44 protein-coding genes (2 of these 44 cut by a window edge) are annotated in these 57,671 nt (G+C 55.4%); 36 read left to right on the top strand and 8 right to left on the bottom strand.

Going from position 1 to position 57,671, the window contains the following annotated elements:
* From BLW59_RS03125 to BLW59_RS03190, 14 genes are all read left to right on the top strand, one after another.
* A protein-coding gene (locus tag BLW59_RS03125) for an HlyD family efflux transporter periplasmic adaptor subunit (protein ID WP_074696105.1) crosses the window boundary here: on the top strand, window positions 1–318 show its final stretch. It extends 681 nt beyond the left edge of the window; the window shows 318 of its 999 coding nt (coding positions 682–999); its start codon lies off the left edge, out of view; its stop codon occupies window positions 316–318.
* Between the two features lie 4 nt (window positions 319–322).
* The gene (locus tag BLW59_RS03130) at window positions 323–2,557 is read left to right on the top strand and encodes an NHLP family bacteriocin export ABC transporter peptidase/permease/ATPase subunit (RefSeq protein ID WP_074696107.1); all 2,235 of its coding nucleotides are present in this window, start codon (window positions 323–325) and stop codon (window positions 2,555–2,557) included.
* Between the two features lie 14 nt (window positions 2,558–2,571).
* Window positions 2,572–5,337 (top strand): NHLP bacteriocin export ABC transporter permease/ATPase subunit, encoded by a 2,766-nt coding sequence (locus BLW59_RS03135; RefSeq protein ID WP_074696109.1) that lies wholly within the window; start codon window positions 2,572–2,574, stop codon window positions 5,335–5,337.
* Between the two features lie 43 nt (window positions 5,338–5,380).
* Window positions 5,381–6,955, top strand: coding sequence for a TolC family protein (locus BLW59_RS03140; RefSeq protein WP_074696111.1), 1,575 nt, complete (start codon window positions 5,381–5,383; stop codon window positions 6,953–6,955).
* Window positions 6,955–7,530, top strand: coding sequence for an RNA polymerase sigma factor (locus BLW59_RS03145; RefSeq protein WP_074696113.1), 576 nt, complete (start codon window positions 6,955–6,957; stop codon window positions 7,528–7,530). Before BLW59_RS03140 ends, BLW59_RS03145 begins: the two co-directional genes overlap by 1 nt.
* Window positions 7,531–7,539: 9 nt before the next feature.
* Complete coding sequence (locus BLW59_RS03150; RefSeq protein WP_051650113.1) at window positions 7,540–7,872, top strand: STAS domain-containing protein; 333 nt, start codon at window positions 7,540–7,542, stop codon at window positions 7,870–7,872.
* Window positions 7,873–7,890: 18 nt separating this feature from the next.
* Window positions 7,891–9,981, top strand: a complete 2,091-nt coding sequence (locus BLW59_RS03155) for a cache domain-containing protein (protein ID WP_139283519.1) — start codon at window positions 7,891–7,893, stop codon at window positions 9,979–9,981.
* Between the two features lie 81 nt (window positions 9,982–10,062).
* Complete coding sequence (locus BLW59_RS03160) at window positions 10,063–10,371, top strand: hypothetical protein (RefSeq protein WP_074696117.1); 309 nt, start codon at window positions 10,063–10,065, stop codon at window positions 10,369–10,371.
* Between the two features lie 177 nt (window positions 10,372–10,548).
* Window positions 10,549–10,779, top strand: a complete 231-nt coding sequence (locus BLW59_RS03165) for a hypothetical protein (protein WP_074696119.1) — start codon at window positions 10,549–10,551, stop codon at window positions 10,777–10,779.
* The gene (locus tag BLW59_RS03170; RefSeq protein WP_074696121.1) at window positions 10,776–12,917 is read left to right on the top strand and encodes a SpoIIE family protein phosphatase; all 2,142 of its coding nucleotides are present in this window, start codon (window positions 10,776–10,778) and stop codon (window positions 12,915–12,917) included. The genes BLW59_RS03165 and BLW59_RS03170 overlap by 4 nt, the downstream gene beginning before the upstream one ends.
* Before the next feature lie 106 nt (window positions 12,918–13,023).
* Complete coding sequence (locus BLW59_RS03175; RefSeq protein WP_074696123.1) at window positions 13,024–14,595, top strand: ATP-binding protein; 1,572 nt, start codon at window positions 13,024–13,026, stop codon at window positions 14,593–14,595.
* 668 nt (window positions 14,596–15,263) lie between these two features.
* Window positions 15,264–22,199 carry a hypothetical protein gene (locus BLW59_RS03180; RefSeq protein WP_217634599.1) on the top strand — a complete coding sequence of 2,312 codons (6,936 nt, stop codon included), beginning with the start codon at window positions 15,264–15,266 and terminating at the stop codon, window positions 22,197–22,199.
* 175 nt (window positions 22,200–22,374) lie between these two features.
* Window positions 22,375–22,605, top strand: coding sequence for a hypothetical protein (locus tag BLW59_RS03185; protein WP_074696127.1), 231 nt, complete (start codon window positions 22,375–22,377; stop codon window positions 22,603–22,605).
* On the top strand, window positions 22,602–23,588 hold the full coding sequence (locus BLW59_RS03190) for a PP2C family protein-serine/threonine phosphatase (protein WP_074696129.1): 987 nt from the start codon (window positions 22,602–22,604) through the stop codon (window positions 23,586–23,588). Before BLW59_RS03185 ends, BLW59_RS03190 begins: the two co-directional genes overlap by 4 nt.
* Before the next feature lie 96 nt (window positions 23,589–23,684).
* Here the strand turns inward: BLW59_RS03190 and BLW59_RS03195 are convergent, their stop codons facing one another.
* On the bottom strand, window positions 23,685–24,800 hold the full coding sequence (locus tag BLW59_RS03195) for a M20/M25/M40 family metallo-hydrolase (RefSeq protein ID WP_074696131.1): 1,116 nt from the start codon (window positions 24,798–24,800) through the stop codon (window positions 23,685–23,687).
* A 286-nt stretch (window positions 24,801–25,086) separates the two neighbouring features.
* Between BLW59_RS03195 and BLW59_RS03200 the strand changes: the two genes are divergently transcribed.
* The 13 genes from BLW59_RS03200 (at window position 25,087) to BLW59_RS03260 (ending at window position 38,019) form a co-directional block, all read left to right on the top strand.
* Entirely contained in the window at window positions 25,087–26,076 is a 990-nt protein-coding gene (locus BLW59_RS03200) for an NYN domain-containing protein (RefSeq protein ID WP_074696133.1), read from the top strand.
* A gap of 120 nt (window positions 26,077–26,196) precedes the next feature.
* Window positions 26,197–26,628 carry a large conductance mechanosensitive channel protein MscL gene (gene mscL, locus BLW59_RS03205; RefSeq protein WP_029541871.1) on the top strand — a complete coding sequence of 144 codons (432 nt, stop codon included), beginning with the start codon at window positions 26,197–26,199 and terminating at the stop codon, window positions 26,626–26,628.
* Window positions 26,629–26,679: 51 nt separating this feature from the next.
* A complete protein-coding gene (locus tag BLW59_RS03210; RefSeq protein ID WP_074696135.1) occupies window positions 26,680–27,495 on the top strand; it encodes a hypothetical protein in 816 nt (271 codons plus the stop codon).
* Between the two features lie 90 nt (window positions 27,496–27,585).
* On the top strand, window positions 27,586–28,104 hold the full coding sequence (locus BLW59_RS03215) for a hypothetical protein (RefSeq protein WP_074696137.1): 519 nt from the start codon (window positions 27,586–27,588) through the stop codon (window positions 28,102–28,104).
* Complete coding sequence (locus tag BLW59_RS03220; RefSeq protein WP_074696139.1) at window positions 28,105–28,575, top strand: hypothetical protein; 471 nt, start codon at window positions 28,105–28,107, stop codon at window positions 28,573–28,575.
* A gap of 159 nt (window positions 28,576–28,734) precedes the next feature.
* Window positions 28,735–30,045 (top strand): histidine-type phosphatase, encoded by a 1,311-nt coding sequence (locus BLW59_RS03225; protein WP_074696141.1) that lies wholly within the window; start codon window positions 28,735–28,737, stop codon window positions 30,043–30,045.
* Between the two features lie 158 nt (window positions 30,046–30,203).
* Window positions 30,204–31,283 carry a PDDEXK nuclease domain-containing protein gene (locus tag BLW59_RS03230; RefSeq protein ID WP_074696143.1) on the top strand — a complete coding sequence of 360 codons (1,080 nt, stop codon included), beginning with the start codon at window positions 30,204–30,206 and terminating at the stop codon, window positions 31,281–31,283.
* Window positions 31,284–31,327: 44 nt separating this feature from the next.
* Window positions 31,328–31,837 carry a DNA-deoxyinosine glycosylase gene (locus tag BLW59_RS03235; protein WP_139283521.1) on the top strand — a complete coding sequence of 170 codons (510 nt, stop codon included), beginning with the start codon at window positions 31,328–31,330 and terminating at the stop codon, window positions 31,835–31,837.
* Between the two features lie 101 nt (window positions 31,838–31,938).
* Window positions 31,939–32,289 carry a heat-shock protein Hsp90 gene (locus BLW59_RS03240; protein WP_074696147.1) on the top strand — a complete coding sequence of 117 codons (351 nt, stop codon included), beginning with the start codon at window positions 31,939–31,941 and terminating at the stop codon, window positions 32,287–32,289.
* A 187-nt stretch (window positions 32,290–32,476) separates the two neighbouring features.
* Window positions 32,477–33,673: a Fic family protein gene (locus BLW59_RS03245; RefSeq protein WP_074696149.1), complete on the top strand. Its 1,197-nt coding sequence runs from the start codon at window positions 32,477–32,479 to the stop codon at window positions 33,671–33,673.
* 216 nt (window positions 33,674–33,889) lie between these two features.
* Complete coding sequence (locus BLW59_RS03250) at window positions 33,890–36,460, top strand: SEL1-like repeat protein (RefSeq protein WP_074696151.1); 2,571 nt, start codon at window positions 33,890–33,892, stop codon at window positions 36,458–36,460.
* Window positions 36,457–36,783 (top strand): DUF1266 domain-containing protein, encoded by a 327-nt coding sequence (locus tag BLW59_RS03255; RefSeq protein ID WP_074696153.1) that lies wholly within the window; start codon window positions 36,457–36,459, stop codon window positions 36,781–36,783. The genes BLW59_RS03250 and BLW59_RS03255 overlap by 4 nt, the downstream gene beginning before the upstream one ends.
* 141 nt (window positions 36,784–36,924) lie before the next feature.
* Window positions 36,925–38,019 (top strand): haloacid dehalogenase-like hydrolase, encoded by a 1,095-nt coding sequence (locus tag BLW59_RS03260; protein ID WP_074696155.1) that lies wholly within the window; start codon window positions 36,925–36,927, stop codon window positions 38,017–38,019.
* A gap of 56 nt (window positions 38,020–38,075) precedes the next feature.
* Here BLW59_RS03260 and BLW59_RS18085 read toward each other — a convergent pair whose 3' ends face one another.
* Window positions 38,076–39,656 (bottom strand): ATP-binding protein, encoded by a 1,581-nt coding sequence (locus BLW59_RS18085; protein ID WP_318258273.1) that lies wholly within the window; start codon window positions 39,654–39,656, stop codon window positions 38,076–38,078.
* Entirely contained in the window at window positions 39,650–40,333 is a 684-nt protein-coding gene (locus tag BLW59_RS03270) for a response regulator transcription factor (protein ID WP_074696157.1), read from the bottom strand. The genes BLW59_RS18085 and BLW59_RS03270 overlap by 7 nt, the downstream gene beginning before the upstream one ends.
* Before the next feature lie 322 nt (window positions 40,334–40,655).
* Between BLW59_RS03270 and BLW59_RS03275 the strand changes: the two genes are divergently transcribed.
* Window positions 40,656–40,886, top strand: a complete 231-nt coding sequence (locus tag BLW59_RS03275; protein ID WP_074696159.1) for a hypothetical protein — start codon at window positions 40,656–40,658, stop codon at window positions 40,884–40,886.
* Window positions 40,887–40,963: 77 nt separating this feature from the next.
* Here the strand turns inward: BLW59_RS03275 and BLW59_RS03280 are convergent, their stop codons facing one another.
* On the bottom strand, window positions 40,964–43,720 hold the full coding sequence (locus BLW59_RS03280) for a hybrid sensor histidine kinase/response regulator (protein WP_074696161.1): 2,757 nt from the start codon (window positions 43,718–43,720) through the stop codon (window positions 40,964–40,966).
* Between the two features lie 200 nt (window positions 43,721–43,920).
* Complete coding sequence (locus BLW59_RS03285) at window positions 43,921–44,685, bottom strand: HAD-IIB family hydrolase (protein ID WP_074696163.1); 765 nt, start codon at window positions 44,683–44,685, stop codon at window positions 43,921–43,923.
* Window positions 44,686–45,154: 469 nt separating this feature from the next.
* Between BLW59_RS03285 and BLW59_RS17655 the strand changes: the two genes are divergently transcribed.
* From BLW59_RS17655 to BLW59_RS03295, 3 genes are all read left to right on the top strand, one after another.
* Entirely contained in the window at window positions 45,155–45,310 is a 156-nt protein-coding gene (locus tag BLW59_RS17655; RefSeq protein ID WP_175463344.1) for a hypothetical protein, read from the top strand.
* 167 nt (window positions 45,311–45,477) lie between these two features.
* Window positions 45,478–46,446 (top strand): cache domain-containing protein, encoded by a 969-nt coding sequence (locus BLW59_RS03290; protein WP_175463345.1) that lies wholly within the window; start codon window positions 45,478–45,480, stop codon window positions 46,444–46,446.
* Between the two features lie 179 nt (window positions 46,447–46,625).
* Complete coding sequence (locus tag BLW59_RS03295) at window positions 46,626–48,305, top strand: AAA family ATPase (RefSeq protein ID WP_175463346.1); 1,680 nt, start codon at window positions 46,626–46,628, stop codon at window positions 48,303–48,305.
* Window positions 48,306–48,355: 50 nt separating this feature from the next.
* Here BLW59_RS03295 and BLW59_RS03300 read toward each other — a convergent pair whose 3' ends face one another.
* Complete coding sequence (locus BLW59_RS03300; RefSeq protein WP_029541827.1) at window positions 48,356–49,876, bottom strand: alanine/glycine:cation symporter family protein; 1,521 nt, start codon at window positions 49,874–49,876, stop codon at window positions 48,356–48,358.
* Between the two features lie 151 nt (window positions 49,877–50,027).
* On the opposite strand from BLW59_RS03300, the gene BLW59_RS03305 reads away from it, so the two are divergent.
* Window positions 50,028–51,068, top strand: coding sequence for an AEC family transporter (locus tag BLW59_RS03305; protein ID WP_318258275.1), 1,041 nt, complete (start codon window positions 50,028–50,030; stop codon window positions 51,066–51,068).
* Here the strand turns inward: BLW59_RS03305 and BLW59_RS03310 are convergent.
* Window positions 51,065–51,553, bottom strand: coding sequence for a flavin reductase (locus tag BLW59_RS03310; RefSeq protein WP_037376870.1), 489 nt, complete (start codon window positions 51,551–51,553; stop codon window positions 51,065–51,067). The genes BLW59_RS03305 and BLW59_RS03310 overlap by 4 nt on opposite strands.
* A 100-nt stretch (window positions 51,554–51,653) precedes the next feature.
* On the bottom strand, window positions 51,654–53,885 hold the full coding sequence (locus tag BLW59_RS03315) for a GGDEF domain-containing protein (protein WP_074696168.1): 2,232 nt from the start codon (window positions 53,883–53,885) through the stop codon (window positions 51,654–51,656).
* Window positions 53,886–54,270: 385 nt separating this feature from the next.
* Here BLW59_RS03315 and BLW59_RS03320 point away from each other — a divergent pair, with 385 nt between their 5' ends.
* The 4 genes from BLW59_RS03320 to BLW59_RS03335 form a co-directional block, all read left to right on the top strand.
* Window positions 54,271–54,948, top strand: coding sequence for a uracil-DNA glycosylase (locus BLW59_RS03320; protein WP_029541817.1), 678 nt, complete (start codon window positions 54,271–54,273; stop codon window positions 54,946–54,948).
* 124 nt (window positions 54,949–55,072) lie between these two features.
* Window positions 55,073–56,614 (top strand): L-lactate permease, encoded by a 1,542-nt coding sequence (locus tag BLW59_RS03325; RefSeq protein ID WP_081348358.1) that lies wholly within the window; start codon window positions 55,073–55,075, stop codon window positions 56,612–56,614.
* A 60-nt stretch (window positions 56,615–56,674) separates the two neighbouring features.
* Entirely contained in the window at window positions 56,675–56,974 is a 300-nt protein-coding gene (locus BLW59_RS03330) for a hypothetical protein (RefSeq protein WP_037376869.1), read from the top strand.
* 36 nt (window positions 56,975–57,010) lie between these two features.
* Window positions 57,011–57,671, top strand: partial view of a vWA domain-containing protein gene (locus BLW59_RS03335; RefSeq protein WP_081348359.1) — the 5' portion only. The gene runs 107 nt beyond the window's last position; only the first 661 of its 768 coding nucleotides appear in the window; the start codon lies at window positions 57,011–57,013; the stop codon falls past the right edge of the window.

A 57,671-nucleotide genomic window follows, 5' to 3' on the forward strand; every position in this document is an offset into this window, starting at 1 on the left:
TCCCAGACGGGCAGCCTCCTGGGCACTGTACGTTCCGTGTCCCAGTATCCCGTCACCCCCCAGTCCATGCAGAAGTCTTTGGGCAATGAGCAGCTGGCCCAGTGGATACTTCAGGCCCAGCAGAGCGCTGTTATGGAAGTGAGCTTTGATCTGGTGAAGGACCCGGATTCTGAGTCCGGTTATCTATGGACCTCCTCAGTGGGGGAGCACAAGCCCATTACGGCTGGCAGTTTCTGCACCGGCTCCATCATCATCGAGCGTCGTCCGCCCATCGAGAAGGTTTTCTACAAGCTGAGCCAATGGCTGAGAAACAGGTGAGCCTATGAGTTTGACAGAAAAAGTGAAAGGAATCTTCGCCGGGGATATCAGGCGGGTGAAGGTGCCCACTGTGCTCCAGATGGAAGCCACGGAGTGCGGCGCGGCGGCTCTCGCCATGATACTGGCCCACTACGGCCTCTGGATTCCCCTGGAAAAGCTCAGGGCCGAGTGCGGCGTGAATCGCGATGGCTCGAAAGCCAGCTGTGTCATACGGGCAGCGCGGAACAGGAACTGCGAGGCAGATGGCTACCGCTGGACGGTGGACAACCTGCTGAAGCTCGTGCCGCAAAACATCTTTCCTCTTGTCATACATTGGGAATTCAATCATTTCGTGGTGCTGGAGGGCATAAAGAACGGACGTGCCTATCTGAATGACCCTGCCATGGGGCGGCGCACGGTGCCACTGGAAGAATTCCGCACTTCCTATACAGGTGTGTCTCTCTACATCAGGCCTGGCAAGAACTTCAAGAAAGAGGGGCACCGCTACAATGTCTTCAAGGATATGACAAAAAAGCTGCTGGAGGATCGCTGGGCAGCCCTTTTCATCCTGCTGCTGGAGTTCTGCGCCATCATTCCCGGCCTGGCCGCCCCGGTCATGAACCAGATCTTCCTGGATGACATCCTGACTCGCAAGCACGTGGACTGGATGATGAATTTCTGCCTGGCTATGACCTTTTCTTTCATCATATCTGGTATCATTACCTGGCTTAGGGCCGTGGTGCTGACCCAATGGCAGAGAAAGCTCACCCTGGCAGATTCGTCCAGTTATTTCTGGCATCTGCTGAAGCTGCCCATGCAATTTTTCCACCAGCGCTATGCGGCAGAGGTGGCAGGGCGCGTGGGGTTCAACGAGTCCATTGCCGGGGTGCTATCCGGTCCTGCTGCTACGGCAGTGCTGGACTTATTTGTGGCTATTTTCTATCTGCTGCTGCTCTTGCAGTACAACGTGACCCTGACCATCATCGGCCTCATGTTCACTTCCGTGGAAATCGTGCTGTTCTTCGCTATGCGGCGCCACCTGACGGACCTCAATATGCGCATCCAGCAGGATGCGGGCAAGGCCTATGGCGTGGCCATGAACGGCCTGCGCATGATAGAGACCATCAAGGCCAACGGGGATGAGTCAGACTTCTTCTCCAAGTGGGCGGGCTATCAGACGAAGGTCCTCACGGCCTCCCAGGAGACAGCCCTGTGGTCCATGTCCGTGAAGATGCTGCCTACGTTGCTTTCGGGCATCAACGGTGCGCTCATCATGACCATCGGCGGCTTTTCAATCATGGAAGGTGCCATGACTGCAGGTATGTTCATGGCTTTCCAGCATCTCATGGGCAGCTTCGAGGCTCCTGTCAATGCTTTGGTGGGGCTGGGCTCCACCCTGCAGACCACGGAAATGCAGATGCAGAGGCTCAATGATGTGCGCCGTTACGAGGTGGACAGCCTGAACTTCCCCTCCGAGGCAGAGGAAGCGAAAAAATCTTTTCCGGGGGAAAGGCTCTCGGGGGAATTGACCCTTGAGGATGTTAGCTTCGGCTACAGTCCCCTGGAAAAGCCCTTGCTGGAGCACTTCAACCTCCACGCCTCTCCGGGCAGCTGGGTGGCGGTGGTGGGAGCTTCCGGCAGCGGCAAGTCAACTCTGGCCAAGATTGTCACGGGCCTCTATGAAGAATGGGACGGCACCCTTTCCTTTGACGGGGTGCCCCGGCGGCAGGTGCCCCGGCAGGTGATACAGAGCTCCCTGGCGGCTGTGGATCAGGATATCTTCCTCATCACCGGCACCGTAGCGGAGAACATTGCCCTCTTTGACACCACCGTCCGTCGCAGCGACATCATCGCTGCTGCCAAGGATGCCTGCATACACGAGGACATCATGAAATTGGACGGAGGCTATGAAGCCCAGGTGGCAGAAGGCGGGCTGAACTTCTCCGGGGGCCAGCGGCAGCGGCTGGAGATTGCCCGCGCTCTGGCGGTGAATCCCTCTATCCTGGTGCTGGACGAAGCTACCAGCGCCCTGGACCCCATCACTGAGAAACAGGTGCTGGAAAATATCCGTCACCGCGGCTGCACCTGCCTGATCGTGGCTCACCGTCTCTCCACTATCCGGGACTGCGACGAGATCATTGTCCTCTCTCGTGGCAAGGTGGTGGAGCGTGGCACCCATCGGGATCTGATAACCCACAACGGTCCCTACCTGCAGCTCATCACCGAGCGGGAGCAGGCAGAAATGGATAACATGGATTGAAGGAGGTAAAGCCCATGGAAAATACCCATACCTTGTTGGCAGGGCAGCGCTTCCTTCTGCAGGAGGAGGAAAAAATCGCCTGTGTGCTCTCGGGAGTCGTGGAAGTATATGCCGTGACCCGCACAGGGGAGGAGCTTTCCTTCCGCCAGTGCTATCTGCTGGCCATGGGAGAAGGAGAGGCCGTCTTCCCCGCTATGGACGAGTTCAATGAACTGTATCTTCAGCTCTATGCCAAGGAGGACACGGAGTTTTCCCTCTGCCCGCTGGAAGAAATGCGGGTGGAGGAACTGCGCCCTATGATGGAGCACTGGTTCCGCCGCCTGGTGGAAATCTCCTGGCTGCGGCAGAAGGCCGACAAGGGGGATGATATGCTGCAGGCCTGGCGGCAGGAAGGGCTTTTGGCAGATTTCGCCAGTCCCGCCGCCCTGCTGGCTGAGTTCCGGGAGAACCAGCAGATACTCTCCATGTTTCTGGGCATGCAGTTCGGCGCCGAAGACAAGCGCCTTTCCCGCCGCATCCGCGTCAGGAAAATGGCCAAGAAGATGATGGTGGAAAACGGCATCAGGGGCCTCTTGGGGGAGGAACAGCTCTTTGCCGGGGAAAGTGAAGGCGTGGCCGGCAGTCCCGAGGTCATGGATGCCGCCTTCGTGGTGGCACGGGTGGCCAAGGCTCTCTCCATGCCCACGGACAATCTGGGCATTTCCGAGGAAAAGGCCAGAGAACTGGAAACTGTGGGACTGCTCAGGGCTATGACCCAGAAGGGCAATATGCAGATGCGCCTGGTGACTCTGCCGGAGGGCTGGTACAAGAAGGACACCGGGGTCATGATTGGCTTCTACTCCGGGGCTGAAGGCAGGAAGGAACTGGCAGCTCTCATCCCCGAGACTCCGGAAAATTATCGCATCGTGCTGAGGCGGAAGCCGGAGGGCATCCCTCTCACAGACGAGGAAGCCAGGAAGCTGACTCCCGATGCCTTCCAATGCTACGCAGGCTTTCCTGCCAGGGCGCTGAAGCTTCTCGATTTGGTGAAGTTCATGTTTCGCCAGTGCTGGATGGCAGACTACCGCACCATCATCATCTGCAGTCTCTTTGCCGGACTTATTCCTTTGGCTACGCCTATCATCACGGAAACCATCTTCCAGGATATCATACCTATCCTTGACCGGCAGGGGCTGGCCACAGTGACCCAGGCCCTGATGGTTACCAGCTTTACCACGGCGGCCCTGGGTATCGTGCGTTCCATTGCGGTGATGCGCATTTCTTCCCGCATCGAGATCAGCGCCGAAGCCGCCATGTGGGGACGGCTCATGCAGCTGCCCACCAAGTTCTTCCGGCGGTTCACCGTAGGGGAGCTTGCCAGCCGCATGGGGGGCATCGGCATTGCCAAGAGCCTGGCCTCCGGGGATTTTGTCACCTCCATCCTCTCCTTCTTCTGCTCTTTCTGGAGCATCTTCCTCATGTGCTACTACAGCCTGAAGCTGACGGCGGCAGCCATTGCCGTCTGGGTGGTGTACGGCATTTTCGTGGCCTTTGTCCTCAGGCGGGTGCTGTTCTTCCAGCGGAAGATCATTGAGGCGGGGAACAAGTCTGCCGGCATGGTGCAGCAGGTTTTCGCAGGGCTGCAGAAGTTCCGGGTGCAGGGGGCGGAGGAACAGGCCTACAATCTCTGGTCCCGCGCCTTTGGCGATCATTGGAACTGGAGCCTGAAGCTACGCTGGCAGAACAACTACACTTCTATCATCGCCAGCATCCAGCCTTTCATCCTCACCATGATTCTCTACTGGATAGCCGTCTATGGTATGAACGAGGTGGGGCCGGACGGCAAGACCGTGCAGCATGGCATCGGCTATGCTCAGTTCATCGCCTTCAGCGCCGCCTACTCCAGCTTCAACGGCGTGGTGGGGGGCATTCTGGGGCTGGTGAGCCAGTATTTCGCCATCCAGCCCCAGATGGAGAATTTGAAGCCAATTTTGGAGACCGTGCCTGAGACCACCGAGGAAAAGCGTGATGCAGGCAAACTCTCCGGCTCCTTTGAGGTTAGTGGCCTCACCTTTGCCTACACGCACATAGTGCCGGATTTGCAGGGAGGCACCATGGAGGTGGAGGGCAAGGAGGTGCTCCACGATGTGAGCTTTTCCGTGGCTGCCGGGGAGAATGTGGCCATCGTGGGCCGCTCCGGCAGCGGCAAGAGCACACTGGTGCGCCTGCTCTTAGGCTTCGAGGTTCCCAAGCGGGGCAGCATCACCTTTGATGGGCAGGATTTGTCGGAGCTTTCCCTGCCTTCGGTGCGTTCCCAGATGGGGGTGGTCCTGCAAAACGGCCAGCTCATGACGGGAGATATTTTCACTAATATCGTAGGTACGAAGATGCTCACCCAGGATGATGCCTGGGACGCTGCGGAAGCGGCAGGCATAGCCGAGGACATCGCCGAGATGCCCATGGGCATGCAGACTGTCATCAGCGAGGGCAGCTCCAATATCTCAGGCGGCCAGCGGCAGCGGCTGCTCATCGCCAGAGCCCTGGTGGGGAAGCCCTCCCTGCTGATTTTTGACGAAGCCACCAGCGCCCTGGACAACCGCTCCCAGGCCATCGTCACCAGGAGCCTGGAAAAGCTCAAGGCCACCCGCATCATCGTGGCCCACCGGCTTTCCACCATCAGAGGCTGCGACCGCATCATCGTCATGGACGACGGCCGCATCGTCGAAAGTGGGACTTATCAGGAACTGGTAGACCAGGGGGGCCTCTTTGCCGAGCTGGTGAAACGCCAGCAGGTGGCATGAAAAAGGTCAGTTACGAACTCTATACACAGAAGGTGACCAAGGTATGAAAAAAGCAATAGTTTTAGCAATAGCCGCACTTTCCTGCTGCCCCTGGGGCGTGGCTGCGGCAGATGATAATGAGGAGCTGGAGGCAGCCTTGGGGCAGGAGGCGCTGGCTGCCGCCGAGCCCGCAGGCCTGCCGGAAGAACTGCCTGTGGAAGGCCCCGTGCGTTTGAGCCTGGCTGAGAGCATCGGCCTGGCTCTGGATACAGATGAGACCATCGAGGCTGCCGAAGCCAGCAGGAAGGCGGCCCGCTGGGACCTCTCCGCCGCCCGCCGCGCCAAGGGCCCCTCTATCACCTGGAATTCACAGGCCTACCGCATCGGGGGCAGGAATTACAGGTCGGCCAGGATGTCCCATGCCAAATATGGCAATCCCCATCGGGAAAAAGTCCCTGTGGGCTACGTTATGGGGCAGATACCTGTGCTCACTACCCAGACCGTAGGTTCTTATGGCTACAGCAACACCTTTGCCAACAGCTGGGGCTTGTCCATTCCCCTTTATACCGGGGGTCAGCTGGAGAATCAGATTGCACTCAATCGCTACCGGCTGAACCAGGCAGACCTGACGGTGGAGAACCAGCGCCAGCAGACCCGCTACAAGGCGGCTGAGGCCTATGCCAATCTGGTGCACAGGGAAAATCTGGCCCGTATTGCCCGGGAGGCTGTGAACATGGCGGATATGCAGCTGAGGTTCATTTCCGACCAGTTCAGCGAGGGAGCCGTAGCCAAGGCGGATGTGCTGCTGATGGAAGTCCGCCGCTACAACTACCGGCAGAATCTGGTGAACGCCGAAGGTGCCGCGGAGGTGGCCCGCGCTACCCTGGCCAGGGTGGTGGGACTGCCCCGGGGGACAGTGGTGGAACCCACGGATGCTTTCACCTATGAGCCATATCCCCGTGATTTGGCAGAATGCGAGGATTACGCCCTGGCGAACAGGCCCGACGGACTGGCGGCAGAATACGCCGTGAAGGCCGCCGAGGCCAAAAAGGAGGCGGCCAAGGCAGGCTATCGTCCCCAGATCAAAGGGGTGGCGGGCCAGAACATCGCTTCCAATGAGCCCTTCCGCAGCGAGCGCAGCAACAGCTGGGAAGCCGGCATCAGCCTGTCCTGGAGTCTCTTTGACAACGGCGTGACCCGGGCCAATGTGGGCAGCGCCAAGGCTGCTATAGAACAGTACGAAGCCGAGGCCCGCCGGGTGAAGAAAAACATCGCCCTGGAAACCAGCTCCGCTTATACGGAGATGAAGGCGGCCGAGGCGAATATCCGCGAGGCGGCTGCTTCGGTAGCCAAGGCGGAGGAAAGCTATATGATCGCCCAGGTGCGTTATGAGGAAGGCGTGGATATCCTCCTTTCCGTGGCAGATGCCCAGGAACGGCTCACCCAGGCAAGATCGAACTACTGCACGGCCCTCTATCAGTACAACCTGTACCGCGCAGCTCTGGAAAAAGCCATGGGGATGCCCGTGGGCTTTGATGCAGCTGTTTACGATGAGGCCGCCCAGATGGGGGCTTCCGCTGACAAGGCGCTTGAGCAGGCAGAAAAATTTTTGCAGGAGGAGGAAGAGGAGGAAAAATAATGGCAAAAATCGCGTCATTCCCCATCAAAAAGGACACGGACTACTGGGGTCGTGTGGCCCAGGCCGCTGTCACGGATGAGGGGGCGTTCACAGAGCTGTATGAGCATTTCTTCCCCCGGGTTTACAAGTTCCTGCTGAAGAGAACTCTGGACAGCACCCTGGCAGACGAGCTGGTCAGCGATACTTTCCTGCGCTGCTTCCAGCATCTGAAGGATTATGACCCGGAGCGGGGGGCCTTCTCTACCTGGCTTTTCCGCATTGCCCAGAACGCCATGAACAAGCGCTATGGCTCCCGGGAATTCACTACGGAGACTGCCTGGGATGAGGCTTTCGACCCTGCGGGGCCGGACAGCGAGACCCCAGAGCAGCAGGCCCTCTCTGCCGAGCGCAGCGAGGCCCTGCGGAGCGCCATCAAGCAGCTGCCGGAACGCCAGCAGAAGATATTGGAAATGACCTACTGGCTGGAAATGAAGTCCAATGAGATAGGGGAAGCCCTGGGCATGGCCCCCAGCTCCGTGCGGGTGGCCTTGAAACAGGCACGGGACAGCCTGCGGAAGATATTGGGAGAAGAGTAGGAGGTAATCATGGCAGAAAATATCATATGCGAGGTCAGTGAGTATAAGGGCTGGACGCTCTTTTCCCTGGGAGGGTGCCTGGACAAGACGAATGCCGGGGAAGCCGGGGACAGGCTGAATGAGCTCGTGCAGCAGAGCAGCAAGCTGGCGGTGGAAATGTCAGGTCTGGAATACATATCCAGTGCGGGCATCAGGATACTCCTGCGCGCAGGCAGGCAATGCAAGGCCGAAGGCAAGGCCTATGCCATATGCGGAGCTGCCGGCTTCGTGAAGGAAGTCATAGAGGATGCCAATCTGGATGTGCTGGTGGCGATGTACCCCAGCGAAGAGAGTTTGCCATAATTGAAAGGGGGCAGGGCCGTGGAACTCAAGATAAGGGGCAAGGCCCTGCTTTTTATCGGTACGGCGGGACTGTGTACCTCCCTGCTTTTGGGAGGCCTTTTTCTTTGGGGCATGACTGCTTCGGAGAAATTGCTGGACAGCAAGACGGAAGAGCTGTCCGGGGCGGTTACCCTGGAAGCGGAGCGTTTCGCCGGGGAAGAAATGCAGAAGCGTCTGGAAGCGGTGGTGCGCCAAAAGGCCGCCTACATAGACCTTTTCATGATAGAGATGCAGGGGGATGTGCGGCTGCTGGCCCATCAGGTCACCAAGCTGATGAAGGAGGGGCAGGCTGTCTCCCCGGGGCTGGTGCATGACCCCAGGCAGGAGGTGGTGCGCTCCGGGCAGCTGTATTTCCTGGCCGGAGCCGCCGGCGGCAGCCCCACCCCGTCAGCTTTGCGGGCCGCCCAGGCAGGGGAATTCATAGAGCGCATTGCAGAGAGCCATCAGGTGAAGCCCCTGCTTTTTTACATTGGTTCCAAAGAGGGTTGGAGCCTGCGCATGGATTTCCTGGCAGCTGCGGAGGACCTCATCAACCTGCCCCCGGAGGTCGTGACGCCTGCCTATGATGCCAGGGACAGGAACTGGTACAAGGCAGGGCAGGAGGCCCTGGGGCAGGATAAGCCCGTCTATCTGCCCCTCTATGTTTCTCTGGGAGGGGAGGTCCTCATTAACTGCGCCATGCCCTATGAGGATGAAGAGGGCTTTGCCGGGGTGGTGGGCCTCTCCCTGCCGCCGGCGGCCCTTTATCAGGAAATCGAGGGGGAAGTGCTGTCCGGTGACAAGATAGCCTTTGCCCTGAATTCCCAGGGGCAGGTGGTCTTTTCCTCCATCCGGGAAGGGGTGCTGGCATCCAACCGTCCGGATTTTGACCTGAGAAGTGCTGAGGACGAGGGAATCGCCGCTGCCGCAGAGGCCATGCTGACCCATCAGAGCGGCTCCCGCCGTGTGCAGGTGCAAGGGGAGGACTATTATCTGGTCTATGCCCCCATAGGTGAGACAGGCTGGAGCCTGGGTGAGCTGGTGCGCAGCGAGGAAGTTCTCTCCGATGCCCAATCCCTGGGCCGGCAGGTGCAGGAAGATCTGCAGGAACTGCAGGGGGCGGCTGGCCCGCTGTTCCCCCGCATGAGACTCTTGCTGCTTTGCTCCTTCGGCCTGCTGCTATTGGTGCTGGCCTATGTGAGCTGGCGCTGGGCCCGCCGCTTCACGGAGCCGCTTTTGGCTCTGTCTGAAGGAGTGGGCCGGGTGGCAGGGGGACATTTCGAGGAGAAGCTGACCCTTTCCACCGGGGACGAGACAGAGGAGCTGGCGGATAGCTTCAACCTCATGACCGATGACCTGCAGGCCTATATGGACAGTCTCGCCGCCGCCCAGGCGGAAAAGGCCAAGGTGGAGGCAGGACTTGATGTGGCTGCCTCCATCCAGCAGGGCCTGCTGCCCCGGGAGATTCCCCAGAGCGAGAAGTTCTCCCTCCATGCCTGCATGGAACCTGCCAGAGAGGTAGGGGGAGATTTCTACGATTTCTACTGGCTGGATGAAAGCCATCTGGCCCTGACAGTGGCCGGGGCAGCCGATGCCGCCGGGGAAAAGGGCCGGGGCATTCCTGCAGCCCTTTTCATGGCCATGGCCCGTCTGGTGCTAAGGAACTGCCTCCTGGCAGAAGGAGCAGTCGACCTGGCCGCCGCCTGCCGCAAGGCCAGGCAGCGCATAGGGGAGGAGAGCCGGGAAGGTCTTTCTCTCACGGCCTTCGTAGGTGTGCTGGACACAAAAACAGGGGAGCTGGCCTACGTGAACGCCGCCCCCGCCCTGCTCCTGCACGAGGGCAGTCCCATGAGCCTGCCGGGAAGCGCCGAAGACATCCGCCAGCAAAGCATACGTTTGTCCAGGGGGGGCCTCCTCTGCCTCTACACAGCCCACAGCGCCGCAGAGGGCCAAGGACTGCCTGAGCACCTGCAGGAAAAACTCCCCGCCGCTGCCACACCTGCCGAACTCACTGCGATTATGACCGACCTGCTGAAAGCAGCGGGGCAGGAGGGAGATGTCACGGTGCTGGCCCTGCGGTGGGAGGGGTGAAAAATCATAACACTTGTCCATATCCGGGGATATAAAGAACAGAAAGAAAGCAGTGCAGACTCATGGCAGGAGGGATTTGAGATGAAGAACGATGCAATGGGCATCCCCATGAATGATATGGACCTGGAAATGGTAGCAGGAGGCGGGACCTACTATATGCTCCGCTACAAGAAGCGTCCCGATGGCAGATATGATGCTAACTGCATTACCTTTGAAGGGGATCTGGATAAGTGGAATGCCTTCGTAAAAGGGACTCCGGCGAGCAAGCTGCAAGCGAGGATCCGCCCAAAGATCAGCCGTGGTATTGACCCGAAATACATCCAGCAGTACGTGGAAAGACATCGCCAGAGGGGCTATGTCATTCAGGAAATAACAAACGGCGAGCTGTAAGCTGGGTTGCATTCATTAAAAAAGCAGTTTCCAGGTGGATACTGCTTCCGGACGGACAAAATCCCCAGCTGGGGATTTTTATTTCCAGAAAATCTTAAAATACCTATAACACTTTTCCTGTTGAGGGGATATAAAGAACAAAGAAAGATATATCGTTAGGGAAAGGAAGTAATGATCATGACTAGCACCAAACTCGAACAAGACCTGGAGAAATTTGATTTCTCAAGCTGCCACTCCGTCAAGGAAAGGCTGTACCAGCAGCTGCTCAATATGCACCGCATGGAAAACTCCGCCAGCCATAATCTTTGGGCAGGTAAGAAGATGGGGGACGAGGAGATGGATTGGGCTGCGGCCGCAGGCAATCCTGCCTTGCAGAATAACAAGGTTGACCCCAGAGGCAAGAAATGAAACCGGGCATAAGGAAGAGACTGTTCCTGCTCATGCTGTCCGGGAGTGCCCTCAGCTTCCTGTTTTTGGGGCTGCCTGTCCTGTACGGCATCTATGAGCTGCAAACTATCGTGGGCCAAAAGGAGGAGGCCATCTCGCGGGAAATTTCCTACTACACCACGGACTTTGCCAAGGAACAGGCCCAGGAGCAGATGGAGAGCGAAGCTGAAATCCATGCTGGCATCATGGCTTATGAGGCAGAGGAGGTGCAGTCCGATGTACTGTATCTCGCCGAGGAGCTGAAGGCAATTCTCAATTCTCCTGAGCAGTATCCTTCCATAAATTTACCAAATGCTACTTACGAAGCTGTTCCTGCGGGAACAGCTTATGTCCATTTCAGCCCGGAGCTGGCAAAGGCGGGCCTTACACCGGAACTGGAGCGGGAAATCCGCGCAGTCTCCAATCTGGCCACCACCATGGTCAGCCTGAGCCGTTATTATAAATGCGTGTTTGTAGGCTCGAGCCACGGCTATATGATCCGTGTGGATAAAAGCGAAACGCCGGGAGCTCTTTCACACCTGAGCATGGAACGCTGGCAGAAGACTTATGATGTCAGGGACAGGGCCTGGTATCAGTGGGGGTTGAAGCAGCAGACTATTGCCTTCAGCAGTGTCTATGAGGGGACGGATGGCATTCCCATTATTTCCTGTGTCATGCCTTATTATGATGAAGATGGCCTGGCAGGGGTGCTGGGGGTGGACTGCGAGCCGGGGAACGTCCTGCCCATTGATCAGGAAGGGGGACTCTCTTGCTTTGTGCTTGGCAAGGAAGGAGAAGTCTTGCTCTCCCATCTGCCCCAGGAGCTTGCCAGTGAAATTCCGGAGGGGAAGAACCTCAGGGAAAGCCCCATCACCAGCCTGGCCTTCGCCGCCCGCCGCATGGTGCAGGGCAACGTGGGCTATCGAAAGGTGAGGCTGCTGGGGGAGGAGTACTACCTTTCCTATGCCCCGTCCCCCAAGATTTCTTGGAGCGTGGGCACTCTTATTCAGAAGAAAAAAGTGACCAAGGCTGCAGGGGAAGCCCAGTCCCGTATGCTGGGCCAGTTGGATGAGCTGCGCAGCTCCTTCCAGCGGCTTTTCGTCACCCTGCTGCTGGCGGTGCTGGGGGTGCTGCTCTTGGCCGTGGCGCTGGTGTCCTATGGCAGTGCCCGGGCCTCGGATTTCTTCTGCCGTCCTTTAAGAAAGCTGATGGCAGCGGCAGGGGAAATCTCCCGGGGTAATTTTTCCTGCAAGGTGGAGGTGCAGACGGGAGATGAGTTGGAGCAGCTGGCCTCTTCCTTCAATGGCATGACAGACGAGCTGGAGCGCTACGAAAAGGAGATTGCCAGTACGGCCCGCGAGACTTCCCGGCTGGAGGCGGAACTGGCGACGGCAGCCCATATCCAGACCAGCCTGCTGCCGGCCCCGCTGCCTCCCCGGAAAGAGTTCCAGCTGGCGGCAGCCATGTATCCTGCCAAGGAAGTGGGGGGAGATTTCTACGATTTCTTCTATGTGGATGAAGAGCGCCTGGCGGTAATCATCGCAGATGTGTCGGACAAGGGCGTGTCGGCCGCCCTGTTCATGGCTGCAGCCAAAACCGTGCTGAAGAATTCGATTTTGTCAGGGGCAGAGGGCAGTTCTCTGGCAGAAGCCGTGGCCGCGGCCAATGACCAGCTGTCGGCAGATAATGATGAGGGGCTGTTTGTGACGGTCTTTGCAGGTATCCTGCATCTGGCCACAGGAGAATTCGAGTATGTCAATGGGGGGCACAATCCGCCCCTGCTGCTAAAGGGAGACAGTATGTCTTACCTGCCCCTGACCAAGAAAAGCCCGGTGCTGGGCATGATGGAGGGCCTGCCCTTCGAGGCAAAAAGCATCTGCCTTGGCAAGGGTGACCGCCTGTTCCTTTATACGGACGGTGTGACAGAAGCCATGGATGAAAATGGGCAGATGTTCACCAAGGAACGCCTGGAAAAGAAGCTGAACCTGCTCTCTGCCAAGGCCAAGCCGGGGGAGGTCATAGAAAATGTGCTGATGGAAGTAAAGCGCCATGCCGGAGAGGCAGAGCAGTCCGATGATATCACCATGCTGGCGCTGAAGTATATAGGCGCAGATGCATAAATATGAAGCTGGTGAATTGACATTGGTCCTTTCCTTGACACCGGTCCCCCATTTGCTACAATTGAAGCAAAGAGAATGTTCCACCATGACAGGAGGAGTGAGGGACATGGCAGAAGCAATCAGGAAGCTGCCCATTGGGGTGCAGAGTTTTGAGGTTATGCGCCAGGAGCAGTTCCTGTATGTGGACAAGACCCGTTATATCTATGAACTGGCCCATACCGGGCGGCAATATTTCCTCAGTCGTCCCCGGCGCTTTGGCAAGAGCTTGTTTCTTTCTACCTTGAAAGCATATTGGCAGGGCAGGAAGGAGCTCTTTGAAGGGCTGGAGATTGCGGAGTTGGAGAAGGACAGCGAGGGGGCTTTTGAGCCGTATCCTGTGTTTTACTTTGACTTCAACGGGCAGGATTATCAGGCGGCGGCTTTGGAAGATGTGCTGGACGGGATGCTGTCGGACTGGGAGAAAATATATGGCTGTGAGAAAGGGGGGCTCTTGAGCGACAGGTTTAAGAGACTTTTGGAAGCCGCCAGGGAAAAGACCGGCAAGAAATGCGTAGTGCTTGTAGACGAATATGACAAGCCGCTACTTGAGGTGTTGGAGAACGACGAACTGGAGGAGCACAACAAGGCAGTCTTCAAGGGCTTCTTCGGCACTTTGAAAACCTATGATGAACACCTGCGTTTCGTCTTCATCACCGGCGTCACCAAGTTCAGCAAGGTCAGCATCTTCAGCGATCTGAACCAGTTGCAGGATATTTCCATGTTTGAGGAATACAGCGGCATCTGCGGCATGACCGGAGAGGAGATTTGCGCTAACTTCCAGCCGGAGTTGCAGGCCATGGCAGCAAAGCGCAAGATGAGTGAAGAAAAATGCCTGCAGAAATTGGCCAGGAAATACGATGGCTACCACTTCTTCCCCGGCTGCCAAGGGGTATACAATCCCTTCAGTGTCCTGAATGCCCTGAGCAAAAAGGGGTTCTCTGATTTTTGGTTCTCCACTGGCACGCCCACCTTTTTGGTGCGGCGGCTGAAGAATATGCACTTCGATGTGCGGCAGTTTGCGGAAAATACCATCTATGCGGATGCGGTGAATCTCAGTGACTATCGGGCGGATAATCCTGATATAGTGCCCCTTTTGTATCAGACAGGCTATCTTACCATTGTAGGGGCTGACAGCGAAGAAGGGCCGTATATTTTGGGCTTTCCCAATGAAGAAGTCAGGCTGGGCTTCCTGAAAAGCCTTTTTCCCGAATACGCTCCTACGGCAGTCACGGGCAGCGGCAAGGATATCTTCGCCCTGCGCAGTCACATTCTGGCGGGGGATACAGAGGAGCTGAAGGAAACCTTCGCGGCTCTCTTTGCCAGCATTCCCTACACTACCAAAGACGCTCCTTTCGAGCATTATTTCCAGACGGTTGTCTATCTTGTCTTCACCCTGCTGGGCCAGTACGTCCACGCTGAAGTCCACAGCAGCCGGGGACGGGCAGACTGTGTGCTGGAGACGGATAAGTTTGTCTATATCTTCGAATTCAAGGTGGATAAGAGCGCCAGGGAGGCCCTGGAGCAGATTGAGGAAAAGGGGTATGCCGCGCCCTACGGAGCGGACGAGCGGCAGCTTTTCAAAATCGGTGTGAACTTCGACTCGGAGAGCAGAAGCCTCTCGGAGTGGCTGGTGGGATGAGGGTTGCATTGAGTTTGGACGAGGGCTGGAAACAGCCCTATTTTTTTGCCTGCGGCAGGAAAAAAGCCTATTTTGTCGAATTTTGGCAAACATGGAAGAATTTCGTCTTTTAGCTCCGCTAAAACGGGATTTTCTGCTTTAGGAAAAGCTGGTATCTGTCGATAAAATATTTAGGAACTGAATAGGTGAGGAAACTGTCCTCCCCCCGGAGACGCAACAAGATGGCGAAAGTCACTTGTCTCCGGGGGGGGGACAGTCGCATTTATGGGGGAGGGCTTGTGATGGATTTTGTCTTTGATTTGCAGAGGTTTGGTTTTGATTTATCAAACAACGTTGAGGTGGAAGGAGGTTACAATACTACGACGTTTTATTGTTGTATGTATGGTACTACTCCTAAGTATACGCAGAACAATGCGTTTGCACGTGCAAAAGTTACGGTTTCAGAAGTGACAGTGGATCAGCGTACTAATCCATATCATCCAGGGGCTAGTGATAATTACGCTATATACAAGCCAGAAAATATAACATCTATCAAGATGGTAGGTAATATTGATGGATCTGACATGAAACTTCCTGATGGAAAATATCTGGCATGTACAGTGCAATCAGGAGGCTCAGAAGGTATTGATTTATCCTTGGATAATAAGGTAGTTAAGAGCATTAAAGGTTTGGATTCCGGTGAAAGTGTGACATATGATGGCTACACTTACACTACAGACGGGACAAAGATTAAACGGACAAAAGATGGTGTAACGAAATCACTGGCAGGTGACAGCACTACTAACCTTCTCACCACCGAAGGTTGGGTTGAAGTACCTGATGCCAGTCCTATTGTAACGAAAAATTACAATGCCAACACCTTGTTCCTGGCCGATGGCAGTGTGACAGATAACGAAGGTGAGTCCGCTGCCAAGCTGGAGGTGAAAGGTAGCAGTAAGTCTCTGACGGTGAAGAATGCTGTGACAGGCGGGGTGGATACCACTGGGGATACGGTAGCTGTGACAGATGAAGGTACGGATACCGTCTATACCTTGGCTGAGGGCGTGACCATGACCGCCAATACTGCCGCCTTTACCACTACCAGCGGTACTGTTTCCGATATGACGGGCACGTTAACGCTCAAAAGCGGCTCCGTCACCACCTCAGTGGCTAATGCAAATTTTGACATCAGCGCAACAGAAAACGCCGATGCTAAGGTTACTTTCGCAACAGGCACAACAGCAAACGGCGCAGTCATCAAGACTGTAGCTGGCAGCATCACCCTCACGGAAGGCAGTGTTGAGAACCCGGATGGGACTGCGACCTTTGTCACTAAGGATGGTTCCATTGGCGGAATTGACAAGAGCGCCACTATCCATGTAGATGAAGGCACGTACACCGTAAATGGCACAGTGTATAATCTTTACACAGGAGATGCGAGCTTCATCGTAGATCATGACCGCATTTATATCACAAGTGGCACCTGTTCGCTCAACGCGAAGCTTGGTCCTGTCTTTGTTGCCAATGCGGATGTGTCTGCTACTTCCAATATTTATGTGTCTCAACAGGACAACGATACAATCGTTATCGTCGCAGATGGCAAATACACCATCTCGGGGCTTAAGAATGGTACTGAGGTTCAGATTGACAACATCACATTCACCTACGATGCAAGCAGCGATAGTTTGACATATAACACAAAGTCATACAAATCGGTGGTTGATGGAAAGTTCACCTTCAAGATTGTTGCCGACCAGGATATGCCGGTCTCCAACGTGACTTTGGACAGCAACACCTTTGACGGCCACGACAACGACCTTACCCTCTACTACAGCGCAGAAGGTGAAATCCTCACGGAGAATACCGAAAACTCCGCCGTCACCGTTACGCGGAAGGCTGCCTCGACCAAGGACGACTACACAGTCACCGTGAACTCCCGGACTGCCTTGCCGATTGTCATCGACGGCGTGGCGGCAACGGTCAGCGATAGCAACTCTACGGGTACTGAATACAATGTGAACGGTGTGACCTTCACCTCGACGGACAGCTTCACCGTTGATGCAGGCGGCATCTTCACAGAGACTGGCGGCGGCCTCACGGTCAAGAGCGGCGCCGTCAACACCTCGGATGCAGACGCCAGGATTGACCTCAGCACAGCCGAGAAGGCAATTGCCACTTTTGTAACAGGCACAGCAGCAGACGGCGCAGTCATTACGATTGCAGGCGGCAGCATCACTCTCACGGAAAGCGGCAAAAACACGCCGACTGTTGTGTATCAGGATGGCTCCGTCAGCGGGCTTGACGGCAACGCCACAGTCACGGGAGTACCAGCGGGCAATAGCGTGATTACCAGCGGCGCAGGCACTTTCTCCGTCAATGGCATCAGTGTGACCATCAGCGGGAGTGGGGGCGGCATTACCCCCGATGCAGTGGAGGCAACTAATTTGACACTGTATAAGGTTGCAGGTGTCACCAGCTTCAGTGGCGGCACCATTTCCTTCACCGCCGCAGCTGATACCACCTATAACATTGTCAACCAGACCATCGCTGGTGGCAATGGGAGTACGGTGGGCTTCGTATCAACGGGGCCAGAGCAGGCTTATCTTTACTCCACAAGTGACGCTATCACCCTGGAGAAAGGCAACAACATTGAAGTGTCTGATGCGGCTGGAACCAAGACTTCCAGGATTGCGGCAGGGACGAATTCTGCCATAAATCTTGGGGTGGCTTCTGGTACATACACCATCAGCGGCCTGAACGATGGTGAGATGGTCACCATAGATGGCAAAACATATACCTATACATATAGCGATGCAGATGGCGCCCGCCTTATGAATGGCATTTTCGGCTGGCAGATTAACTCTGATTACGTCAAGGAGGGCGTGGCAACCGTCAGCTTCAACATTGCAGACGATACCGCTACCGCTTCGGATACAATCATAAGCGGCTACGGCGAAGAAATCGCCCCGAGTATTGCCACCCAGCTGGCTGAACTGATGGAAGCGCTGACGGCTGGCAGCTCCTATTACTTTGATGCCAATGGTAAAAAGCAGGCTTCGGAAACTGGGAAGGCGTATACCCTTGCCAGGGATGGCTCCAAATATACACTGACCTCCACCTCTGACGCTGCCACTGCGCTGACCATTGACCTGACGAATGTCGATGGCTCTAATCTGACCATCGACCTCAGCACAGACGGCGCAACAGCACAGAATGTGAAGCTGGGGGCAGACACCACTTTGGCAGGGCTGACCCTGGGGGCAGGGGACTCTGTCCTGGACGACAAAGACAACGCTCTTGCCACGGCAGGCAATGCCAGCGGTACCGTCACCGTGGCAAAGGGTAAGGTGACTGCTTTGACTGGCGGCACCTTTGTGGGCGTGGGAGAGCATACTATTGCTGCAACCGCTGATGTCACCATTGACGGCGTGACCTTCGCGGCAGGTGCGACAGGTACCTTTACCAACGGCACTACGGACACCTTTGCTGTGACCGCAGGAACGGCGTCCATTGGTACGGGCTTCAACGGTACTAAGGTAACGGCAAATGGGGTGGATTATACAGTAGAGTCCGGCACTGTGGCAGCCTTCTCCGGGACTGCCAATACTGTCGATGGCTTCACCGCCGGCAAGATTACCTTTGCGGCTGCAGACAATACCCCTTATACCATTGGCGGGCAGACCATAAGTGACGGCAACGGCGCAACACTCACCTTTGTACCTACGGGGCTCTACTCCACTGGCACAGGCAAGATTTCTCTGGGGGCAGGGAAATCCATCACCATTTCCGATGAGAACGGCACCAATACCAGGCAGATTGCGGCAGGTACAGGCTCAGCCTTAGATGTAGCCGCAGCAAACGGCGAATACACAATCAGCGGCCTTGATGCATTAGGAGAGAGCGTTGATATTGTTGATAGCAGTAATTCCAAGGTGACCTATGAAGTCGTTGACGTGAAGAGTACCAACGTGGTGCTCAGAAAGACTGTCAATGGAGCAGATACTTACTGGCAGACCACAACTACTGCTGAGGTTACAGATGGTAGCTGCGGTACGAGGTTGTATGGTGGCGACATTGTGACCTCAAACTACGACAAAACCACCTATTTCCTCGCCAATGGCCTGCCTTATGCAGATAAAGATAAGGCAGCAGCCACACTTACCGTTTATGACAAAGACAACAAAGAATTGAAGGTGAAGCCTGCATTAACAGTAAATGTTGAAGCTAAGGATAATGTAAAAATAATAGATGAAGGCACGACTGCGGTCTATACCCTGGCAGCTGACAGCCATGTCAAGACCAAGGACGCAATGACCTTCACCACCGCCAGCGGCGTGGTTTCCGATGCTGATGGCACACTGGTCCTGCAGGGCTCCTCTGACAGCCTGACGGCTAAAGGTACGGTGAATGTGGACGCCAGGGCTCTGCTGGCTGGCAGCAGCCAGCAGAGTAACACGCCCGTACTTCGCAGTGGGTCTATTGGAACCGGCTACCTGATTGATGAAAGAGGCACTGCCGGCAGTGTCACCTATCAGAAAGGTACAGCTGTCAACGGCGCTGTCCTCACTTTGGGGCAGGACAAGAGTCTGACCCTTACCGAGGCCACTAACGGCACAGACACAGTGTATACTGCCGGGGCTCTCGCGGGCTTGGACAGCGGCGCAGAAATCACCACCAGCGGCCTGTCAGACAGCGAGCTTGCCTCCATCACCACCGCCGCAGGAGGTACCTTCACGGTTAACGGCATTACCTTCGAGGCAACTGATGCTCTGAAGCTTGCTTCCGTAGCGGATACGCTTGATGGCACCCTTACGGTGGATACGGACACGACCATTATTGCGAGGTCGGCTGACAAGAATTACAATTACAAGGTCGCAGGTACCCTGTATAATTCTGTTTCCGCAGGTGTGAAACTTACAAGCACCACGGCTACGCTTGCTTCTAATAGTATCGGCCAGACCGTAACCGTAGACGGCCATGACACAGTCACCAATAACGGGACTGTCGGGTTTGATGTATCTTCTGCAGGCCAGTCTGCAGGCCAGATTCGTCTGGCAAAAGGCATGCAGTTCACCATGGGAAAGACCGACTACGTAGTGGACTCCGAAATAACTTCTGGCTATGTGGGCACAGAAGACAACCCCGTTGCGAGAGAAGGCTGCCTAGTAACCGTCACTGTACGCGGTGAAACCACAACAACCACCAACTATCTGCTGTTGGCTGATAAACTGGAAGCTGGCACATATATCATCACCGATGATGCCATCACTCAGGGCGAACAGGGCGAAGTTTGGGATACGGCAAAAAAAGATATCCTGCTTTCTGGCTTGCCCATCACCGTCAACAGCGAATCTGCAACTGCTTCTTATAACAAGCTGGGCTTCCCTGCCACTTCTGCGGCAGACACCGCCGCCAAGGTGACCAGGAACGATGATGGCACCTACACAGTGGCCGTCACAGACGAAGTCGTGTTGGGGGTGAAGATAGACGGCGTGACCGCCAGCCTCAGCGACAACGGTACTGGCACCAGCTATACTTCTGCCACTGGCACCTTCCAGCTGCATGGCAGCGGCGTGCTGAGCGACGAAGGGGTCCTCACCTTTGACAAGGCCGGAAGCTCCGTCACCATCAATGGCTATACCTACACCTTTGACAAGGTCAATGACAAAGTCTCCCTCGACGCCACCGGCAAGCTCACCGGCCTGACGGACGGGGAGAAAGTCACGGTGACCAAAGACGGCGCAACCATCACCTACGAAGTCTCCGGGGGAGAACTCCTGCTGACCAAGAACGAAAACGGGAAAATCACCACCACCACCAACCTGCTGGCTGCAGGTGAAAAAGACGGCTTCATCATCCTGGAATGGAAAATGGAAGCAGTCAACAGGGCCACGGATACTGCCCAGGCCCAGAATAATACAGGGCTGGAAGTCAACACGGAAGGCGTGGACGATGTTACCAACGGCATGCTGCTGGACAAGGACGGCCAGGCCACCTTGTCAGAGGACAAAGCCATTGCCACCGTCACCATCCAGCAGGATGACAGCCTGAAATACACCGCCAAGGAAAACAAGGGGCAGGCTGTCAAGATTACCAACCAGAGCACGAAAGACTGGGACATCACCGCCAGCAACAAAAAAGACACCGTCGAATATGACGGCAGCGGCGAGGCGGTAATCCATGCAGGTGCTGGCAATGACAACGTGAGCATCACCGGCAGCGGTGAGGTGCGGGTCTTTGGCGATAGCGGCAGGAACACCATCATCCACACCGGCAGCGGCGATGCCACCCTGCAGGGCGGCACTGGCAATGACACCATCAAGTCCAGCCATGCGGACGATGTGATTCTCGGCGGCGATGGCAAAGATACCTTCGTGCTCACCAATGTGGAAACCAAAGTCTCCGACTTCACCTATGGCGAGGACAAGGCTGTAGTGACCAGCACCAAAGGAACTTTGGACCCCTACAAGGTCAAAGTGGGCAACGATGGCACCATCAGCTACGCAGGCACAGGCAGCACCAGTGGCTCGTTGGATGTCTCTGAGCAAGGATATGGCGACTTCTATGCCGCCACCCTGGCCGACAGCGATGGACACAACCCGCTGAATGTGGGCTGGCTCGGAAGTCAGGGCGGCATGATAGATGCCAGCTCCTTGAGCGACCGCCTTCTCCTGCTGGGCAACGAAGAAGGGAATATATACACACTGGGCGGGGAAAAATTCACCGATACCCTGATAGGCGGCCAGTCCAGAGACACCATCATCGCAGGCACCGGTGACTCCTCCCTCTGGGGCGGTGCCGGTAATGATCTCATTGAAAGCAACAGCGAAGCCAGCCATACCATCTTCTTCCTGGAAGGCGATGGCAATGACACGGTGACGGGCTTCACCGCCTATGGTGAAGACAGCGCTGACACCCTGGACTTCCTTGGTCAGAGCATTACCAAGGTGAAACACACCAGCCAGGGCATACAGCTCTACCACGGCTCAGACAAGATGACCCTGACCGGCAACTTCAACGCCAACACCATGATCAAGTGGGAAAGCGGTGACGCCCAGGGCGTAGCCAAAATCGGCAGGCAGGGTGAAGACAACAAGCTTAGCTACAATGAAGACGTGAACGTCTACCTTGGCAGCACCGGCAAAGACACCATCAGCATTGGTGCCGATGATGACAATGTAGAAGTCTGGCTGGATGGCAGCCGCGGAGTGCACTACGACAGCGTAGAGATCATCGACGCCAGCCGCAGTACCGGCACCGTCATCCTGGCAGGCGACGCAGGAAAGAACACCATCATCGGCGGCTCAGGCAGCTCCTCCCTCTGGGGCGGCACCGGCAGCGCCGACGACAACCTCAAGGGCGGTAGCGGCGAAAATGTCTTCTACTACGGCCTGGAAGAGGGCGATGATGTCATCATGAACTCCAAGAGTGATGACACAGTCATGCTCTACAACCTGGCCCTCTCCGACCTGAAAGCCGCGGACATTGAAACGAACAAGATCACCATCACCCAGCAGAACGGCCAGCACCTGACCGTGAACGGCCAGGCCTCCACCTTCACCTTGTCCGATGGCAGCACCTGGTTGGCTGACCACGCTGCCAAGTCCTGGAGCCAGCTCAAGTAGCACCAGAGGCGCAGGCAGATAACTGAACAGAGATACGGAGCTGTTGCACGAAAACAAACTCGTGCAACAGCTCCATTTTTTTCCAGAAAATCTAAAAAAACCTATAACACTTTTCCTGTTGGCGGGATATAAAGAACAAGAAAGAAGATATCGCAAGGGAAAGGAAGTAATGATCATGACTAGCACCAAACTCGAACAAGACCTGGAGAGATTTGATTTCTCAAGCTGCCACTCCGTCAAGGAAAGGCTGTACCAGCAGCTCCTCAATATGCACCGCATGGAAAACTCCGCCAGCCGGAATCTCTGGGCAGGGAAGAAAATGGGGGACGAAGAGATGGAATGGGCTACAGCCGCAGGCAATCCTGCCTTGCAGAATAACAAGGTTGACCCCAGAGGCAAGGAATGAAACCGGGCATAAGGAAGAGACTGTTCCTGCTCATGCTGTCCGGGAGTGCCCTCAGCTTCCTGTTTTTGGGGCTGCCTGTCCTGTACGGCATCTATGAGCTGCAAACTATCGTGGGCCAAAAGGAGGAGGCCATCTCGCGGGAAATTTCCTACTACACCACGGACTTTGCCAAGGAACAGGCCCAGGAGCAGATGGAGAGCGAAGCTGAAATCCATGCTGGCATCATGGCTTATGAGGCAGAGGAGGTGCAGTCAGATGTACTGTATCTCGCCGAGGAGCTGAAGGCAATTCTCAATTCTCCTGGGCAGTATCCTTCCATGTATCCTGCCAAGGAAGTGGGGGGCGATTTCTTCTATGTGGATGAAGAGCGCCTGGCGGTAATCATCGCAGATGTGTCGGACAAGGGCGTGTCGGCCGCCCTGTTCATGGCTGCAGCCAAAACCGTGCTGAAGAATTCGATTTTGTCAGGGGCAGAGGGCAGTTCTCTGGCAGAAGCCGTGGCCGCGGCCAATGACCAGCTGTCGGCAGATAATGATGAGGGGCTGTTTGTGACGGTCTTTGCAGGCATCCTGCATCTGGCCACAGGAGAATTCGAGTATGTCAATGGGGGGCACAATCCGCCTATACTCCTGCAGGGCGAAGAAGCACCCGCCTATCTTCCCCAGACCAGGAAAAGTCCTGTCCTGGGCATGATGGAAGGTATTCCCTTTGAGGAAAAAAGGCTTTGCCTGGCCCCGGGCAGCCGGCTTTTCCTCTACACGGACGGCGTGACGGAAGCCATGGATGAAAGCAGGCAGATGTTCACCAAGGAGCGTCTGGAAAAGAAGCTGTCCCTGCTGTCTGCCAGGGCTGCCATGGACGAGATCTTAGAAGCCATACTGCTGGAGGTAAAAAGCCATGCAGGGGCGGCTGAGCAGTCGGATGACATCACCATGCTGGCGCTGAAGTATGCCGGCAAGGCCGGTCTTTCCCCTGCCCGGTGACATAAGTAAAAATAAGCTGTCCCCGCCTGCAGAGGCGGGGGACAGCTTATTTCGTGCGATTGAGGAATTCTGGTCAGCCGCCTGCTGGCTGGTCTTTTATCTGGCGGCTTCCTGCACGATGGCCAGAGCCCATCTGGCGGCATCGTAAAGGTCTTTTTCCTCAAGGTATTCTTCCTTGGTATGGGCTTTTTCCATGCCTACGGAGAGGACGGCAGTGGGGATGCCGTAGGTGTTGAAATGGTTGGCATCTGAGCCGCCGCCGGATTCCTCCAGGGTCACGGGGAGTCCCAGCTTTTCTGCCGCCCCGGCAGCAGTGCGGATGGCGGGGCAGTCATTCTCCAGCAGATAGGGGCCGTAGTCGGGGCTGACTTCGGCGGTAATCGTGCAACCTGTGGCCTGGGCGCCATTGGTGAAGTGCTCACAGATTTTTTTGGTTAGCCTCTCTAGCTTCTCCTTGTCACGGCTGCGGCTTTCGTAGAAGATGTCGCAGCTGTCGGCCACTATATTGGTGGCGGAGCCGCCCACGATCCGGCCCAGGTTGCAGGTGGTTTCCTCATCAATGCGGCCCTGGGGGGCGGTGGCAATGAGGCGGCCTGCAGCGCAGATGGCATTGATGCCGTCCTCTGGATTGACTCCCGCGTGGCTGGCTTTGCCTTCCACGTGGATCCTGATCTGGTTCTTGCCCGGGGCCATGAAAGTGATGCCGCCGGGATGGTTATGAGTGTCAAAGGTGAAGCCGAAGTCGGCGTGGAGGAGGCTCTGGTCAAGGTTCTGGGAGCCATGCACCCCGTTTTCCTCGGCCACTGTGAAGACCACCTGCAGGGGGCCGTGGGGGATATGACGTTCTTTCAGCTGGCGCAGGGTCTCAAGGATAGCCACCACTCCCGCTTTGTCATCGCCCCCCAGGATGGTGGTGCCGTCAGAGCGGATGATGCCGTCCTGCACGATGGGCTTCACCCCTGTGCAGGGTTCCACGCAGTCCATGTGGGCAGTGAGCATGAGGGTGGGTGCTTCTGCTGTGCCGGGGAAATCTGCCACCAGATTACCCGTATTGCCGCCGATTTTCTCTCCGGCATTATCCTCCCGGACGGTGCCGCCCAGGTCCTGCAGCCTTTGAGTCAGCAGGTCGGCTACTTCCCGCTCGTCCTTGGTGGAGCAGCGGATCTGCACCAGTTCGAGGAATTCTTCCAGCACTCTCTTTTCATTTATCATGGCAGGCACCTCTGAAATAATATTTATGCAGACATAAGTATACAGTATCGCTGATTGGCTGACAATCAGAAATGTGCTCAATAGGTGGACACCGGGCGTTTTTTTTGACAATCTGGTGGACATCAGTCAGGCATGGCAGGAAGATAGTCTTTGGCGGCGAATAGATAAGGTATGACTTTTATGGGAATGGTGTTAAAATATGAACAGGTCAGTCCGGCAAAGGGCTGACGGCAGCAAAAAACTACGAAAGACGGAGCATAGTATGTCATTATCTGGAGATTTAGTCGTGTTCATTGATGCGGAGAACGCCTCGCCCAAGTGGGGGGTGCCGCTGTATGTCTGGCTTTGCCAGAATTTCAAGGTACGGGAGTGTTACTGCGTGGGAAACCGCAAGGCGGTGCCTCATGACTATCTGCTGCTGGAGGGACCCAGGTTCCATCTGGTGAACAGTGACCTGGGGAAGGATTCGGCAGATACCTGGCTGGTGATGCTGGGGAGCCGGGAGCTTTGCCTCAGGCGCTCGGTGAAGAAAATCGCCATCCTGTCCAACGACAGGGATTTTGCGCCCCTGGCATATCTGGCAGCAGAGCGGAAGAAGAAGCTCATCATCTACGCCGCCAACCACGTGGGCACCGAGAGCCTCAGGCAGGCCATCAAGCGCACAGAGGCAGGAGAGGCGGCTTCTGTGGAGGTCATCGAGCTGGACAAGCTGGTGGGGCGGCAGCTGGAGCAGCCCCATGAGAACCTGCGCACCAAACTGCTGACCGGGGCCAGGAACATTATCAAGTTCCCCCAGCGGCTCTGGAAGAAGAAGGAGGAGCCGCCCCTTCCCAGCCCCCAGGTCATGGAAACCCATGAGCTGGTGCCTGCCCCCAAGAAAAAGCCCAAGGTTGCGAAGAAAAAGGTCGGAGGCAAGAAGGCTTCAGAACTGAAAAGGGAACTGAAGATTTCCTTCAGCCAGCCCGGAGGGGAAAGCGAGAAGTGCTTCAAGTCCATTTCCGTCAGCGCCCACAATTATCTGGCCCGCCGCCAGGACAAGCTCAGGCTGGTCCTGGGCATGGGCAGGAACGGCGAGTTCATGGAAATCCCCTTTGTGGATGGCATGCAGGAAAGCACCTTTGTGGAGCTGCTGATCACTTTCGGCATCATCAAGGGGGGGAATGTGGGACAGGACTTCTACAGCTCCCTGGGGCTGGTGTGCAGGAAAAAGGCTGTCTACTATGACCGGGAGGGCCTGGAAGTAGAGGCAGATGAAGCGGGAAATGTGAGCGCCTGAGGATGGGCCTCCTTCCTGCTCCGGCTTTGGCCCTGGGTGTGCAGGGTGGAAAAAGCCGGGAGCATTTGTTACAATGTAAAGAGTTCATTTGTTTTTCATAATTTATAAGGAGGTTTTATTATGGTAGAAGAATTCAAGAAATTCATCATGCGGGGCAATGTGCTGGACATGGCAGTAGGTATCATCATCGGTGCCGCCTTCGGCAAGATTGTCACTTCCTTCGTCAATGACCTGCTCATGCCGCCTTTGGGACTTATTCTGGGAAATGTTGATTTTTCCAATCTCTTCATCAATCTTTCCTCCACTCCTGCCGCCACGCTGGCTGAGGCCAAGGAAGCAGGGCTGCCTGTCATCGCCTACGGTGCTTTCCTGAACTCTGTGGTGGACTTCCTCATCGTGGCCTTCGCCATATTCATGCTGATCCGTCAGGTGAACAAGCTCATGCCCAAGAAGGAAGAGGCTGCTCCCGAGCCCCATCTCTGCCCTTACTGCAAGACGGAGATTCCCGAGGAGGCCACCCGCTGCCCCCACTGCACTTCCGAACTGAACTGAGGCAAGTGCCGGGGAGAATGCTGGACTCTGCATGAGGAGGGAGGGGAGTATATGAGCAATACCAAGATATTGGTGACGGCGCTCCTGACCTACATCGTGGTCTGCGTTGCAGGCGGGGCTGCCTATTATTACTACACTTATATGATGCCCCCTCCCATAGAGGCCGAGGCTGGGGAAGTGCCCCCGCCGCCTCCGCCGGGACCGCCCCCGGGACCACCGCCGGAAGAAAAACCGGAGGGGGCCGACAAGGCAGAGCTGGCCAGGGCCAAAGCTGAGGCCGCAGCCAAAGCGGCTGAGGAGGCAAAGGCCAAGGCTCTGGCCAAGCAGGAGGCCAGGAAGAACGCCGCCGTCAGGGAAAGGAATATGGCCAGGCTCACGGCTGCCATGGAGAAGAACAAGAATGGCACTGTGACCATCTACAGCTACTACAAGCCGGACCAGCCTCCTTCAGGGCTGTACCTGAACCCCAGTCTGGCGGTGGGCCGCAGCTGCCGCCTGCAGTATGAGATCTATTACTACTACAACATCAAGGATGGCAACGGTGAGGCCTGGATTTTCGGTGACAGCTTCGTCATCAAGGCCGGAGGCAAGCACTACGAGTTCCACCTGAACCCCCAGAAGCGTCAGAAAGCGCTGGCTCCTGACGTGGAATGGCTGTCGGAGCGCTACACCGGCGTGGCTGACGAATCATGGATGGAAGCCTTCCGGGCTGTGGCCGCCGCCGGCTACGGCACCATGACCTACTATCAGCAGGGAGGCAAGAGCGTCACCGCCGAGTTCAGCGGCCCCGCCTACCAGCATATCAAGGACATGGTGGAACTGTATGACCTGACATTTGAAGATAATAAGGCTGAGGCAGAGGATTGATTCCCCTGCCTTATTTTTTTGCATCTAAGAAAATTCTAATCATGGCGTGCTATCCTTTCCTGGTAACAGTTTTGGAAAGGAGATAAACACATGGGATATGACACAGATGTAATGATTGTCGCCGTGGTGGGCAAGCTGCTGGTTTTTGCGATGGCTTTCCTGCTGCTTTGGTTTGGAAACAGGCGGGGGTGGAAGTGGTATGCTCTTGATAAGGCGCTGGATAAGAAAACCTATCTGCGCCGCTGGGGAATCCTGATGGGGGTGTCGGCTGCCATCTGTCTGGGGGGCGTTGTCTTCGGCGCCATACTGGAAATGAAGATGCTGCTGGGGCTGGAGGCAGGGAAATACCTGCTGCTGGGAGTGCTGCCCATGCTGCCTGTTTCCGTGGTGCTCTATGCCCTGATGCTGGCGGTCATCATCAAGCGGGCCAAGGCCCTGAGATACGAGCAGGGAACCATGATTGCCGCCTTTGCCCTCATGCCGCCGCTGACCATGATTGCGCCTGTGACCTATTGGCTGCCCTGCCTGGTCCTTTATTTCATGTCGGAAAAGTATGCGCCTGAGGGCGGGGAGGAAGAAGCTGCTGCACTGATGGGAGGCGAGGCATAAATGGACGAGAAGATTTTCCTGCTGTACGAAAATGCCAGCGGACTGCTGTTTTCCCTGATGCTCCTGTGGATAGGCAACAGGCAGAAACTCAGCTGGTACCGGCTGGGAGAGGCCCTGGGGAAAAAGGAATTTTTCAGCTGGTGGTGGAAGGAACTGCTCTTGATGCTGGCCATGTTCTTCGGCGTGGCCACTCTGGCAGGCACCATGGAAGTCCTGAAGGAAATGGGAAGTTTCACGCCCATGATGTACTCTATTTTCTGGCTCCTGACGCCCCTCTACGTCATCTACTTCTCCCTGATGATAGCTATCCTGGTGCGCCGGGCCAGGGCCCTGAAGGGCGGCAAGGTCATAGGCGCCATAGCCATTATCCTGCTGATGCTGCCCAATGTGTTGCTGCAGATCTTGCTCTGGGTGCTCTACCTCACCCTCTATATCTGGCCGGAAAAGGAAAATGAGCCGGTGCTGGCGTGAATATCGAGAACTTCTCTGCAAAAGCGGAGAAGTTTTTTATTGGATATAACTTCATTTTTATGGACATTTTTACGGTATTTTGGATTGTTTCTTCCTGATATCGGTCCTATAATTAGCACCGTAGAGAAAACACGAGAGAACTTCTTAGGAGGCTTAGTCATGAATTTCAAGAAAGTGGCAGCGGCTGTCTGCCTTTCCCTGGTGACTCTTTCTGGTGCGGTGCAGGCGGAGCGGCCTGCGGATTTTCAGGATAAGTACAATCTGGAAGAAATGGTGGTGCTGAGCCGCCACAATATCCGCTCTCCCCTGTCCGGCAATGGCTCTGCCCTGGGCAACCTCACGCCCCATGAGTGGTTCAAGTGGACCTCCGGCCCCAGCGAACTTTCCCTGAGAGGCGGCCAGCTGGAGACCATGATGGGCCAGTATTTCCGCCAGTGGCTGGTGCGTGACGGCCTGATGACGGAGAACTACCTGCCTAAAGAGGGGGAGATGCGCTTCTATGCCAACTCCATGCAGCGCACCATTGCCACTGCCCAGTACTTCTCCAGCGGCATGTTGCCGGTGGCCAATGTGACCATCGAGCACAAGTTCGCTCCCAGCAAGATGGATCCGGTGTTCAACCCACAGCTGACCTTCGTCAGCGATGCTTTCCGCCATCAGGCCATGGAGGAAATCAGCGCCATGGGCGGGCAGAAGGGCCTGCAGGGCATCAACGACAAGATGGAAAAGGAATACCGGGTGCTGGAGAAGACCCTTGACCTGAAGGATTCCCCCATGGCCAAGAAGGACGGCTTCACCAAGTTCAGGAATGACGACCTGCAGATCCTGCTGGAGGTGAACAAGGAACCTGCTATGAAGGGCTCCCTGAAGCTGGCCAATTCCGCCAGTGACGCCTTCATTCTCCAGTATTACGAGGAGCAGGACAAGACCAAAGCAGGCTTCGGCCACAAGCTCACACAGCAGGAATGGGAGCAGATAGCCAGGGTCAAGGACGTCTACGGCGATGTGCTCTTCACCGCCCCCAGCGTAGCCGTCAATGTAGCCCATCCCCTCCTTGAGGAAATGAACAAGGAGCTGAAGACCGAGGGCCGGAAGTTCACCTTCCTCTGCGGCCATGACTCAAATATCGCCAGTGTGCTGGCTGCCTTGGAGGTGGAGGAATACGAGCTGCGGGGCAGCATCGAGAAGAAGACTCCCATCGGCTCCAAGCTGGTCATCGAGAAATTCGCCGGCAAGGACGGCAAAGAATACGCCGCCTTCAGCCTGGTGTACCAGACCACCGACCAGCTCCGTGACCGCACTGCCCTGACCCTGAACACGCCCCCCGAGGTGTTCCAGCTGAAACTCAAGGGCCTGAAAGCCAACGCTGACGGCCTGTACCTCTTCAAAGACGTGCAGCAGCGCTTCCAGCAGGCCATAGATGCCTACGACAAGTTGCCTGCCGACAATAAGGCCGTTAAAGCCGCCTGATTGAAAAAACAAGAAACGAAAGCGCCCTCTGTGAGGATGGTATCTTCGCAGGGGGCGTGTTGTTAGTGGAGGCGTTAGAAAGCTTTTTCTGTTGCCAGGGATTTAGTATTGAAGTATATTTGAGGAAGAAGAAAAAACTATTGAGAGGCGGCAGGCAAATGAGTGGATTATTGACTAAAGACTTGGCTTACAAGCAGTGGGTTCAGTCTCTGAGCAAGAAATTTCGGCAGAGCCAGATCAAGGCTGCGGTGAAGGTCAACCGGGAAATGCTGGCCTTTTACTGGGAACTGGGCAGGGACATAGTGGAGATGAAGGCGGAGAGCCGGTGGGGAAGCGGGTTTATAGATGATTTAAGCAAAGACTTGCAACAAGAACTGCCAACAATTAAGGGGTGGTCTCCTACCAACCTGAGATACATAAAAAGATTCTATCAACTCTATAGCCCGTTGATTCAGTCACAAGTTGTGCCTAAATTAGCTTCAAAGGAAATTCAGTCACAAGTTGTGACTGAATTGGATATGGAGAGTCTTTTTAGCATTCCATGGGGACACCATCGTAATATTATCTCGAAATGTCAAGGCAATTCGGCCAAGGCTGTTTTCTATATCAAGCAGACTATCGAAAATGGCTGGTCACGGGCGGTGCTTCTGAATTTCCTCGACACTGACCTATATGAGCGGCAGGGCAAAGCCGTCACAAACTTTGCGTCCACCCTTCCCCCGGAGCAGAGCGAGCTGGCCCAGGAGATAACCAAGGACCCGTATAACTTCGACTTCCTGACGCTGACGGCAAACTATCATGAGAAGGAACTGAAGGATGCGCTGATGGACAACATCACTAAATTCCTGCTGGAGCTGGGCAAGGGCTTTGCCTTTGTGGGAAGGGAATACCGCCTGACCGTTGGCAAGACGGAACAGTTTATTGACCTGCTTTTCTATCATATCAAGCTGCGCTCCTATGTGGTTATTGAGGTGAAGGTGACGGAGTTTGAGCCAAGGGATATTGGCCAGGTCAGCACCTATGTGGCCGCTGTGGATGGCATCTTGCGGGGAGAGGGCGAGGGCCAGACCATTGGCCTGCTTATATGCAAGACCAAGGATGAGGTGCTGGCCAAATACGCCACCGCAGGGGTGAGCCTGCCCATAGGGATTTCTGAGTATGAGCTGTCCAAACTGCTGCCCGAGGAATTCAAGGGGACTTTGCCTACTATCGAGGAGATAGAGAGCGAGTTGCGATAGGGGCTTCCCCCATTATTGAAATGAAGTTGTCAGGAGGTGTTCCTTTGTCTGTATCCGATTTTCATTGTATTGGCTTCCGCCCCAGTATTGACGAAAACTGCACCCATCTCATTCTGGGGTCCATGCCCAGCGTGGCCTCTCTTGGGGCCCGTCAGTATTACGCCCATCCCCAGAACCGCTTTTGGCCTCTGATGGCCGGCATTTTGGAACAATCACCGCCACCTGTTGACTATCAGGAACGCCTGGATATGCTCCTCCGTCACCATATTGGTCTGTGGGATTCCATTGCCGTCTGTGAGAGAAAAGGCAGCCTTGACGCGGATATAAAAAACGAGCAGGGCAATGACTTCACCGCTCTGCTTGATGCTTACCCCCATATCCATACCATCTGCTTCAATGGCGGCAAATCATATCAATGCTTCAAAAAATACAATAAGCCCCTGCTGAGTCGCCCCGATATCCACTTTCACCAGCTGCCCTCAACCAGCCCTGCCAACGCCCGATGGAATATGGAAAAGCTGACAGAGGCCTGGAAGATTCCCTTTTTACCCTAGTTCATTTCGGCATCACCTTTCCAGCTTCAGGCAGGAAGGATTTTCAAGAAGGTTGAAGAAAATGTATCATGGACATGTTTTTGGAAGAGAGGAGCGTTCGTATGACGAAGGAAGAAATTTTGGCAAAGGTACAGGCTGTCATTGATGCGCCCAGCTGCTATGCGGGGCTGCGGGAGGCGGCAAAGGCCTATCTTGCGGCGGTGGGCACGACAGGAGAGAAGGCGGCGGCTGAGGCGCTGCTGACCCGTCTGCGTGAGGATGTGCAGAGCATTGATGAGGTCATGCCCTTCTTTGCTTCGGACAAGGCCAAGGAACTTTTCGGCCCAGAGCAGGCGGAGGCTATGCTGAAACAGGCTCAGGAGGTCAAGGCAAACGGCGGGGATACCTGCTTCTGCCCGGCCTGCATGGCGGGGAAGGCAATCCTGGATCATGCGGAGCTGCTGGAGAAATGAGGAAGGCAATGCCGTCTGATTGATAAAACTGTAAGAAATGAGGGCGCCCCTGTGAGGATAGAATCTCTTCACAGGGGTATTTTTGCTTGATAATGAGGATTTTTTGGTGGTAAAATACGGTAAAGACCTCAAAAATCGCAAAAATTGAGGTTGAAAGTAAAAATGACCTCAATTTTAGGAGGCGTTCATGGAATACGAATCTCTTTACCATATATACTACAAGGAACCGGACAAATGGGAGGATGAATACCGGACGCGCTTTTCCAGCCCGTTTGCAAGGCAGCTGCCCTTTGTCCTTAGGCAATATGGCAGGAATGCTGAGCATCCTGCTTTTTTCTGCTACACGGAAGAGATTGCCTTGTTGCAGGACAAGATTATGGGGCAGTTCAAGGAGTTTATGGAGATTGCGGGAAGGTTGCCCGGTGCTGCCATGGAGATATATCTGCATGGCAGCTTGATTGAGGAAATCAAGTCCACCAATGACATCGAGGGCGTGCGCAGCACACGGCGGGAAATCATGGAGGCCATGGCCCTGCCGGAGGGGGTGAGGCGCGGGAGACGTCTGGGGAGTGTGGTGGACCAGTATGAGAAAATTATCAGGGGGGAGGAATTTCCCCTCAAGACATGTGAGGATATACGCCGCCTCTATGATGATTTCATGTCTGATGAAATAGAGCGGGACAATCCCCATAACCTGCCGGACGGGCAGATTTTCCGCCGTGGCAGCGTGGATATCGTGTCTGCTGCCCAGAAAACTGTCCATCGGGGGCTTTATCCTGAGACAAAAATAATCGAGGCCATGGAAAAGGCTCTGGCGGTGCTGAATGATGAGAGCATTCCCGTATTTGTGAGGGTGGCCATCTTCCATTATCTGCTGGGCTATATCCACCCCTTCTATGACGGCAATGGCCGTCTGTCCCGTTTTATCACGGCTTGCTTCTTCGCCCGCCAGTTGCACCCGGCGGTGGCGCTGGGATTGTCGGCACTTATCAAGGGGCGGCGGGGGCGTTATTATGAGCTCTTTTCCCAGACAGAGGCGGACATTAATAGGGGGGAGCTTACGCCTTTTATCCTCGGCTTCATGGAGCTGACCTGCGAGGCTGTAAATAATGCTGCTGAGAGCCTGAGGCAGAAACTGGCTGATTACGAAAAGAATCTGCCCCGGTTGGCAGAGCTGCCTGGCACCAAGACTACCAGAGCCTTGAGCGAACTGCTGCTGCAGGCGGCACTGTTTTCGCCGCAGGGCATTACTGTTAAGGAAATGCAGAAGCAGCTGGGCAAGAGTGAAAACACCATCTACAGCCACCTGAAAAAAATACCGTCAGAAATGCTGTTGGTGGATGAGCGGGGGAGAAATTATCTATATCGGCTGACAGCAGAATGAAGGAAAAGCGGAAAACCACCTCTTTTTGGGGTGGCTTTTGTTTTGGACAAATTTGCTGCAGTTGCAGTGCATTTGCAAAATAGGCAAATCTTTTTCGCAGAATCTTGCAGTATAGGCAATTCTGTTTAAGGGAACTCTAATATTCCTGCTGTACCATATTGCCATAGATTAAATACGCTAACATACATACTCTATTCTTAGAAGGAAGCGATGACTATGGCGAAAAGGTTCAGCCCGGCAGTGCATGAGGCTGTGGATTTGCTCTGGGGGCATTATAATCCGGAGAGTGCGGCGCGGGGGCAGGAGATCTTGCGGGAGGAGGCTCAGGCAGGAGATGCAGATGCCTGGGGGCTTTTGGCCCGCACTTATATGGGGCAGTCAGCGGTATGGGAAACTAGCGGGCTTGACCCCGTGTGGGACAAGGAGAAGATGGAGGCATGCCTTCAGCAGAGCCTCAAGGGAGGCAGCGCCGCAGGTGCCCTTTCTGCTTTTGAATACAGGGGGTTCCTGCCTTCGGAGTACAGCCTGGTGCTTTCCCATTGGGGCAGTGCCGAGGCCCTGATTGAGGAGGCGAAGGAATATGCAGGGGAAGGCGGGGAGCCGCTGATGGCCTTCTTCCTGGGGGCCTGCTATGAGGACAGCAGCCTGGATGTCATCACCTGCAAGCATCGGGATAAGAGCGAGAAAGTGCAGGCGGCTCTGCCCTATCTGGAGGCCTCCCTGGATGCGGGGCTGCCCTGGGCCATGGATGTGTATACGGACTGTGCCATAAGCATCTATCATGAGACGGGGGACCTTTCCTGCTATCACAAGGTGCTGGCCTATGAGAAGCGTTTCTGCGAGGAAGAAGTGCCCTATGTGCTCTGGGGTGTGGGGCAGAAATACTACGACAATGAGGATTACCGGCAGGCCCTGCCCTTTTATCAGCGGGCAGCGGCCCTGGGGAGCAGCAATGCCCGCTGCAAGCTGGGGAAGATGATGCGCTATGGACAAGGCCTGGCCTCTGACCCCGGGGCTGCATTGGAGGAATATTTCCTGCCCCTGGCAGAAAAAGGCCATGTGGAAGCCATGTATGAGGCCGCGGCCGTGTATTTCACCGGGGAGCTGGGGGAGCCTGATTTTGAGGCGGCCTTTTCCTGGTGCGAAAGAGCTTTGGATAGAATCCTGCCCTTTCAGGGCACTTACCGCTATGATGATATCATGCCCATCATGTGCTACTGCAAGCTCTACGGGGAGGGCACCTTGATAGACAGGCGGTTGGCGGCACGGTCTATCCTGGAGGAAGTGAGGCACCAGGAGAGAAATCCCACCCTCAACCCCTATATGCAGGACTGCCTCAGCTATCTGTTGGGTGAAGTCTATGCCCATGGCTATGGGGATATGGCCAAAGACAGGGAACTGGCGAAAAAATACCATCAGCAGGTGCGGGGGAATCTCCGGCGCAGCTTGGAGAAACTGCCCTGGGAAAGGAGTTCCCACAGCCTGTCCTGCGGCATTTACTGGACTCTTTTCGGAACTCCCGAGGAGGAGAAAGAAAAATTTGCAGGGGCAGATACTATCCGCAGCTGGCAGGAGGGGCGCTTCCGGCAGAAAATGCAGGCCTGTGAGCTGGGCATCCTCCACTCTGAGGGGTGCGGGGTTACATTCAAGGAGTACGGGGCGGAGGAAATTGCCATAGCCCTGGATCTCCTTGCCCAGGGTGCTTACTTCAGCATTTTCCTGGGTGCTCTGGCCGGGGAAGACAGGCTGCGGGTTTACTTCGAGGAGGGCAGGTGCAGGCTTTTTGCCAATCTGGGGGGCAGCTGCTTTGAGCGGTATGAGATGGATAAAAGCAAGGTGCTGGCCTGTCTCAAGGGCTGGCTGGCAGGAAAGGGCATTGGGAACTCAGGCTGGCAGCAGGATGCGAGGGGGGGAAGGATCCTCGCCTGGAACAGGCTGCTGAATGAGGCTAGGGATTGCCACGCCCGGGGAGATGAGGAGGGCAGGATAGCGGCCTGGGAAAAAGCGGCCCAGCTTGGCTGCGGCCATGCCATGAATCAGCTGGGCATACATTACTGCGATGATTTCAAAACCGCTGCCCAGTGGTTCCTCAACGCCACTCTGTCGGAGGATGCGGACGATGTGCAGCTGGCCTGGTACTCTCTGGGCAGGCTCAATCTGCAAAATCCCGAGGGGGACGGCAACAAGGCTTTCTGCTATCTGACCAAGGCGGCAGAAATGGGCTGTGCCGATGCCTGGTCACAGCTGGGCCTTTGCTATCTCCATGGGGTGGGGACAGTGGAGGACTTTGACAAATGCGTGGCGTGCTATGACAAGGGGGCGGCTCTGGGGGATTATCAGGCCATGTACGCCCGGGCCTGTGTGGCCATGCGGGATGAAGGTGACTGGCACGACCCCGGTAAGGCCGTCGAGTGCCTGCAGAGGGTAGTCTCTGAGAGCCAGGCCTGGCAGAATGAGGGCAGGGTGCTGCTGGCTCAGGCTTATCTGGAACTGGATGCGGAAAGGTACGACCGCACCGCCTATGAGCTGCTGCATCTGGCAGAGCAGGCAGGCTACTCTCCCGCTGCCTATGAGCTGGCCCACTACTGCCGGGACAGGGAGGATATGGCAGGCTGCCGTCACTATCTGGAAGAAGCCGCCGCAGCCGGCCTTGAGGCGGCCCGGGAGGAACTGGAGGGCATGGCCCCCATGAGTTCGGCGGCTTCCAGCCCTATGACCCCATTGGCAGGGCTTCGGCCAGCCTCATGCTGTCCGGGAGATGGGATACCAACAGCCGCCCGGAGATGATCTGCAATTTGCAGGAGCTGGTGGCGGGAGAAAAAGGAGTCTATGACCTGCAGCGGGCCTGCCAGCTTTCGGGCAGTGCCTTCCTGGCAGGATATATCACCCTGCGGGAGGCCATGAACTGTGCCGTGACGGCAGGGCAGCGCATACAAAAACTCGTCCATAGCTGGGAGGAAATGAGCGAGGCTTACGTAAAGGGATACGCCGAGGAACTGGAGGATGAGGAAGGAGCAAAGCTCAGGGCGGAGATTTTCAGGGAACTGAAGGAATCCGCGGAAAACCCCTACGCCCTGCCCTTTGATACGCCTCTGGCCAGGACTTGGTAAGATATTGGGACAGGCAGGCCTTCAATCAGGTTTACTTCATTTTTACGGATATTTTTGCAGTTTTTTGGATTGTTTGCTTCCGTTTCGCCCCGTATAATGGTTAGCGTGAGAAATACGGGACGAATTTGGGAGGTTTATTTGATGAAGACTCTGTTTCTGAAAAAGAAAGTTATCGCTGCCCTGATGGCAGGTATGTTTGCTTTTGGCACTTTCACGGCAGCTGATGCTGCCAGCCGTGAGGAGCTGGCTGCTATCAATGTGCAGACGGCTGCTGATTTCCAGTATTGGGAGAAGAATGCTCCCAGTCAGAAGGCTCTGGTTAAGTACGTCAAGGATATCACCAATCCCAAGAGCAAGAACTACATCCCGCCTGAGGACCGCATCGCCACCTTTGACCTGGACGGCACCCTCTACTGCGAGACTGCTCCGTACTATTTTCAGGAAATGATGTTCCTGCATCGCGCCCTGGAGGACAAGGACTTTGCTGCTACTCCGGAGATGAAGGATATCGCCAGCAAGGTGAAGCCCTACATCATGAACAAGGAGTCCATTCCCAAGGAGCTGGGGACGGAGTTTGCCAAGCAGATGCGCAAGTCCTATGCTGGCATGACCAAGGAAGAATACTCCGACTATGTGAAGAAGTTCATGGAGACCAACGAGGTTGGCCTTACGAACCTGAAGCGCGGCGAGGCTTATTACCTGCCCATGGTGGAAGTTGTTTCCTATCTGCAGAACAACGGCTTCACTGTCTATATGGATTCCGCCTGCGAGCGTGAGATCCTCCGCTGCCTGGTGGACGGCGTGCTGGACATTCCCCTGGACCACATGATCGGCTCCAACGTGGCTTATGTCACCACTGGCATGGGCACTGAGGCTCCGGACAAGCACTTCTATGACCGCCACAAGGAAAAAGTGGTGCGTTCCGATGTGTTCCTGGGTGAGAACGGCAACTGCAACAAGATTTTCAGCATCTTCACCGAGATTGGCAAGCGCCCGGTGCTGGCTTTCGGCAACTCCATGGGCGACAGCGGCATGCTGGAGTTCAACCTGCAGAACGACAAGTACCGCACCATGTCCTTCTACGTGCTCTGCGATGACACGGAGAGGGAGCTTGGCAATCTCGCCAAGGCTGAGAAGCAGGAGAAATTCGCCAAGGAGCGCGGCTGGACCACTATCTCCATGAAGAAGGACTTCAAGACCATCTATGGGGATAATGTGAAGAGGGAAGCAAAGTAAGATATATCAAGGAAATAGGATGCCCCCTGCGGCTTGTGGCTGCAGGGGGCATCTATCTATGCAGTTTTTCCTTTGAGGATGAAGGAAGCTCCTTCTCCCTGGCGGCTTTCACAGGTCAGCTCAATGCCATGCCTCAGGGCAATCTCTCTGGCAATGGCCAGTCCCAGGCCTGTGCCCTGGGCGTTGTCCTGGCCGCCTTTCTTGAAGCGGTCGAAGATATGGGGCAGGTCCTCCGGGGGGATGCCGGGGCCATGGTCTGTGACCTGGAGCTGCCAGTCCTGGCCGCTGAGTTCGCCTTCAACTTCTACGGCTGTCCCTGCAGGGGAGAACTTGACGGCGTTGTCCAGCAATACCAGCAGGAGCTGCCGGAGTCTCCCATAGTCACCGGTGAAGGGCAGGGGAGAGGGGAGGTTTGCCTTTATGGCAACGCCTTTTTTCTCTGCCAGGGTGCGGGCGCTTCGCAGGGCTTCATTGAAAGGCTCGGCTAGGTCAAGCTGTTCCTTCTGCACTTCGAAGCCAGGACTTTGCAGGCGGGTGAGTTCCAGGAGATCCCGCACCAGTCGTTCCAGCATGGAGAGGTTTTCTTCAATCCTGCGGCGGCAGTCTGTGAGTTTGCCTTCCTCCGTCACAAAGCCTGACTGCAGCAGTTCCCAGGTGCCCTTGATGACCGTGAGAGGTGTGCGCAGTTCGTGGGATACGGCGGCCAGGAATTCCTGCCGCTGCCTTTGCAAGAGGCTCCGCTCTGCTTCTGCTTCTCCAAGGCGGCGGCCCAGTTCGTCAAGGCTGTCTGCCAGAAGGCCCAGCTCATCATCTTGCGCGAGTCCTGTGCGGGCATTGTAATCCCCGCTCCTGAAGGCTTCGGCGGTGTCTTTCATGGCGTAGAGGGGGGCGATGAAGTGACGGGCCAGAGCCGCTGCCAGCAGGGCGGTAAGAAGCAAGCCCAGCAACAGGGAAGCCCCAAGGATTTTCAGCCCCGTGTATTCTGCTTCCTGCAAATCCGCAAGGTGACGGTGCACCAGCACTGCCCCCTGTATGTTGCCTGCGCTGTCCCTGATGGGGGCGCCTGCTGTCACCATGGGTTCTGCAAAGAGAGAGGAGAAGGAATCTGCCACAGGTGTTCCGCCGGAGAGCACTTCCTGCAGGACCTCCTCCACCGCCGGGGGCAGCCCTGTCATAGCCTGGCTGCTTTCTTTTCCGTAGGCGCTGATGGTGCGGCTTTTCTCATCCACAATCCAGATGGTGCCCTGCACCAAATGGTTCATTTCCTGCAGGAAAGCGGCCCGGTGGCTTTCTCCTGTCGTGCCGGAGTCCTGCAGGTTGTAGTTGTGCCTGCACCACTGCCCCATGCCGGGGACGGAAGCGTTGCCGCTGCCCCTCATGCCGTGGCGTGAGCCATGGCGGCCCGGGGCGCTTTCTGTGGCAGTCTGGTTCTCTGGTGCCAAAAAGCCTGCCTCTCTGAAGGTTGGATATGCCTCTGCCAAAGTCGCTGCCTGATGGCGCATCTCTTCTTGATGGGACTGGCGGTTATATTCAACGAAGAGGAAGGCGAAGACAGTTCCCATCAGCAGGGAGAAGATCAGCAGGCTCAGGGCAAAGTAGCCCCAGAGCTTGCGGGTGAGTTTCTTCGGTTTCAGCATGGTGCTTCCTCCAGGCGGTAGCCCCGGCCCCAGACGGTGGCGAGTGCAAGGCCCTTCGCGCCTGCTTTTTCCAGCTTCGCCCGCAGCCGCCGTATATGGGTATCCACTGTGCGGGTATCCCCTGTGTAGTCATAGCCCCAAAGGCGGTCAAGCAGTTCGTCCCGGGAAAAGACCCGGCCTTTGTTGGACAGGAAAAGAAAGAGCAGGTCGTATTCCTTGTGGGTAAGAGCAAGGGCACTGCCGCCTGCCAGAGCTTCCCCTTTGTCCTTCAGCAGGGTAAGGTTGCCCAGGGCTATTTTCTCCCCCTCATCTTCATCATGGGGCAGCCGCCTGAGCACCGCCTTCACCCTGGCCATCACCTCGGCAGGAGAGAAGGGCTTCACCACATAATCATCAGCCCCCAGCTCCAGCCCCATGATCCGGTCATAGTCCTCCCCCCGGGCGGTAATCATAATGATAGGCAGGTCAGAAACCTTCCGAATCTCCCTGCAAACCTCAAACCCATCCAGCTCCGGCATCATTACGTCTAACAGCAATAAGGAAATATCCCCCTGCAGGGCCAGATTAAGCGCCTCCCTGCCATTGGCAGCAGTGGCAACCTCAAAGCCAGCGCCCTCTGCAAAGGTTGAAAGTATATCGCGTATGTCAGCGTTGTCATCTGCAATTAATAGTTTCATGATAATTACCTCTTGGGAATGGTTTATGCTAATGGAGTAGTGAATTTTCACTCCGTCACCCCGATGTTGCCATCAGGCAACGAGGCCGAACTCCCGAACCCCAGGGCCCATGGATGGGCCCCGCGGACGCGGAAATCATAGGATGTGATTTCAGTCCGCGTTTTCTTTTGGTTCGTTTTCTTTGCGCCAAAGAAAATGAACAGCCGAAACTTAAATTATAGTGTAAAACTTTTTCTCAAACCGTAACACTTTTGTCACAAACCTATGTCATAATACTAACTGTAAGAGAGAAACAACGCAACAACCTTAGGAGGTAACTGCTATGAAAAAGAAAATCGCATCATTTTTAGCCATCGCCACCATCTTCACCGCTGTCCCTGCCTTCGCTGCCACTCCCGATGTGGCAGCAGGCCAGCCCTGCCAGAGCATCCGTCACCTGTCCGACAATGACAACAGCGACGGCTGGTACTGCGGCCGTGGTTACGGCCGTCACGGCGGTCCCGGCTGCGGCAGGCATGATGGATCCTGCTGGAATAACAACCAGAATCAGTAATCCCTGGCTATAGTCAACCTGCCAAAAGCGGGCCTTTCCGAAAGTTCCTTCGGAAGGGCCCGCTTTTTCGTGCAGGTTTACGCTTCTTTGGCCTGCTCCAGCAGCTCCTTCACCTTATCCCATTCCGGCACTGCGGCGGCGGCTTTGATTTCTTTATACAGTTCGGCTTCCTTTTCCGGAAGGCGGTAGCCGTCCAATGACTCGAAGATGAACTGCAGGGAGTCGTAGTCGAAGGTGGCGGCTATCTCGCTCATGGCTTCGAAGGCTTCGGCAAGTTCCCCAGGGTCGATGGGGGGCTTTTCGCTGGTGTCTTCTTCTTTGGGCATCAGGGGGGCAAGTTTCTCCGCATAGGTGAGGTAGAGCTCCATCAGGGGGCGGTGGTCCTGGCGGATTTCGTCTATATAGCCGGCATTCCCTGCATCCTCCAGGCGCCTGGCCCTTTCGGACAGCTCGGCGGCGCCGATGATCTTGGCAGTGGATTTCAGGGCGTGGACCTTGGTGGTGTAGCTCTTCCATTCCTCCTGCTGGAAATATTCTTCGATTTCTTTGGCTGTTCTCTGTATGGAGCCTGCAAAGACTGTCAGCACATCCAGATAGGCTGCGGTGCTGCCGCAGTGCCCTATGCCGGCAGCGGTGTCCAGTCCCTGGGTTTCCGTGAGCCATGAAGGCAGGGGCAAAGCTTCCTCTGCCGCTGCTTCCTGAGCGCCCTCTTCCGGTGTGATTTCTGCTGCCTTGCCCGGGGGGAGGTATTTGAGGATCATTTCTTCCAGCTTGGTGCAGTTGATGGGCTTGGTGAGATAGTCCTGAAAACCTGCTGCCAGGTATTGGTCCCTGGCTCCCCGGATGGCGTTGGCTGTCAGGGATATGACGGGGGTGGCCTGGTTCAGGTTCTCTTCCAGGCACTTCATGGCGTACAGGGTTTCGATGCCGTCCATGCCGGGCATCATGTGGTCCAGGAAGATGATGTCGTACTTTTCCTTCTGCACCAGTCCCAGGCATTCCTGGCCGCTTTGGGCCGTGTCAATCTGGATTTTGGTCTGCTTCAGCAGGCCTTTCACCACGGTGAGGTTCATCACCGTGTCGTCCACCACCAGAATCTTTGCCTCAGGTGCCCGGAAGGATACCTGATAATCCTTGTGGCAGGAGAGGGACTGATGATAGGCTTCTTCAAAATCTCCCAGGGGGGCTGGGTTAATCACCTTTTGGACAATCTGGAAGCTGAAGGTGGAGCCCTGGCCGTAGACGCTTTCCACTTTCAGCTCGCCGCCCATCATGGCCAGCAGCTGATGGGCGATGTTCATGCCCAGTCCTGTGCCCTCGATGTTGCGGTTGCGCTTTTCCTCGATGCGTTCAAAGGAGCAGAACAGCTTTTCCATGTCCTCCTGTTTGATGCCGATGCCTGTATCGCTGACGCTTACCTCCAGGGAAATCAGCTTGCCGTCTATGGGGTGGAAACCAACTTTCAGCCGCGCACCACCTTTTTCCGTGTATTTGACAGCATTGGTAAGGAGGTTGGTCACCACCTGCTTGATGCGCACTTCATCGCCGAACAGGGTGGTGGGGAGCTTTGGGTCTGCCTCCACCTGGAAGGTGAGTCCCTTGTTTTCTGCCCGCTTCTGGATCATGTTTACCAAATCGTTGAGCAGGGAGCCCAGCTGGTATTCTGCGGGGATGATTTCCATTTTGCCCGCTTCGATCTTGGAGAAATCCAGGATGTCATTGATGAGCTCCAGCAGAGTCCTGGCTGCGCTCTGGAGATTCTGGGCGTATTCCAGGATGGCAGGGTCCTTGGCCTCCCGAAGGATCATCTCGTCCATGCCCATGACGGCGTTGATGGGGGTGCGAATCTCATGGGACATGCGGGACAGGAAATCGCTTTTGGCCCGGTTGGCGGATTCGGAGAGGGCGGTCTTGTGCTCCGAGTGCTTCAGCTGCTGGGTGCGCATATGGTAGCCTACCAGCACGAACAGCAGGATGAGCACCACGTAGAATACCATCTTCATAAGGGTGTAGATGTAGTCTATGCCAACTACTACATCGTCCCATTCCACATAGCCTGCCATCATCAGGTGATCCTGCTGGGAGATATAGGTGCTGTGGAAGAAGAAGGCGTATTCCTCGTCCTCGGCGTAGCTGGAATTAGTGCTTAGGGGCAGGATTTCCGCACGCTGGATTTTCTGCCAGGCTTCGTTGAAGTTCGGCAGCTTCCCTGCTGTTACTTCGGGGTACTGCCCCTGGGACAGCAGGAGCCAGTCATTGAAGTCCGAGGCCAGCACCAGGGTGCCCTTGCCGTTGTAGCTCATCATTTGGTAAAAGCTCTGGATGGCATCATTGTCGAAGACTTCATAAAAGAGGCAGCGCTCCCCCTCCAGGTCAAAGGGGATGGCGAAGATAAGGCCGATGCCTTGCCGGTACTCGATGACCCGCTGCTCCAGCCAGACCCGGCCAATGGCGGCAAAGGCTGAGGAGGGCAGCGGCCTGCCAGCAATGGCTGAGTTGTCCTGCCTCAGGATGCCGCGTTTCCTGCCGTCCCGGGTGCCGATGGTGGCAATGGCCACGGCATCCTCGGCAGAGATCCTCCCTTGCTGGATGAGTTCTGCCCGGGATTCCAGCTCGTCCAGCTTGTGCTGGAAGCGCTCCCCCAGCACATAAGCGGTGCTCTGACTCTGCTGGGCCACGGACTCCCGCAAGGAATCGATGAGCAGGATGTCCATCCTGTCATAGACATAGGTGCCCAGGAGACTCATCACCGCCGCCAGGGCTACGAATTCAATCAAGGCCCGGAGAAAAAATTTGTCAAAGAATCCCCTGGCCTTCGCTATCTTTCCGTTCATAATGCCACCTTGCTCCTTCTGCCATCTGGGGCGTGACATAATTGCATATACTCTTGGTATAGATTCGACGAGGCCGGCAAAAATCCTTGAAGCTTACGCCAGGGATTTTTTTGCCGGCCTTGGATTATCATGGGCAGGGCGGGAGGAAAAAGGACTTGCCGAAGTGTGGGCAAGGCTCTTTGTTGGTGGCTGGGGATGATTCAAAGGTTAGCTTCCAGCATTTTTCCCACTGAGTCAAAGATGCCGCTGGCTTTTTCTTTGACCAGGGGATTGCCGCCGGCCATGGCAAAGCCCTGGAATCGCTCAATCATGGAAAGGTCATTCAGGTCGTCGCCGATGACGCAGAGGGGGAACTTCTGCCAGTCCATGATTTCCTGCAGTCGGGCGAGGCCGGTGGCCTTGGTGTTGCCGGCGGCGCAGACGTCCACATAGTGGAGGTTGGCTTCAGCTGAGAGCTGGCCGGCAAAGTGCCGGCTGACGTCTGCGGCCAGTTCCGCTGCTTTTTCTGCCGTGGGGGCGGAAAAGCACATTTGCAATACATGGGGCAGATTCTGGGCCTCCTCCTGGGGGATTTCGGGAATGTTGTCGTGGAGGGGAGGATCCCAGCAGCTTTTGTCGCGCCATCTGGCGAAGGTCTCCTTGCCCCGCAGGGTCATGACATAGGGACTTTCCCGGGCAATCTCATGCTGCCAGAGGGCCCTGACGGCTTCCGGGGGCATTTCGTCGCTGAAGATTTCCTGCTCCCGTTCATCGAAGATGACAGCGCCGTTGAGCCCCACGAAGAAATCCAGCTTCAGCTCGAAGTCGTCAAGGTTCAGCCGGGCCAGGTGCATATTGCGCCCCGTGACCAGTCCAAACTTGTTTCCCGCTGCCTGCCATTTCCTGATGGCCTGCAGATCCTCCTGGCTGATGCCTGCTTCTTTATGGAAAAGGGTGCCGTCAAAATCGCTTGCTGCTATTTTCATCAAATTTCCTCCTTCTGCAACCCTTAGGGGGTAACCAAAGGGCGCTGGCCATGATGGTTCAAATGATCATCTGGAATCTGTCCCCCAGGATGTACTCAGGGGGGCGGCTTTGTTTTCATCAAGCTTCATAGGCAAAAGTCTTCCTTGATTGATATATTACATTATATGCAAGTTCCTATCAACATAGGCATTCTCTCCTGCTCCCCTTTTGCAGATGATGAATGCTGATTTGCCTGTTCCCTTACTGCCCAAAAACTCCGTGCGAAACGGTGTTTCCCACTGCGCTTTCGGCTTGTGCTTGCTAAGTGTTCATAGTAAAAACAGAAGCAGCCATCTTCCAGAGGCGGAAGCGGCTGCTTCTGTTTTGTGTATGATTGTCAGTCAAATGCGCAAGAATAGGCTATTTTTCTGCTTTTGGCTGGGGTATACTTGAGAAGGATATGGTAAATATGAACAAAGGAGTCGCGCTATGTACCGTGCACTGATCTTGCTCTGCCTGCTCTGGTGCTATATCATCAAGCACATGGAAGCAGGGAAAGCAGCCATCTCCATCCTGGCAACTCCCGTGGTGGGGGCGGGGATGCTGCTGGTCTTTGCAGGGATTTTCATGGCCCAGCGGGGGTGACTGCTGGGGAGGCGTGGGAGACTGGGGCTATATGGCGGCGGTCATTCCACTTTACCAATAGGCCGCAGCCCTGCAGGGGCTGACAGCCCCTGTCTGGGTGGGGGATTTTCGTTTTTGCAGGAGGATTTATGCCCGGGGCAGCGAAGTATCATCCTGGGGGTGATGATATGGATTCGTTCAAGACCAAAATAACAGCTGCCACGGTGTGCGTTATTGTGGTAGCGATGAGCATCGTCGCTTTTTTAGGCGTGACAGCCCTGAGGAATATCGGCAATCGCTATGCTGACCAAATGCTTTTGCTGATGTGCGAGACTGGACAGAAAAATCTGGATGCTTATTTCCAGAGCGTCGAGCAGTCGGTGGAGATGGTTTCTGCCTACGTGGAATCCGACCTGAATGGCCTGGAGGATGAAAAGCTGCAGGCGCACCTGGAACGGACCGGTGATATCTTCAACAAGCTGGTCCATAAAACCAACGGGGTCCTGACTTATTACTACCGCATAGACCCAGCGGTGTCCCAGAATGTCAAGGGCTTTTGGTATGTGGCCAATGATGAAGGCATCGTCAGGCATGAGGTGACGGATATATCCCTTTACGATACCAGGGATACCTCCAAGCTGGTCTGGTTCACTGTGCCCAAGGCCAGCGGCAAGGCTGTATGGCTGCCGCCATATTTCACGGATAATCTGGGAGCGAGAGTGTTTTCTTATAATGTCCCTGTTTACTATGGCGGAAGGTTTGTGGGGGTCGTGGGCATAGAGCTTGATTACTTCATAGTGGCGAAGATCGTAGATAATATTACGCTGTATGACAACGGCTATGCCTTTATCAATGATAAAGAGGGGAATATCATCTATCATCCCCGCATGGATGTCATGACCATGGAGCAGCCCAAGGTGCCGGAAGGACTTCTGAGCAAGAACAAGTTCATCCACTATGTTTTCGAAGGTGTTGAAAAGCAGGCCGTCTGGCTTCCCCTGAGCAATGGCATGCGCCTGAATCTAACTGTGCCTGTGGAGGAGATAAATGCAGACTGGCAGAGGTGGAGCCAAAAGATCATCACGATCTTCGCGTTGCTCCTGGGCTTATTTATCCTGATCATCAAGGTCTTGATAGGCCGTATCCTACGCACTTAGCAGACATAGCAAGGCCCCCAGCGAGCATGCGTAAGGTCTTGCTCAGAAAAATATACCATGAAACAGGGCAGGAGCGCTTTGGGGTTCCTGCCTTCTTTGCTACTGTGGTTGTTGACATCTGAAAGACTTTTGCTAGAATTGAAGCAAAGAAGAAATTTTCCATGAAAGGGGGGGAGGCTATGAAGCAGCATTATATAATGCCCGTGGGGGTGGATGACTTTCGGCAGGTGCGGGAAGAGTATTACTATGTGGACAAGACGGAGTTCATCAAGACCTTGATAGACGGTCATGCCAAAGCCACCCTGATCACCCGGCCTCGGCGGTTTGGCAAGACCTTGGCCATGAGCATGCTTTATTATTTCTTTTCCAATGAGGCGGCAGAGGACAATCGTGTACTGTTTGAAGGCACCAGGATAGAAAAAGCTGGTGAGCGGTATATGGAAGAGCAGGGGTCGCGGCCGGTTGTGTTCTTGAGTCTCAAGGATATCAAGGCATTGGACTTTGACAGACTGTTGGCTGGTTTTGAAGAACTGACAAAGAACACTTACAAGAAATTCCGTTACTTGTTGGAGGGGGACGCACTTTTCCCAGAGGAAAAGAAGGTATTCCAATCTATTCTGGCTATGGAAGCGAATCTAAGGGATTTGCAGTATTCTCTTAGCAATTTGGTGGAATATCTGAAGCGCTTCCATAAGAAAAACGTGCTGGTGCTGATAGATGAGTATGATGCCCCCATCCAATCGGCCTGGGATTATGGCTATTATGGTGAAGCCATTGATTTTGTGCGGAACTACCTGAGCTCTGTGTTGAAGTCAAATCCCAACCTGGACTTTGCCGTGCTGACAGGAGTGCTCAGGATTGCCAAGGAGAGCATCTTCAGTTCGCTGAACAATCTGGAAGTGGCAAGTGTGGCTTCTGGAGGGTATTTGGATTCTATGGGCTTTACCTTTGCAGAAATACAGAAGATGGCAGCTGACTTCCAGGTGGAGGAGAAACTGCCTGAAATCAAGGAATGGTATGATGGATACAATTTTGACGGGCAAGAAATATACAATCCTTGGTCGGTCATAAGCTATTTCAAGCATGATTGCCGTCCTGCTGCCTATTGGGTCAATACTTCGGGAAATGCCATCTTGCAGCATATGTTGGAAGAGGCTACTCCTGCGCAGACAGGAGAACTGGCTACGCTTTTGCATGGACAAGCCGTATCGGCAGAGTTGATGGAAGGTGTCATTTACAAGGATATTTATGCAAACAGCGATGCTTTGTATTCGTTGCTTCTGAATACCGGTTATCTCACCATGGTCGATTTTCCTGATCCATATGCAGATGATGATGAATGCACCGTGAGGATTCCCAATCGGGAAATACGCAGTTTATTCAAGAAGGAAGTCATGCGCCATATGTCAGGCCAGGCTTCGGATACAAAGCTTTTGAAGAAATTGCTGCAAGCGTTGCTGGGTGGCGATGTTTCGGAATTTGAGGAACAGCTGGGGAATTTCCTGAGACTTATGGCAAGTTTCTACGATACAGCTGCAAAAGAGAGTTTTTATCACGGTCTGGTGTTGGGGCTGTTAGCTGCTTTGATGCCACGTTTCGAAGTTGTGTCCAATAGAGAAAGCGGCTATGGCAGATTCGATGTTGCCATTTTCCCAGGCAAGAACCAGACCGCTGGTGCCTTGCTGGAATTCAAGGTGGCGGAAAAGGAAGAGGATTTGCAGGAACGGGCAATTGAAGCTTTGGCACAGATAGAGGAAAATGAGTACACTGCAGAATTTGAGCGGCGCGGGGTACAGGATGTCTGGCAGTACGGCATAGCTTTTTGCGGGAAAACGTGCCATATTGAGACGAAAAAGTGATATGAAGAAGGGCAGGAGCTTTTCGCGACTCCTGCCCTTATTTAAGTTATTCAGTTGCTTTCGTCCCATACCGGCACCGGGGCGCCGAAGGTCTCTGAGTCGAATTTCCCTTCTTCGCTTTCGAAAGTCTCAAAGGCCTTCTGCACTTTGTTGAAGCCCAGGTAGAGAAGGGGCAGGTTGCAGCAGACCATGACGATGTTGGCGAAGTCGCTGAGGTTCCAGAGGGCGCTGAGGTCGAAGCCTGCGATGTTCGTCACCATGCCGAAGGCCAGCACCGAGAGGTTCACCAGGCGTACGGCAGTGATGAAGGCCCTGTGGTTGGAAATCTGCCGGGCGCAGATTTCGGAGAAGGACAGGAAGCCCAGCAGGCAGGTGAAGGCGAAGATGCCGAAGCAGACGCTGATGACCAGCGTGGCCAGGCCGTAGCCGGAGCCGTCCCCCAGCATCTGGGCGCAGGAGGCAAGGAATTTCTCCAGGCGGCCCAGTTCAAACCAGGCGGCAGAGCCGTCCTTCAGCCAGGCCTGGCCCATGATGAGGACGAAGCCGGTCAGGGTGCAGATGACCATGGTGTCCAGAAAGACGCCGATGGCCTGGATAACGCCCTGCTCGCAGGGGTGCTTGGCATTTGACACGGCGGCAGGCATGGAGAGGGTACCCTGACCTGCCTCATTGCTCATGAGGCCGCGCTTGATGCCCTGGGAAAGGGCGATGCCAAGGGCGCCGCCGAAGATGGGCTCAGGGCGGAAGGCTTCTGTCACCACCACGTAGAAGAACCAGGGCAGGAGCTCAAGGTTCATGGACACCATCACCAGCACTGCTGAGACATAGACCACTGCCATGACGGGCACCAGCACATCAGTGATGCGGGTGATGCGCCTGAGCCCTCCGAAGATGGCAAAGGTGGTCAGACCCATGAGCAGGAGGAAGAAGCCCCAGATCAGAGCGCCGTCTGCGGCCAGTTCCACACCTGTCACATTCTGGGTGATGGCTGCCATGGCAGAGATGGTGTTGAAGCCCTGGGCCGGGATGCAGAGCAGGGCATAGATGATGTAGAGGAAGCTCAGAGCGCCGCCGATGATGGCTGCGCCTCCCAGGAGCTTCCTGCCGTAGCAGGGCAGGCCGCCCACATATTCATCTCCCTGTTTTTCCTTGTAGATCTGGGAGAGGGTGGATTCCACAAAAGCCGTCGCCATGCCAAAGAACGCGGACATCCACATCCAGAACAAGGCACCGGGACCGCCGGTGGAAACTGCTCCCGTCACCCCCAGGATATTGCCAGGACCTACCCGCATGGCGGTGGACAGCAGGAAGGAGGCCAGGGGGCTGATGCCCTGCTCCTCCTCCCTGTGCTTTTGGAGCAGGACCTTGAGGCCGTAGCCAAAATACCTGACCTGCACAAAGCCCAGCTTTAAGGTGAAATAGATGCCTGTGCCCACCAACAAAATGATGACCAGAGGCAGTTCCCCGATAATGGGCAGGCTGGCATACCAGTCAAGATTGGTGGGAAAGCCCCACACCAGGTCGGCCAGTTCCTGGAATACAGCGCAGACGCTGCCGATTAGTTCATACATAGCAAAAACCCCTTCCAATAATTCTGGCAACTTTTCCCCCATTTTAGCATAACTGTCCTGATATGAATATGTGAAAAAATGACTAATAGCATGTAAAATTGTAACATTTCCCTTTTGCTGCCGCCTTCACCTTTCGTTGTGGAGGTGTAGAATGAGTACGGCAGACGGCCTCCTGCGTCAGGGGGTTGCACAGCCCATTGATTTTAGGGATAATAGGGGAAGCAAAGGAAGTGGTATTTTGGATGATTCTGTCCTGCGGCTTGTTTATGTACTGACAGACTTGATAGCTCCCCTGGCGGTGGGCTATTGGTTGAAGGAAAGGCAGCTGGTATCGGAAAAAAATATCAACCGGCTTATCAAGGTCAATGTGCGGCTGGTCTATACCATGCTGTCCCTGCTGTCTTTCTGGGTGCTGCCCCTTTCCTGGGACCTGGCCCTTATTCCACTCTATGGCTTTTTGTTTATCCTCTTTCCGGGGGCCGTGGGGGTGGTGCTGGGGCGGCGGTTCAAGAATCTTTTGGTGCGTGGCTCCTACATCGCCAGTGCCATGCTGGCCAATATCGGCACCCTGGGGGGCGTCTGCGCCTTCATTCTCTACAACGAGACGGGCTTTGCCTATGCCCAGCTTATCGGCACCTGCCAGAACATCATGCTGGTGCTCCTGGTGTTCCCCATGTCCCAGTATTTCTACTTGAAACAAAACCGGCTGCCCATACGTCAGGGCAGCCGGTTGCACAGCTTTATGAAAATGTTCTTCTCCTGGAACCAGTTGTCCCTACTGGGTATGATGGCGGGACTGGCCCTGCAGGGGCTGGGGGTGGAGCGTCCGGCGGAGCTTGCCCCGTTCTTCCAGAGCCTGGTGCATATCGGCGCCTGGACGGCCATGATGCCCGTGGGCTATCTCATGGACTTTGGCAGGGCAAAGCATTATCTCAGATACACGATAGATCTCTGTGCCATCAGGTTCTTTTTGGTGCCGGCCTTCATTTTCTTCTCCAGCCGGCTGGTGTTCCGTGACCCGGTGCTCCTGAATACCTTCATCATCCTGGCCTCTACTCCCACTGCCATCAATGCGGTGCTGGCCTCGAAGCTCTATCAGCTGAGGACGGATCTGGCGGTGTGCTCCTTTATCCTCACCACCGCAATCTATTTGCTGGTGGTGTTCCCCCTGCTGTTCTATCTGCTGGTTTAGCCTTCGATGGACGTGACTTCTGCAATCACGAGGCAGTGGCCTGCCTCTCCCTTTTCCGGAGTGTAGAAGGGCAGAGCGCATTCAGGATAGTTTGCCTTGTCCAGCTGCTGCATGAAGAGTTTTTTGCAGACGAGGGTTTCTTTCGCCTGTTCGTAGGTCACGCCCCCTGTGAGCACTTTGGGGGTAAAGCCTGTTTCCTTAGCCTTGTCCGTGTCCCGGCCTGATTTGCTGCCGAAGACGGCCAGGGCTTTTTTGTGTGCTTCGTCATAGAAGGAGAGGGTCAGTTCCTCATGGCGGGTGAGGAATTCATAGGTGTAGCGCAGGGGCTTGACTACGAGGAAGAGGACGGGCTTGCCCCACATGGTGCCCATGGCTCCCCAGCTGACGGTCATGCTGTTGTAGTCACCTTCCACGCCTGCGGTAAGGATGGCCCAGTCCTTGTCCATTTTGGTGAAGGGGTGAGTGGTGAAGTCCTGAATATTCATGTGCACAAAATCCTTTCATTTGCAAATATGTATCGAATCTGGAAATATTTTAGCAAATTTTCCGCTTCTGTCCAAGGGGGCTTCTGGGTGGTGAAAAAGGTCACTCATCATAAATCTTATAACCGTCCCTGCCGCTTTCTTTCACATCATACAGTGCCCGGTCAGCTTTATGGAATACTTCCTCGTAGGAGAGCCCGGGTTGGTTTATCAGGGCGATGCCGATGCTGGCAGAGAGGGGAGGCTTCTGCACCGGGTCCAAGTTGTGGGCGGCGGTCATGAGGCGCTGGGCGAAGGCGTGGAGGGCTGGTTCGGGGATGTTGCGCAGGTAGAGGACGAACTCGTCTCCCCCGAAGCGTCCCACGATGTCCCGGTGGCGGGTAAGGCGGATGAGGGAATGGGCGAAGTCCCTCAGGATATCATCTCCGTACTGGTGGCCCTGGGTGTCGTTGGCTTCCTTGAAATGGTCCAGGTCGGCGATGATGAAGGCATCGGAGACCTTCTCTGAGGAGGTCAGGGAAGCGAGGGTCTTCTTCACATATTTTTCCATGGCGGCTTTGTTCAGCACGCCGGTGAGGGCATCTGTCTCTGCCTGCTCCTTGTATTCATCACGGGATTTTTCGGCCTTCCAGAGCTCCTGCAAGGTGTCCTCCAATTCCTGGTTGGTCTGGGTGAGGATCAGGCGCTGGCGCTTTTCATCCCTGTTGTGATGGATGGAAAAGATCAGGGTGGTGATGAGCAGCAACAGGAAGCCTACAGACAGGCCGGATTGCAGGGGATAGTGGGTGAAGAGGTAGTAGAGGGAGAAACTGGGATGTGTATTCAGGCTTCTGGCTCGCACCAGTTTGTCCACCTGTCCCGTGGTGAACTTGAGGATGGATTTGTTCAGTACGGTTTTCAGGATGGGGGGCAGGTGCCTGCTGATGACGATGCACACGGGGATGTTCATATAGCTGGTGGGGACAGTCATCAGGGTAGGATACATGAGCAGGGTCCGATCTGCCTGCAGCCTCAGGATATCGATGAGCGTATAGTCAGCTTCCCCCCGCTTCACCGCTTCCAGGCAGTCGGAGATGTCATCGTAAAGGCGGAACTCCCAGCCAATCAGCTCGTTCTGCAGGTATACCAGCCCTGAGGGGGACTGGGATTTCACCAGAGCCAGCGTGTGCGGCTCACTGGCGAACTTGGTGAAATCTGCCGAAGTGGGGCCGATGAAGGTCATTTCCTGAAGGAATAGGAGGTTGGTGTAGGCAAAGCTGCTGTAGTTCTTGATATGGGCAGAGTAGGTGTCGATGATGAGATCGGCCTGGCCTTCCTTCAGAGCTTTCACAGCATCGTCATAAGTGGAGTAGTGAAGGAAATCAAAGGAAAGGCCGGAGTTTCGCTCCAGCTGGCGGAAGAGATCCGGGTAGATGCCCTGCACATCGTCCATGGAAGTGGTGTACTCCACATAGGGAGGCGCCTCACCGAAGAAGGCTACCTTGAGGGGCTTGCTCCTACTGATGAAGGAGCTTTCTTCGGGGGTATAGGTGGTGATCAGGGGACGCATGTGGGCCCTGAATTTGTCTTCCAGGAGCCTTGTGTATTCGGGATTCTCCCGTTGGAGCAGTTTCGCGGCCCTGTCCAGGTCTTCGATGAGGTGCTGGTTTTCCTTCAGTCCGGCTATGTTGGTGGGCAGCAGATCAAAGGCCATGAGGAACCTTTCCTCGTCGGTGATGTTGGTGGCGCTGTCCAGCACCAGGTCGATTTGTTTCGTGCGCAGGGCGTTCAGCACTTCATCCTGATTCGCGTAGGTGTGGAATTGGGGGTGTATCCTGTTCTCCCGGCAGAAATCAAGGAAAGTATCGTTGATGAGCCGGTTTTCATACAGGCCTACGGAGGCCCCGTCCAGTTTGGAAATATCATGGGAGTGGAAGCGCTCTTCATCTTCCCTGGTGTAGAGGGCCAGAGTATCCAGGAAGAAAGCGTGCTTGCTGTAGACCAGTTCGTCCTGCCGCTGGGGATTCACTTCCATGGGCAGCAGCAGGTCGACGTCATGCCGCTTCAGGCGCTCCACGGCCTCCTGAGGGGGGATTTCCACCAGCTCGTAAGTCCAGTCCAGGTACTTGGCCAGCTCGGTCAGGTGCTGGCCGTAGAAATGGCGCACGTCTATGGAATTGGCTATGGCAGAATCGGGGTGCAGGTAGCCGATGCGGATGGCTACAGGGGCAGCCTCATGAGCTGATGGAGGCGGCGGTGCCTGGGTGCCTGAAGGCCCGTTGGTGTCGTGCCACAGAAAGACGGAGAGCACCAGGGCTGCCGCCAGCAGAGGCACGAGAAAGATTTTGTATGTCATGGTGAAGGCACTCCTCAATAGTCTGGGGGATTTGTAGATAATATTTGCCACAGGGCGGGAAAATCCTTCCCCTTCAGAGAGGTTTTATCCACAAGGGAACATAGATGCGAAAGCCGCTGCTGTGGATAATTATGCCATTATCAGCTGCTTATCACCGACTTATCCACAATATCCACAGCAAAAACTGTGCACAGTGTGGATAAGTTGTTTTTTTGCTCGCTATAATCTGAAAATATCGTGGAAGGGACAAGTGTCCTCCTTGTTGGCCTGTGGATATTTATGCTATCATAAATGAAAGTCCCGCCGCTCCGTGAAAAAATATGGGGCGGCGGGAAGGATTTTTAGGCCCTTGTGGTTAAATATCGAAGTTAAGGAGAGAGTTTCCATGCAGATATTCAAGAACGACTGGGAGGGGCTGCTGGAGCCTGAAATGCAGAAGCCTTATTACAGGGAACTGCGGCAGTTTCTCATAGGTGAGTACCGCACCCACCGCATTTATCCTGATATGTACTCCATCTTCAACGCCCTGCACTATACGGCTTATGAGGATGCGAAGGTGGTGATTTTGGGACAGGATCCCTATCACGGTCCGGGGCAGGCCCACGGCCTTTCCTTCTCTGTGCTGCCGGGAGTGCCGGCGCCGCCGTCGCTCCTTAATATCTTCAAGGAGCTGCAGGATGATCTGGGATGCACCGTGCCCAACAACGGCTGCCTGAAGCCCTGGGCGGAGCAGGGTGTGCTGCTTTTGAACGCTGTGCTCACCGTGCGTGAGCATCAGGCCGCCTCCCATCAGGGCCATGGCTGGGAGCAGTTCACTGACCATATCATTGAGCTCCTGAACCAGCGTGAGAAGCCCCTGGCCTTCATTCTCTGGGGCAGTCCCGCCCGCAGGAAGAAGTCTATGATCACCAATCCCCGGCATTTCATCGTGGAAAGCCCGCACCCCAGCCCTCTGTCCGCCTTCCGTGGATTCTTCGGGAGCAGGCCTTTTTCCAGGGTGAACGAATTTTTGGTTAAGACCGGCCAGGAGCCAATAGATTGGCAGCTGCCGGATCTTGAGTGAGGGATATGGGCAGGGCAAAAGCGGAACGTGTGAAATTTTTTCGCAGGAAAAATTTCAAGTGAAGCGTTGCCCTGCCCATGCCCCGAACGCCTTATCATTAATTATTGAAAAGGGGTGACCCCTCGTGACTTTGTTATTTTTTGCCGTCCTGCCCATTCTCTGGCTCATTGTGGCCCTGTCGGGGCTGAAGATGGCGGCCTGGAAAGCCTGCCCGGTGGCACTTATCCTCTCATTCTTCGCCAGCGTGGTCTATTTCGGCATGCCTTCCGAGTATATGATGAGCGCCATGCTGGAGGGCACGGCCCTGGCCTGCTGGCCCATCCTGCTCATTATCACCGCCACTATCTACACCTATCATCTGTCGGTGCATACGGGGGGCATGGATATCATCAAGGCCATGCTGGCTTCCGTCAGCTCTGACTACCGGGTGCTGATTCTCCTCATTGCCTTTGGCTTTGGCGGGTTCCTGGAGGGCATGGCGGGCTTTGGCACCGCCGTGGCTATCCCAGCCAGCATGCTGGCTGGGATGGGCATAAATCCCGTCAGCGCTGTGGGGGTCTGCCTGGTGGCCAATTTCGTGCCCTCGGCCTACGGTTCCATCGGCATACCGCTGGTGACTACGGCGGGCATCATGGGCACCAGCGCTGTGCAGCTGGCCACCTATGTGGCTTTGCAGACTGCGCTTTTGGGGCTTTTCTGCCCCTTTATCATGCTGGTGATTGCCGGAGGCGGCCTGAAGGCCCTGAAGGGCATGGTGCCAGTCTGCTTTGCGGCAGGTCTCAGCTATGTGCTGGCCCAGCTGGTGGTATCATATCTGATGGGGCCGGAGCTGGCCGGTGTGGCAGGGGCTATCTGCACCATGGGGGCCATTATCGGCACCGTGCGCCTCTTTCCTCCTGAGGATGCTGACTATGTGCTGGAGCAGGAGGCGCGTCCTGCCATTGACAGCAAGACCGCCCTGGGTGCCTGGCTGCCCTTCATGCTGATTTTCGTCCTGCTGCTCATCACCAGCAAGCTGGTGCCGGCGGTGTACGATTCCATTTCCCAGATCCGCACCTCTGTGCTGATCTATCAGGGTGAGGGAGGCACTCCCTACACCTTCCACTGGATTGCCACTCCCGGCATGGTGATTTTCTTTGCCACCTTCCTCAGCGGCTTCATCATGAAGACGCCCCTGTCGGATATGCTGCAGGTGCTGAAGAAGACCTTTTTCAGCCTCAAGCCTACTTTCATCACCATCATCAGCATCATCGCCACGGCAAAAGTCATGGGCTACAGCGGCATGACCACCACCATTGCTGACCATACCGTGGCGGCTACGGGGCTGATGTATCCCGTTATCTCCGCTTTCATCGGCTCGGTAGGAGGCTTCATCACCGGCTCCTGCACCAGTACCTGCATCCTCCTGGGCAAGCTGCAGATTGATGCGGCCATTGCCATCGGCGCAGGGGAGAACAGCCAGATCTGGATTGCCGCCGCCAATGCGGTGGGGGCCTGTGCCGGCAAGCTGGTGGCCCCCCAGAGCATCGCCATCGGCGTAGCCGCCATCGGCGCCGCAGGCAGGGGCAGCGAGAGCAAGATACTATCCATGACCATGAAGGTCTATGTCCCCTTTACCATTGCTTTGGGCATCCTGGTTTACCTGGGCAGCGGCATGCTGGACTGAGAAAACCAGGGCTGAGATTGCATAGTGACACAAGTTATCTGGAAAAGAGGTATGAAGAAAATGAGTACCACGACAAAAATAGGAATAGGTCTGGTGACTGTCCTGGTCCTGCTGTTCGGAGTTGCATATATGTTCATGGGCTCCCAGTACATCACCAAGAGAATCGGCGGCACTACCACCATAGACCTGCCGGAGGGGAAGAAGCTGGTGCCCTATACGGTCCAGTGGGAGCCCAACGGCAGCCATATCTGGTACCTGACGGAGGACGCAGAGCCCGGGTACAAGCCCAAAGCCTATACCTTCCACGAATCCAGCAATCTGGGGATACTGGAAGGAACGATTATTTTCCAGGAAAAGTAAGGACCAAGCATAGCAGTACAAAAGGAGCGTGGGGAAATGTTCAGAGTGCTTTTCCTTTCCTTGATGGTGATGCTGGGCAGCAGTGCTTTCTGCCTGGCGGGACAGGCGGTTCAGGAGCAGGTGGAGCCAGCGGAGAAGACAGCTTTTGTGCTGCCGCATAAACATTCAGTCTCCTGTTACAAGACCACCCCGGAGCCTGTGCAGATTGTCTGCATCCTGGACCGTTCAGGTTCCATGCGGGCCCTGACGGAAGATACTATTGGCGGCTACAACTCCTTTTTGGCCAAACAGCGGCAGGAAGAGGGCCGGGCCGAAGTCACGACAGTGCTCTTTGACGATAAGTATGACAAAATCGTGGAGGCAGTGCCCCTGGACAAGGTGCCGGAACTTACCTCCAAGGAATATTATGCCCGTGGCATGACCGCCCTTTTGGACGCCGTGGGCAGGACTATCGTGGACAAAGTCGCTGCCATGGACAAGGAGGGAATCTGCCCTGCCAAAAGGCGCGTGCTGTTCCTCATCATGACGGATGGCAAGGAAAATGACAGCAAGGAATATTCACGGGATACAGTGAAAGCCATGATAGAGGAAGCGTCCAAGGATTACGGCTGGAACTTCATCTTCATGGGCGCCAACATTGACTCTGTGGCTGAGGCGGGGGCCTTGGGCATCAGCGCCGACCACGCTGCAGATTATG

It is taken from the genome of Selenomonas sp. KH1T6 (genome assembly GCF_900108415.1).
GTDB lineage: Bacteria > Bacillota > Negativicutes > Selenomonadales > Selenomonadaceae > Selenomonas_B > Selenomonas_B ruminantium_A.

Bases quoted from the DNA above. Each gene is read 5' to 3' on its own strand.
- BLW59_RS03230 (WP_074696143.1), top strand. From the start codon at position 30,204: ATGAGTGGATTATTGACTAAAGACTTGGCTTACAAGCAGTGGGTTCAG.
- mscL (WP_029541871.1), top strand. From the start codon at position 26,197: ATGGTAGAAGAATTCAAGAAATTCATCATGCGGGGCAATGTGCTGGAC.
- BLW59_RS03145 (WP_074696113.1), top strand. From the start codon at position 6,955: ATGGCAAAAATCGCGTCATTCCCCATCAAAAAGGACACGGACTACTGG.
- BLW59_RS03330 (WP_037376869.1), top strand. From the start codon at position 56,675: ATGAGTACCACGACAAAAATAGGAATAGGTCTGGTGACTGTCCTGGTC.
- BLW59_RS03275 (WP_074696159.1), top strand. From the start codon at position 40,656: ATGAAAAAGAAAATCGCATCATTTTTAGCCATCGCCACCATCTTCACC.
- BLW59_RS03305 (WP_318258275.1), top strand. From the start codon at position 50,028: ATGAGTACGGCAGACGGCCTCCTGCGTCAGGGGGTTGCACAGCCCATT.
- BLW59_RS03150 (WP_051650113.1), top strand. From the start codon at position 7,540: ATGGCAGAAAATATCATATGCGAGGTCAGTGAGTATAAGGGCTGGACG.
- BLW59_RS03240 (WP_074696147.1), top strand. From the start codon at position 31,939: ATGACGAAGGAAGAAATTTTGGCAAAGGTACAGGCTGTCATTGATGCG.
- BLW59_RS03215 (WP_074696137.1), top strand. From the start codon at position 27,586: ATGGGATATGACACAGATGTAATGATTGTCGCCGTGGTGGGCAAGCTG.
- BLW59_RS03280 (WP_074696161.1), bottom strand. From the start codon at position 43,720: ATGAACGGAAAGATAGCGAAGGCCAGGGGATTCTTTGACAAATTTTTT.
- BLW59_RS03255 (WP_074696153.1), top strand. From the start codon at position 36,457: ATGATCTGCAATTTGCAGGAGCTGGTGGCGGGAGAAAAAGGAGTCTAT.
- BLW59_RS17655 (WP_175463344.1), top strand. From the start codon at position 45,155: ATGTACCGTGCACTGATCTTGCTCTGCCTGCTCTGGTGCTATATCATC.
- BLW59_RS03160 (WP_074696117.1), top strand. From the start codon at position 10,063: ATGAAGAACGATGCAATGGGCATCCCCATGAATGATATGGACCTGGAA.
- BLW59_RS03220 (WP_074696139.1), top strand. From the start codon at position 28,105: ATGGACGAGAAGATTTTCCTGCTGTACGAAAATGCCAGCGGACTGCTG.
- BLW59_RS03290 (WP_175463345.1), top strand. From the start codon at position 45,478: ATGGATTCGTTCAAGACCAAAATAACAGCTGCCACGGTGTGCGTTATT.
- BLW59_RS03285 (WP_074696163.1), bottom strand. From the start codon at position 44,685: ATGAAAATAGCAGCAAGCGATTTTGACGGCACCCTTTTCCATAAAGAA.
- BLW59_RS03225 (WP_074696141.1), top strand. From the start codon at position 28,735: ATGAATTTCAAGAAAGTGGCAGCGGCTGTCTGCCTTTCCCTGGTGACT.
- BLW59_RS03260 (WP_074696155.1), top strand. From the start codon at position 36,925: ATGAAGACTCTGTTTCTGAAAAAGAAAGTTATCGCTGCCCTGATGGCA.
- BLW59_RS03270 (WP_074696157.1), bottom strand. From the start codon at position 40,333: ATGAAACTATTAATTGCAGATGACAACGCTGACATACGCGATATACTT.
- BLW59_RS03135 (WP_074696109.1), top strand. From the start codon at position 2,572: ATGGAAAATACCCATACCTTGTTGGCAGGGCAGCGCTTCCTTCTGCAG.
- BLW59_RS03185 (WP_074696127.1), top strand. From the start codon at position 22,375: ATGACTAGCACCAAACTCGAACAAGACCTGGAGAGATTTGATTTCTCA.
- BLW59_RS18085 (WP_318258273.1), bottom strand. From the start codon at position 39,656: ATGCTGAAACCGAAGAAACTCACCCGCAAGCTCTGGGGCTACTTTGCC.
- BLW59_RS03320 (WP_029541817.1), top strand. From the start codon at position 54,271: ATGCAGATATTCAAGAACGACTGGGAGGGGCTGCTGGAGCCTGAAATG.
- BLW59_RS03210 (WP_074696135.1), top strand. From the start codon at position 26,680: ATGAGCAATACCAAGATATTGGTGACGGCGCTCCTGACCTACATCGTG.
- BLW59_RS03310 (WP_037376870.1), bottom strand. From the start codon at position 51,553: ATGAATATTCAGGACTTCACCACTCACCCCTTCACCAAAATGGACAAG.
- BLW59_RS03175 (WP_074696123.1), top strand. From the start codon at position 13,024: ATGGCAGAAGCAATCAGGAAGCTGCCCATTGGGGTGCAGAGTTTTGAG.
- BLW59_RS03295 (WP_175463346.1), top strand. From the start codon at position 46,626: ATGAAGCAGCATTATATAATGCCCGTGGGGGTGGATGACTTTCGGCAG.
- BLW59_RS03190 (WP_074696129.1), top strand. From the start codon at position 22,602: ATGAAACCGGGCATAAGGAAGAGACTGTTCCTGCTCATGCTGTCCGGG.
- BLW59_RS03315 (WP_074696168.1), bottom strand. From the start codon at position 53,885: ATGACATACAAAATCTTTCTCGTGCCTCTGCTGGCGGCAGCCCTGGTG.
- BLW59_RS03245 (WP_074696149.1), top strand. From the start codon at position 32,477: ATGGAATACGAATCTCTTTACCATATATACTACAAGGAACCGGACAAA.
- BLW59_RS03140 (WP_074696111.1), top strand. From the start codon at position 5,381: ATGAAAAAAGCAATAGTTTTAGCAATAGCCGCACTTTCCTGCTGCCCC.
- BLW59_RS03250 (WP_074696151.1), top strand. From the start codon at position 33,890: ATGGCGAAAAGGTTCAGCCCGGCAGTGCATGAGGCTGTGGATTTGCTC.
- BLW59_RS03170 (WP_074696121.1), top strand. From the start codon at position 10,776: ATGAAACCGGGCATAAGGAAGAGACTGTTCCTGCTCATGCTGTCCGGG.
- BLW59_RS03130 (WP_074696107.1), top strand. From the start codon at position 323: ATGAGTTTGACAGAAAAAGTGAAAGGAATCTTCGCCGGGGATATCAGG.
- BLW59_RS03195 (WP_074696131.1), bottom strand. From the start codon at position 24,800: ATGATAAATGAAAAGAGAGTGCTGGAAGAATTCCTCGAACTGGTGCAG.
- BLW59_RS03165 (WP_074696119.1), top strand. From the start codon at position 10,549: ATGACTAGCACCAAACTCGAACAAGACCTGGAGAAATTTGATTTCTCA.
- BLW59_RS03300 (WP_029541827.1), bottom strand. From the start codon at position 49,876: ATGTATGAACTAATCGGCAGCGTCTGCGCTGTATTCCAGGAACTGGCC.